The organism is Acinetobacter sp. (assembly GCF_036666595.1).
Lineage (GTDB): Bacteria > Pseudomonadota > Gammaproteobacteria > Pseudomonadales > Moraxellaceae > Acinetobacter.
In genome coordinates this window covers 632,722-682,140 of sequence record NZ_JAVWVO010000001.1, presented here as the reverse complement: position 1 = coordinate 682,140, position 49,419 = coordinate 632,722, and the positions used below count along the sequence as shown (strand labels likewise).

Here is a 49,419-nt window from a genome sequence, read left to right as displayed (position 1 = left end):
GCGTCAGGCATCAATGACGGTGCGGCTGCTGTACTGATTGCGTCAGAACAAGCCGTTGCACAGTATCAACTTAAACCTCGTGCCAAGATTATTGCGTCTACGGCTGTCGGGGTTGAACCTCGCATCATGGGCTTTGCCCCAGCGCCTGCGATTAAGAAGCTCCTCAAACAAGCCAATCTCACAATCGAGCAGATGGATGTGATTGAGCTGAATGAAGCCTTTGCTGCACAAGCACTGGCGGTAACGCGTGATTTAGGTCTGGCAGACGATACGACCCAAGTGAATCCAAACGGTGGTGCGATTGCGATTGGTCATCCGTTGGGTGCTTCAGGAGCACGTTTAGTCACCACGGCTTTAAATCAATTAGAACAAACCGGTGGAACCTATGCCTTATGTTCGATGTGTATTGGTGTCGGTCAAGGTATTGCAATGATTATTCAGCGCGTTTAAAGCAGATTTAAGGATAGCGATCATGAGCCAGTTATATGCCAGCTTATTTTATCAAAACGAGGTGACTGAAATTTTCAGTGATCGCGCGTTGGTGTCTTACATGATTGAGGCAGAAGTTGCCTTGGCACAAGCGCAGGCTCAGGTCGGTGTTATCCCAAAATCTGCGGCAATCGCAATTTCCCAAGTTGCACAGACTGCGCTTGATCAGATTGATTTTGATGCTTTAGCAGTTGCAACAGGCTTGGCTGGCAATATCGCGATTCCTTTTGTGAAGCAATTGACTGCAATTGTGAAACAAAGTGATGAAGATGCTGCGCGTTATGTGCATTGGGGCGCAACCAGTCAAGACATTTTAGACACTGCCTGTATTTTGCAATGTCGTGCTGCAATGACGCATGTTGAAGCTTTAATTCACCAATGTTACCGCACAGCTTTGGCTCAAGCTGAACAGTATCGCTCACAAGTGATGATTGGACGCACATGGTTGCAGCAAGGGTTGCCGATTACTTTGGGGCATAAATTCGCGCGTTGGGCTTCGGCATTTCATCGTGATTTAGCTCGTATTGATGCCATGAAAGCGCGTGTTTTTGCTGCGCAATTAGGCGGTGCGGTCGGTTCATTAGCATCTTTGCAGAATCAAGGCACAGCAGTTGTACAAGCATTTGCAGCGCAGTTACAACTTTCTGTTCCAAGCTGTACTTGGCATGGTGAGCGCGACCGTATTGTTGAAATCGCGAGCGTCTTAGCAATGGTGACAGGTAGTTTGGGCAAAATGGCGCGCGACTGGTCGTTGATGATGCAAACTGAAATTGCAGAAGTATTTGAGCCAGCGGCAAAAGGGCGCGGTGGGTCATCGACGATGCCACATAAACGTAATCCTGTTGCTGCGGCATCGGTTTTGGCAGCAGCCAATCGTGTGCCTGTGCTGATGTCGAGTTTGTACCAAAGCATGGTGCAGGAACATGAGCGTAGTCTAGGTGGATGGCATGCAGAATGGTTGGCGTTGCCTGAAATTTTTCAACTGTGTGCAGGTGCTTTAGAGCGGGCTTTAGACGTGTTACAAGGCATTCAGGTCAATGCTGAAAATATGCAACGCAATTTGGATTGCACACAGGGTTTGATCATGGCGGAAGCGGTGATGATGGCTTTGGCACCGCATATGGGACGCTTACAGGCTCATCATGTAGTGGAAGCCGCATGCAAAACAGCCGTTGAAAAAGGTGTTCACTTAAAAGAGGTCATGACTGAGCTCGATCCAGTCAAAGCCTATTTTAGTGCAGCTCAGATTTCAGAAATTTTTAAACCCGCATCATATCTCGGCAATATTCAAGACCAGATTGATGCGGTTTTGCGGGAAGCAAAAGGAGAGGCAAAGTGAATATCACGATGACCAATCGTCAAGGCAAGACTTTATCTGTTGCGATCAGTGGGCAAGACCATGCACCTGTGATTGTATTTTCAAACTCATTGGGTACAGATAAAGGCATGTGGCAGCCGCAAGTTGCTGCCTTCGAACAGCAGTTCAAAGTGGTGACTTATGACACGCGTGGTCATGGGAAAAGTGATGTGATTGAGCAGACCACTGTACAAAACCTTGCAGAAGATGTGATTGATATTCTGAACGGTTTAAACATTGAAAAAGCGCATTTTTGCGGAATTTCAATGGGTGGCATGACGGCTTTGTGGCTCGGTATTCACCATGCAGATCGTTTTCATAGCATTACCGTGGCGAACTCGGCAGCCAAAATTTGGACTGCGGAAGGCTGGAATGCACGTGCAGATGCTGTGGCAGCCAATGGCTTAGCAGATTTGGTCGCGACCACGCATACACGCTGGTTTAGTGAGCATTTTGATTATCAACACGATGCTTTGGCGCAGCGCACCATTCAATCTTTAGCCACTACGCCAGCACTGGGCTATGCAGAATCTTGCCGAGCGCTCGCGCAAGCAGATCTATCTACTCAAATTCAACAGATTCATATTCCAACTTTAGTGATTGCAGGCACATTTGACCCAGTTACGACAGTGGCAGATGGCATCTTTATGCAACAACTGATTCAAAAGAGTGAATTAGCGGTGATTGATGCATCGCATCTTTCCAATATTGAGCAACCTGAGCTGTTTACCCAAACCCTCAGTCAGTTCATTGGATTGATTCAATAGTTTAAGGATTTTTAAAAGGACTTTCAGCCCAAGGAGGCAGGTATGGCGTCTCAGGAATACGCTACTCAAAAAACGAGTATAGACGCACAAGCACTGATTAATGATGCACCGATTAGCAAATATCAGTGGTTGATCGCAATTGTATGTTTTCTCATTGTTTTTGTTGATGGTATTGATACTGCGGCAATGGGTTTTATTGCTCCAGCCTTGGCACAAGACTGGGGGATAGACCGCTCGCAACTGGGTCCAGTCATGAGTGCAGCGTTAGGCGGCATGATCATTGGTGCTCTAGTGTCTGGTCCAACCGCTGACCGCTTTGGGCGAAAGATTGTTTTAAGTGTTTCGATGCTGATTTTTGGTGGCTTTACTTTAGCATCAGCATATGCGGCTGACTTAAATACCTTGGTAATACTGCGCTTTTTAACCGGTATTGGTTTGGGTGCAGCGATGCCGAATGCAACCACGCTATTTTCTGAATATTGCCCACAGCGCTCTCGCTCGTTACTCGTGACCTGTATGTTTTGTGGTTACAACTTGGGTATGGCGACAGGCGGTTTCATTAGCAGTTGGTTGATCCCAACCTTTGGTTGGCACAGCTTATTCTTATTGGGCGGTTGGTCGCCACTGATCTTGATGATCTTGGTGATTTTCTTCTTACCTGAATCTTATCGTTTCTTGATTGTGAAAGGTCGTGACCCCGAAAAAGTTCGCAAAATTCTAACGCGTATTGCACCGACGCAAGTACATGGTGTTACTGAGTTTCATGTACCTGAAGAAAAAACGGAAGGTGGAGAGAAGAAAGGTGTGTTTGGCATGCTGTTCTCTCAGAAATATGTCAAAGGCACGGTTTTATTGTGGCTGACCTATTTTATGGGTTTGGTGATGATTTATCTACTCACCAGTTGGTTGCCAACCTTAATGCGTGAAACTGGCGCAACCATGGAACGCGCTGCATTTATCGGTGGTTTATTCCAGTTTGGCGGTGTCCTCAGTGCTTTATTTATTGGCTGGGCAATGGACCGTTTCAACCCGAACCGCATTATTGCAGGCTTCTACTTTGTCGCTGGGATCTTTGCCTTTGCCGTAGGTCAGAGCTTAGCAAATCCAACCTTACTTGCCATTTTAGTACTTTGCGCAGGTGTTGCAATTAATGGTGCACAGTCGGCAATGCCAGCACTGAGTGCGCGTTTTTATCCAACCCAATGCCGTGCAACAGGTGTGGCGTGGATGTCTGGGATTGGACGTTTTGGTGCGGTATTTGGTGCATGGATCGGCGCAGTTTTACTGGGTAATGACTGGTCATTTACTGCCATTTTAAGTCTGCTGTTAATTCCAGCAACAGCAGCAGCGGTCGCTATTTTTGTTAAATCATTGGTCGCACATACCGATGCGACCTAATTGAGGTTTCTCCCATGAATGATGAACAACGTTATGAACAAGGAATCACCGTACGCACCGAAGTGCTGGGTGAAAAGCATGTCGGTCGTTCACTTGAGAACTTGAATGATTTCAATGCCGACTTTCAAAATTTTATTAGCCGTTTTGCGTGGGGCGAAGTCTGGTCTAGACCAGGCATGCCACGTCATACCCGTAGCTTAGTCACCATTGCCGTGTTATTGGCATTGGGTCGTGAAGATGAACTGCGTATGCATTTACGTGCTTGTTTTAACAATGGTGTGACCAAGGACGACTTAAAAGAGTTGATTTTGCACTGTTCACTGTATGCCGGTTTACCCGCAGCCAATGCAGCCATGCACATGGCAGAAGAAGTTTTTGCAGATTTGGGTATTGCCCCGCAGAAACTGAGTGAACTGCAACTTAGCCAAGAACAAACGAATCAAGAGTAATGGAACAAGATTAAGAGGGACGTCACATGTCGCAACTTATTTTAGGTGCTTATGCACAACGCAATACCGAAGATCACCCGCCAGCATATGCACCCGGCTATAAAACCAGTGTATTACGCTCGCCAAAAAATGCGTTGATTTCGATTGCAGAAACTTTGACTGAAGTGACTTCACCGCAGTTTAGTGCCGAACAGTTTGGGCCTAAAGATAACGATTTGATTTTGAACTATGCCAAAGAAGGTTTACCGATTGGCGAGCGCATTATCGTGCATGGTTATGTGCGTGATCAGTTTGGGCGTCCAGTTAAAAATGCTTTGCTCGAAGTATGGCAAGCCAATGCTTCTGGCCGTTATCGTCATCCAAATGACCAGTTTATTGGTGCGATGGACCCAAACTTTGGCGGCTGTGGTCGCATGATGACGGATGCTAACGGCTATTTTGTATTCCGTACCATTAAGCCGGGTCCTTACCCATGGCGTAACCGGATTAATGAATGGCGTCCTGCGCACATCCATTTCTCTTTGATTGCCGATGGTTGGGCGCAGCGCCTCATTTCGCAGTTCTACTTTGAAGGCGATACGCTGATTGATTCGTGTCCAATTATTAAAACCATTCCTTCGGAAGAACAACGTCGTGCATTGATTGCCTTGGAAGACAAGAGCAACTTCATTGAAGCAGACAGCCGTTGTTACCGCTTTGACATCACTTTACGTGGTCGTCGTGCGACTTATTTCGAAAATGATTTGACTTAATTCAGGGAGAACAACATGAACCATTGGAACTTTCAAGAATTACATGAAACGCCATCTCAAACAGGTGGGCCATACGTACACATTGGTTTGTTACCACAACAAGCCAACATTGAAGTCTTTGAAAATAACTTTAATAATCAGTTGGTTAAAGAAAAAACCTTAGGCGAACGTATTCGCTTGGAAGGTCAAGTGTTCGACGGTTTAGGCTTGCCGTTACGTGATGTATTGATTGAAATCTGGCAGGCGGATGCCAACGGTGTGTATCCAAGTGCGGCTGATATTCAAGGCAAAGTGGTCGATCCAAACTTTCTCGGTTGGGGACGTACAGGCGCAGACTTTGAAACTGGTTTTTGGAGTTTCAATACCATTAAACCGGGTGCGGTTCCGGGACGTAAAGGTACAACTCAGGCACCCCATATTGCACTGATCATCTTTGCTCGCGGGATTAACATTGGCTTGAATACCCGTGTGTATTTTGAAGATGAAGCGGAAGCCAATGCGCAAGATCCTGTACTGAAAGGCATTGAATGGGCACCACGTCGTCAGACCTTAATTGCTAAGCGCGAAGAACGTGATGGTGAAGTGGTTTATCGTTTCGATATTCGTATACAAGGCGAAGATGAAACGGTCTTCTTAGACATCTAATTGTCAGAATTGGCAAGAGCAGCTATTTGATTACTGCTCTTGCTGCAATGATCCAAGTTTATACGTGGTGATGGTATGACCCATTTCATTCATCCCACGTATGTTTGCGGATGATGATAAAAGTCAGGCAATAGTTTGGAAATACAAGGAAATGTAATGATGACAATCAAAAAATTAGCAATGCAACTCTGCTTAAGCAGTGCTGTTATCGCAGCAATGCCAGCATTTGCAGCTGAAGCGGCTCAAGCAAGCGCACAACACTATATGGTCAAAAAACTTAATATTGGTGACTTACCTGTCAAAACCATTGTACCGATTACCGCAAAAACAGCAGAGCAAGCCATTGCTCAAGCAAAAGTGATTGCCAGTAATCCAAACGCTGATGTAGCTGAGTTTCGTATCGACTTATTGGAATTTTCTGTCGACACTAAAAAAGTCATCGCATTGGGTCAGCAGCTGAATCAAATTTTAAAAGATAAACCATTAATTGCCACTATTCGTACCCATAACGAAGGCGGAAAAATGACGGTATCTGACCAAGACTATGAAAAGATTTATCGCGAATACTTGAAAAAGCCATTTATGCAATTGCTGGATATCGAAATGTTCCGTGATGCAGGCAGTGTGGCGAAATTAACCAAATTGGCACATGAAAAGAACGTGTTGGTGATCATGTCAAATCATGATTTTGCCAAAACCCCCGAACAACAAGAAATTGAAAACCGTCTGCTAAAACAAGATCAGATGGGTGCCGACATTCTAAAAATTGCGGTGATGCCAAAGTCAAAACAAGATGTCTTTACCCTCATGAATGCCACGTTGGCTGTGAGTCAAAAAAGTCAAAAACCACTACTGACCATGTCGATGGGACAGTTGGGCACCATTTCACGTGTGGCGACTGCCAACATGGGCGGCAGCCTAAGTTTTGGCATGATTGGTGAAGCCTCTGCACCGGGTCAAATTGATGTGACTCAACTCAAACAGTTGCTGAAAACTGTACAACCAACCCCTTAATGCACTGCGTTATTCATCTTCAAGGATAGAAAAGGATTTAAAATATGAAACCATCAACTTTACGTTTGACCACATTGGTTTTGAGTTTAGCGGCATCAGGTTTTGCCAGTGCAGAAACTTATATTGTGGATCGTTATCAGGACGATAGTGCAAAAGGTTCACTGCGTTGGGCGATTGAACAATCGAATGCCAATGCGACACAAGAAAATGAAATTCAAATCCAAGCTGTGGGTAAAGCACCCTATGTCATTAAACTGAATCAAGCTTTACCGCCAATTAAGTCTTCAGTGAAGATCATTGGGACGCAATGGGACAAAACAGGCGAGTTTATTGCGATTGATGGTTCAAACTATATTAAAGGTGAAGGCGCGAAAGCCTGCCCGGGGGCAAACCCTGAACAGTATGGCACCAATGTCCGTACCACGACTTTACCGGGTTTAGTGCTGCAAGATGTGAATGGTGTGACGCTAAAAGGTCTCGATATTCACCGTTTCTGTATTGGTGTATTGGTGAACCGTTCAAGCAATAACTTGATTCAACATAACCGTATCAGTAATAACTACGGTGGTTCAGGCGTGATGTTGACAGGTGATGACGGTAAGGGTAATCCGACCTCAACCACCACCAATAACAACAAAGTTTTGAACAACTTGTTTGTAGATAATGGCGATGGTTTAGAACTCACCCGTGGCGCGGCATTTAACCTTGTGGCCAACAATCTATTTACTTCAACCAAAGCTAATCCAGAACCGTCGCAAGGTATCGAAATCCTGTGGGGCAATGACAATGCGGTAGTCGGGAACAAATTTGAAAACTACTCGGATGGTTTACAAATCAACTGGGGTAAGCGCAATTACATTGCTTATAACGAACTGACCAACAACTCGATTGGCTTTAACCTCACCGGTGATGGCAACATTTTTGACAGTAACAGAGTTCATGGTAACCGTCTTGGCATTGCCATTCGTTCAGAAAAAGATGCCAATGCCCGTACGACATTGACCAAAAACCTAATTTGGGGCAATGGCAAAGATATTAAACGCTGTGAAGCGGGTGGCTCGTGTGTACCTAATCAGCGTTTAGGTGCCATTGTGTTTGCTGTGCCTGCGCTTGAACATGCTGGCTTTGTGGGTTCTCGTGGTGGTGGCGTGGTCATTGAAGCGGCGAAACTGCAAAAAACCTGTACCCAGCCAAATGAGCAGGGCTGTAATGCGATGCCAAACCAAAACATTCAAGCTCCACGTTTAAGCTATAGTAAAGGTCAAGTCACTGCTACAGTTCAAGCACAGCCAAATCAACGCTATCAAATTGAATTCTTTGCCAATTATCAAGCGAAGAGTCAAGAAGCAGAGCAGTATTTAGGTACTCAAGTGGTGACCACGAATGCACAAGGTCAAGGTCAAGCAATGTGGAAAGTAACAAGTAGTGTGGCCAATGTCACCGCCAATGTTACAGACCGTTTGGGGGCAACTTCTGAACTGAGTCCAGCCGTTCGCATTAAATAATAAAAACCGCATGGAAAGCTCATGTGAGTTGAGCTTTCCTCACAAAAAAGGATGTTTGGGATGCAACAACTATTAAAGCTAGGCGCATTATCTTTGGCGCTTTTAACTTGCCAATTGGCTTCAGCCAATGAATTTTATTCAGCAGACCGTCAATGGTTATTCGGTGATTGGAACGGTGAACGGAAGCAACTGGAAGATCAAGGTTATAAATTTACAGCTTCAATTATGAGTCAAGCAGCGACCAATTTGGCTGGCGGTTATAACGATGACAGAAGTTTTGACAATGCTGCACAGTTGACCTTAGGTGCCAATTTTGATTTAAACAAAATTGCAGGTTGGGAAAATACCTCCGCAGCAATTATGGTGACTAAGCGTGATGGTAATGCCTTAACGCTTGAACGCATTAAAGACCCTCGTGCTAGTACCTTGGGCAACAGCCAAGAAATTTATGGTCGTGGCAAAATTTGGCGCTTAACCCAAGCATGGATCAAAACAGGATTTGACGACAACCGCGTCCAATTTAAGATTGGTCGTATGGGCATGTCCGATGACTTTAACAGCTCACAATGTGAGTTTCAGAACTTACTTTTGTGTGGTGGGCAGCTTGGAAAATCCATCGGTTCGATTTGGTATAACTGGCCTGTCAGCTTATGGGGCACCAATGTTAAATACCAATTTGCACCAGACTGGTCACTTGGCATTGGCATCTATGAAGTTAATCCTGACAATGTCAAAACAGATTCAGACAGTGATGGCTTTAACCTCGATATGGACAATGTCGAAGGGGCGACCATTCCAGTTGAACTGGCTTGGAAACCAAAACTTGCCACATTTAATGGCTTACCGGGTGAATATAAACTCGGTGCACTATATTCCACAGCAGAAGCTAAAGATGTGGGTACATCAGGAGAAATCCACGATGGTAAATATAGTTTTTGGTTGAATGCTCAACAACAACTGACTCAACACGGGGCTGATCCGAAGCGCGGTTTATATATCAGTTTCAATGGGGTCATCAATGACCGAGACACGACCGCTGTAGAAAGTACACAACAACTGGCACTTTGGTACAAAGGCCCTTTTGATAGCCGTCCAAATGATTCTATTGGTTTTGGTTTGGCCAACTATGTGGTGAATGACCGTGTGACGGACAAGCAAATCGCCACTAACGAAGGCCGTGGTTATTACAGTTATGAGGCACTTGCCAGCGATTATGTCCCAATTCAACATGACGAACTCAATGTTGAGTTGAACTATACCTATCAGTGGTCACCTGCGGTGATGCTCAGACCCAACCTACAATATATCTATCAACCTTCTGGTGTGAAAGAGGTGGATGATGCTTGGGTGGCGGGTCTTAGCGTTAAGGTGAATTTTTAATCGTCTTTAAAGTAAAAGAGTGTTTAAAATGTAAGCAATGCTGTTGCTGAATTTAAACACTCTTTTTTCATTGTTGAAGCAAGTTAATTGTGGATGCTCAAAGTTTGGATGTGGTGTGAATGATGCTCAAAACAAAGTAGGAGAGATCATTTAAAACACAGCATTTGGAGTAAAAAGTATGTCCGAAGCACAATCTCAACCCATATTTAAAATATGGTGCTTTATATTAGGCTTAGCTTTATTGCTGACTGGCTTATTTTATTTAATCGGTGGTGGAAAACTGATTAGTCTAGGTGGTTCATGGTACTTCCTCATAGCAGGTTTATTGACCACTATTTCCGCAATATTTATTTTTAGAAAAAAAGCATTGGGTGTCTGGATCTTTGTACTGGTTTTTCTTGGAACTGTGGTTTGGGCACTGTTTGATGCAGGTTGGGATTTTTGGGCGCTTCATTCACGTTTAATGTTTCCTGCGGGTTTATTTGCCGCACTGTGTTTTACCTTGCCTGCTATTCGTAAGTACCAATTTCAAATTGCGCCTTCGGCACCCGCTTATGCCTTAGGTGGTTTGACAGTGTTAGGTATGCTCGGTGGTTTATATGGCATGTTTATTCCACATCCTACAGTCAAAGCCAGTGGTGAAGAGCTACCCCTAGTGCCTGTAACAACTCAAACCCAACAAGTGAATTGGTCGCACTATGGTAATGATGCTGGTGGAAGTCGTTTTGCTGCGTTGGATCAAATTAACCGTAATAATGTGTCTAAGCTAAAAGAAGCATGGCGCTTTCAAACAGGCGATATGACCACAGGTACGGGTAATGGCGCAGAAGACCAGCTCACGCCTTTACAGGTCGGTGATAAAGTCTTTTTATGTACCCCGCATAACAACATCATTGCTTTAGATGCGGACACAGGTAAACAAATCTGGAAAGCTGAAGTGAACTCAAAAGCCGATGCTTGGGAGCGTTGCCGTGGTGTGGGTTACTTTGACTCAACTCAAGCCTTGGTACAACCGACTTTAGCAGGTGCAAGTGCGGTGACAGCGGTGGTAAATAATACAGCATGTCCACGTCGTGTTTATACCAATACACCTGATGGTCGTTTAATTGCAGTCAATGCCGATACAGGCGAACGCTGTAAAGACTTTGGTGTCGATGGAACGGTGAACTTACTGGAAGGTCTAGGTGCGGGCACGCAAGCGCCTCGTTTTGAGGTAACCTCGGCGCCAACCATTGCGGGCACCAGTATCATCGTTGGAAGTCGTATTGCTGACAACTTTGCAGCCGATATGCCCGGTGGTGTGATTCGTGCTTATGATGTGATTACTGGACAGCTACGTTGGGCTTTTGATCCACGTAACCCAAATCCAAACTATGTCCTGACACCGGGTGAAATCTATAAACGTAGCTCGGCAAACTCTTGGGCTGCAATGTCCTATGACCCGCAAATGAACACGGTGTTTTTACCGATGGGCAGTTCATCGGTCGATGTCTGGGGCGGAAATCGTCAACCTGTCGATCATAAGTACAATTCTTCCGTTTTGGCTTTAGATGCAACCACAGGTAAAGAGAAGTGGGTTTATCAAACCGTTCACAATGACCTTTGGGACTTCGATTTACCCATGCAGCCAAGCTTGGTTGATTTTCCAATGCAAAATGGGCAAACCAAACCTGCTGTTGTCATTGGCACCAAGTCAGGTCAGTTCTTTGTACTCGACCGTGTTACGGGGCAGCCTTTAACCAAAGTGGTTGAGCAACCTGTAAAAGCTGCAGATATTCCTGATGAGCAATACAGTGCAACTCAGCCACGTTCAATTGAAATGCCACAGATTGGCAATCAAACTTTGACTGAATCGGACATGTGGGGCGCAACGCCATTTGACCAGTTGATGTGTCGTATTAACTTTAAATCAATGCGTTATGACGGTCTCTTTACAGCACCGGGTTCTGATATATCTTTAAGTTTTCCGGGTTCGTTGGGTGGGATGAACTGGGGCAGTATCGCATTTGACCCAACGCATCATTATATGTTTGTCAACGACATGCGCCTAGGTCTGTGGATTCAGCTGATTAAACAAACGCCTGAAGACTTAAAACTTGAAGCCAGTGGCGGAGAGAAGGTCAACACTGGTATGGGCGCAGTGCCAATGAAAGGCACACCGTATAAAGTGAATAAAAACCGCTTTATGTCGGTATTAGGCATTCCATGTCAAAAACCACCTTTCGGAACCATGACGGCGATTGATATGAAAACTCGTCAAGTGGCTTGGCAGGTGCCTTTAGGTACGGTTGAAGATACGGGTCCAATGGGTATTAAAATGGGCTTAAAAGCGCCGATTGGTATGCCAACTATTGGTGGTCCAATGGCGACTCAAGGTGGTTTAGTGTTTTTTGCTGCAACACAAGACTTCTACTTACGTGCCTTCAATTCATCTAATGGTGAAGAGTTATGGAAAGCGCGTTTACCCGTAGGTAGCCAAGGTACACCGATGAGCTACATTTCTCCAAAAACAGGCAAGCAATATGTAGTCATTTCCGCAGGTGGGGCACGTCAGTCACCTGATCATGGTGATTATGTGGTTGCGTATAGCTTAGCCGATTAAAACGTTTTATTGTATGGAAAGCCTGTCGAGATGATAGGCTTCCCATTTTTATGGTAATAACAAGCAAGGAAATATTGTGCGATTAACTTATTTGATGCATGCGCCTTTTAAACAAGCCTTATTGACTGCGGTTATTTTACAATCTATGCATGCTTATGCAGAAACGACAGAATATCAACTTCCTATTATCACCGTCCAAGCGGTACATACCGATAGCGAGTTGTTATCAACTTCCGCATCTATTCAAAAAGTCCAAGCGGCTACAGTACAAAACAATGTCAATGTGAACCTATCTGAAGTTTTACAAGGGGTTGCAGGCTTACAAATTAATAACCGTGAAAACTATGCACAAGACTTGCAGATTTCGATGCGTGGCTTTGGCGCTCGTTCGACTTTTGGCGTGCGTGGCATTCGCATGTATGTCGATGGTATTCCTGCGACCATGCCTGATGGTCAAGGGCAAAGTTCCAATATTGACCTCAATAGTTTAGATCACATCGAAGTACTGACAGGGCCATTTTCATCTTTATATGGTAACTCATCAGGTGGAACCATCTTGGCTGAGACCAAAGAAGGACAAGGGAAAGACTCAATCCAAGTGGGTCTAAATGCAGGCAGCCACCATAAGCAACAAGCCAATATCCAATTACAAGGGGGTTCCGAACAAGCCAATCAACCCGCTTATGTGATTAGTTCCTCTTATTTTGATACCGATGGTTTTCGAGACCATAGTGCAGCACAAAAAGTACTGAATAATGCCAAACTGACATGGAACTTAGAGGATGGCAGTAAAATCAACTGGGTGATGAATCGTGTCGATATTGATGCCGACGACCCACAAGGTCTCAGTCGTGAGCAGTGGAAAGCCAATCCCAAACAAGTGAATGACAGCAACAATATCTATAATGTCCGTAAAGAAATTGAACAAACCCAAACAGGACTGACGTGGACTAAGCCGCTGAATGATCAGCAAGAGTTGTATAGCATGCTCTATTTGGGCAACCGACAAGTCGTACAATATCAGTCGATTCCAAAGGGGCCACAAGAGAATGATCGCCATGCAGGTGGCGTGATTGATTTTGACCGAGATTACTATGGTGCAGACTTCCGTTGGACAGGAAAAGCACTTTTGCCGAATACAAGTTTGGTTGCTGGTGTGGCTTTAGACCGAATGGTTGAAGACCGTAAAGGCTATAAAAATTATGATAATAAAAGCAACTTTGGCGTGAAAGGTGATTTACGCCGTAATGAAAATAATACCCTGTGGAATTTAGATCCATATGTGCAGGCCTCATGGCAATTCTTACCCATGTGGCATCTTGATACAGGCTTACGCTATAGCAATGTACATTATGAGTCAGATGATCATTACATCATTGATAAAAATGGTGATGACAGTGGTTCAACGGATTATCAAAAATTATTGCCTTCTGTGGCTTTAGGCTGGGAAATTTTACCGGAACTTTATACCTATGCCAGTTATGGCAAAGGCTTTGAAACACCAACCTTTACTGAAATGGCTTATAACACTGATCCTTCGAAATCGGGTATGAATTTTGCGTTAAAAGCAGCAAGTAGTGATAACTATGAGCTGGGTCTAAAGTCGCAGAATCCATTCGGGCTCTTCACTTTTGCTATTTTCCAGACAGATACAGAAAACGATATAGTGACAGCGGGAACACGTGATGGTCGTGCGACTTTTCGTAATGCAGATCAAACCACACGACAAGGTTTAGAGCTTTCATGGCAACAAACGATTTGGAAAGAACTCAACATACAATCGAGCTTTAGTTATATTGATGCTGAATTTGATAGTTATACAGCAGAAATAGCGAATCCAAATAACCCAACTACTCCATATGCAAAAGCAATTGATAAAGGAAATAAGATTCCCGGAATTGCTAAAAATCAAGCATTTACTCGTATTGCATGGCAACCTGAACAGGGCTTTCAAGCAGGCTTAGAAGCACGCTATATGGATAAAATTTATGTCGATGATATCAACTCAGATATTGCGCCAAGTTATACCGTTGTGGCTGCAAATGTCGGCTATTTATGGGTAAACCGTAACTGGAAAGTAAACAGCTATGCCCGAGTCGATAACCTGTTTGACCGTAACTATGTTGGCTCAGTGATTGTGAATGATGGCAATAGTCGCTTCTTTGAACCTGCCGATGGTCGAAACTTTAGCGTTGGCATGAGTGTGACTAAAGCCTTTTAATGGAAATGGTTTGGCTAGGCAAAAAATGCTGCATAGCCAAACCAGATGAATCGCGCCATACAACTGCAAAAGAGGCTTTTGTATGGCGCATAATCTATTTATGAATTGCTTTGATATTCCTGAATCACTTCCAGCGCAGCACGGAACGCCTCTTGAGTCGCAGGTGCGCCGCAATAAGGCAAACTGTGCAAAAGGACTTCTTGAATTTCTTCAACCGTTGCACCGTTATTCAACGCACCGCGAACGTGACCTTTCAACTCAGTTGGACTCTTTTGTGCCGTCAAAAATGCAATGGTAATTAACGAGCGATATTTACGCGGTAAGACACCTTCACGTTGCCATGTTGAGCCCCAAGCATGTTCATTAATCCAGTCCTGCAAAGGTTGGGTGAAAGGTACAGTATTGTCCTGAGCACGTTTAACAAAAGATTCGCCCATGACTTCTGTGCGAACTTTTAAACCATTTTCATAATCTTGTTGTGACATGGAAACCTCTGAATGTGGAGTGCAAATATAGTAGCCGAGCGGTTTGGTTTTTCATCCGATATTTAGGTTGAAAAGATGTGCGCAGGAGTCATCCTTCAATATATTTGGAAGTATAGAGATACTCTTGATCAAGCTGATGATGGTTTTTATACTTGATTGAAAGGCTATAAAAATGCCTATTGGAACTGAAAACCTTTTTGATTGAGCCCAATAAGAAAGCAGCCGAAGCTGCTTTGAATGATATCGTTTTGTACTAAGCGGCTTTAAAATCACTGACAATCAGTGTTAAACCAGTCGCTTTCTGGATTTGTTCTAGGCTTACATCGCGTGCCAATTCAACCAGTTTCACACCTTCAGTAGTGATATCCATCACGCCTAAGTCAGTAATGATACGGCTGACGACAGCTTTACCCGTGAGTGGTAGGGTACATTGAGGCATGATTTTTGGTGTGCCATCTTTGGCACAGTGTTCCATCAGAACCACAACTTTTTGTACACCAGAAACCAAGTCCATTGCACCGCCCATGCCTTTGACTTTTTTACCCGGAATCATCCAGTTTGCCAAGTCGCCTGTTTCAGAGACTTCCATTGCACCTAAAATAGCAATATTGACATGTCCCCCCCGAATCATGGCAAAAGATTCTGAGCTTGAGAAAAATGCAGCACCTTTACGTGCGGTGACGGTTTGTTTTCCTGCATTAATCAAGTCTGCATCGACTGCATCATGGGTTGGAAACTCATCAATACCGAGCAAGCCATTTTCTGACTGTAACCAAACATTGATCCCTTCTGGCAGATAATTGGCCACTAAAGTCGGCAAGCCAATACCTAAGTTGACATAAAAACCATCTTCGAGTTCAAGGGCAGCACGCTGCGCCATTTCATTACGTGTCCAAGCCATGATTAAGCTTCCTCTGCTTTAATGGTCAGTTGTTCGATCTGCTTTTTGGGGGTGGCATTTAGCACAACACGGTTGATATAGATACCCGGTAAATGGATGTCATCTGGATCGATTTCACCAATTTCAACCACCTGTTCAACTTCGGCAATCGTGAATTTGCCTGCCATGGCACAGTCAGGGTTAAAGTTACGGGCTGTTTTACGGAATACCAAGTTACCGGCTTTATCGGCTTTGTAGGCTTTCACTAAAGCAATGTCCGCAGTAAGAGACATTTCTAAAATATGCGGACGACCATGAAAGTCACGGACTTCTTTGCCTTCGGCAATGAGGGTGCCTACACCAGTTTGGGTGAAAAATGCAGGAATACCTGCGCCGCCTGAACGTAGTTTTTCTGCGAGTGTACCTTGCGGGGTGAGCTCAACTTCAAGTTCACCATTGAGATACTGACGCTCAAACTCTTTGTTTTCACCGACATAAGAGGCAATCATTTTTTTAATTTGTTTGGTTTCTAATAATTTACCTAAACCAAAGCCATCCACACCTGCATTATTCGAAATACAGGTTAAACCTGTGACACCTGTATCTTTTAAGGCATCAATTAATGCTTCTGGAATACCACAGAGGCCAAAACCACCCACGGCAACGGTTTGATTATTGGCAACCACATCAGCCAATGCTTCGGCTGCATTTGCGACGACTTTATTCATCTTTTATTTCCTGATCTTCCTTGCTTGTTATTTTTTTAGCATTGCGCTGCACTTTTTAGAAATTGAATCTTTCTAACGTATAATAAGAAAAACTCATTAATGCAGAATATTTACGAAGAAAAATAGATAAAAGAATAGCCAAAGCTATGCAAATAATCGTACTGCTTATTTTGAACTATCAAGGTTTAGCTTCAGTTTCGCTTAGAGAAAGGGAGAACTTAGCTTAGAAATGATGCCAAAGTGTGGTTTCAATAAATTGGGATGAAATGTTAGACAGTTCATAATCTTTTTTATAAATAATGCCCACTGCGAGTTGTGCTTGATTGTCCTCAATTTCAACCAACACATTTTTTTCAAGATCGATGAATTTTTGGAAATGCCGTGGAATAGCACTGACGCCCATGCCGTAGGCGACAAAGTGTGAAAGGGAACTGATCTGGTGGCATTCGACTTTTAAATCCAACACCACTTGATGCGCAGCACAATGTTCCTCAATCACATGCCGAATAATTGAAGGGTTTTGTAAAGTCACAAATGGACAAGAGCAGAGTTCAAGCCACGTCACGCTTTTCTGCTTGGCTAAGACGTGGTGTTTGGGCAATAGAGCTAAAAAGTCTTCATTGAATAAAGGCTGAAAAATCAGTTGGTCATTGGCCTTGGGTTCAAAACAAATGCCGATTTCAAAGATGCCTTCTTGAACTTTTTCAATGATTTTTTCATTGGTGATGTCATGGATTGAAAAACTGATGTTAGGGTGTAACTGTGAAAAATCATGCATCACTTCGGGGAGTACCGCATGAGTGGCAAAGGGCATTGAGGCAATATTTAAAGTGCCACGGTTGAGTTTAAAGCGCTGTTTGACATCTTTTTCCATATCCTCCCAGTTGGCCAGAAGCTTTTTGGCATAGGGAATGAGGGACTGACCTTCAGTGGTGATTTCCACTCGACGCGTGTTGCGTTTAAATAGTTTTCCACCCAGTTCTTCTTCTAATGTTTTAATGCTTAAGCTGAGAGCAGATTGGCTCAGACACAGTTCATTGGCTGCATTGGCATAATTAAGCGTACGTGCAAGGACCAAAAAGGCTTTTAATTGTTTGAGTGTCATGAGCTTCCCTGAGCAATGATGCAACACGATGTTGAATGAAAATGAACGTGTTGTTCTCAAATGGTTTACATGAAAAATACAACAGACGGTCAAAACAGATCAAGTGATGGAAGTGGGTGTCATTTTTATCAAGTCGTCAAAGCAGTATAAGTCGAACAGAATGATAGTCTGTAAAAATATGTTTTAACTGAATGAAAAATATAAAAATTGGTCATTTCGTGCGATTTTGAAATTTTACCTTTAACTTGATGCAATTAGTTTTATCTGTCTTGCTAGGGCTTGGATATTAATCAATTTTTCTTCTTACTCAATGATTATTTTCAAACAATGTGTGGGTTTATATGCATTATAGTCTGACCCAATAAGCTGAAATATTAATGCTCTGATGGATAAATATAGTACATAGATCAGAGTGCAAATAGACATCTCGTCATGAGGGAAATAGACGGTCTATGAATGCGTATTCGGTCTTTCCGCACAGGCTGATTGCACTGTGACTCAACTAGATTTGACATCATTAGCCATTAATATCACAGCACATCAAGACATATTTTCTTTAAGGATGGAGTAAAAAATATGTGGGATTTGGGTGTAATTTTATTGTCTCTTGGGCTACTGATGTATACAGCCTACAGAGGTTTTTCCGTAATTCTTATGGCACCGATTTGTGCCCTGTTGGCGGTTTTACTGATAAACCCTGCTAACGTTTTGCCTTTTTATTCAGGCGTATTTATGCCCAAAATGGTTGGGTTTATTAAAGATTATTTCTTGGTGTTTTTACTCGGTGCCATCTTCGGTAAAGTGGTTGAAATGTCAGGGATTGCCGAATCCATTGCCAAAACCATTGTGAATTTGATTGGTTCTAAAAATGCAATGTTAACCGTTGTGCTTTTAGGGGCGATTTTAACCTATAGCGGTGTCAGTCTCTTTGTGGTGGTCTTTGCAGTTTATCCATTTGCAAATCAACTCTTTAGACAAGCCAACATTCCAAAGCGTTTGATTCCGGGAACCATTGCCCTTGGTGCATTTACGTTTACCATGGATGCCTTGCCGGGAACCCCGCAAATTCAAAACGTTATACCGACGACCTTTTTTGGTACAGATATTTATGCAGCGCCGTTTCTTGGTTTGATTGGTGCGGTATTTGTTCTAGCAACGGGCCTGAGCTATTTGGAATGGCGTCGCCGTGTAGCCGCTCGAAATGGCGATGGTTATGCCACAGGTATTGAGCTGACAGAAGCCGAGCAACAACAACTGAAGCAAAACTTAGATACAACCTCGAATGGTTCTACCTCACGTCAATGGTTGGCTTTTGTACCCCTCATTTTAGTTGCTGTGACCAATAAGTATTTATCCACTGCGATTAAAGAATGGTATCCAAACGGTTTTGATTTTAATGCCATTGGACTTGCAGCTTACACCGTCGATGTTGCCAAAACCTCTGCCATTTGGGCCGTGGGTTTAGCCTTAATTGTGGGGATCATTGCGGCAATTTCATTTGACTTCCGCCGTGTCTATACGGGCTTCAAAGATGGCGTCAATGCCAGTATTGGCGGGTCTTTACTTGCAGTGATGAATACCGCATCTGAATATGGTTTTGGTGCGATCATTGCAGCCTTACCGGGCTTTGCAATCATTAGTCATGCATTGGGTAATACCTTTACCAATCCGCTGGTCAATGGTGCGGTTACCACGACAGTCTTAGCGGGTGTGACAGGTTCAGCTTCTGGTGGTATGAGTATCGCGCTAAGTGCGATGGCCGATCAGTACAATGCTGCGATTCTAGCCATGGGTATTCCACCTGAAGTGATGCATCGTATTGTTGCGATGGCATCTGGTGGTATGGATACCTTACCGCATAATGGTGCCGTGATTACCTTACTTGCTGTGACAGGTTTAACCCATAAACAATCTTATAAAGACATTTTTGCCATCACGATCATTAAAACCATCGCGGTATTTGTTGCCATTGCTGCCTTTACTTGGTTTGGTATTGTTTAAGACTTTGGAATGAAAAAAGAAGACAACGGAGTACATCATGAGTCAACTGTTAAAAGATAAAGTTGCATTTATTACTGGTTCAGCCAGTGGTATTGGACATGAAATTGCAAAGAAATTTGCCAGTGAAGGTGCAAAAGTTGTCATTTCTGATATGAATGCAGAGAAGTGTGCTGAAACGGTGGCGGCACTTCAAAAGCAAGGCTTTGAAGCATTGTCTGCACCTTGCGATGTGACTGATGAAGACGCATATAAAGCAGCGATTGAACTGACTCAGAAAACCTATGGTCGGTTGGATATTCTCATCAATAATGCGGGTTTTCAGCATGTTGCAGTGATTGAAGACTTTCCAACCGCAGTCTATCAAAAGCTGATTAATGTCATGTTGGTGGGGTCGTTTATTGGCATTAAATACGCGTTTCCAATCATGAAAGCGCAGCAGTTTGGTCGTGTGATTAATATGGCTTCGATTAATGGATTAATTGGATTTGCTGGCAAGGCCGGCTATAACAGTGCTAAGCATGGTGTGATTGGTTTGACCAAAGTTGCGGCTTTAGAATGCGCGAGAGATGGCATCACTGTGAACGCTCTGTGTCCAGGCTATGTCGACACGCCGTTGGTACGTGGTCAAATTCATGATTTGGCTAAAACCCGAAATGTCAGTGAACAAAGTGCATTAGAAGATGTGATTTTGGCGATGGTGCCGCAAAAACGCTTATTGAGTGTAGAAGAAATTGCGGATTATGCAATCTTCCTTGCCAGCGATAAGGCGGGCGGTGTAACTGGTCAAGCCGTGGTAATGGATGGTGGTTATACCGCGCAATAACTTACCTCAGCACACGTTTAAAAATTGAAAAGCCTTGGATGTTCGTATCTGAGGCTTTTTTATAGCGATAGATTTTGTATAAGATTTAAAATTCCACTTCATATGAAAAATTATAAAAAACATAGGATTAATAAGTAAATTTAAAGATTATTTGTCGTTATAATTTTATTACAGCCCAAGCTTTATATTTAGATAAAAAATTAAATTAATTTTTTTTGCATGTTTTTTATCCGCCATTCGTCTCTATACATACAAACAAGGGATTTATTTATGTTTGTTGAGTTAATGATTATCATTTAATTAATTTCAGGTCGGGGCATGCGTCATTCATCAAAACAATTTACACAGCAGGTCACATATTTAAGCCTCTGTATATCAGTGGCCATTTCATCTTCATTGATGATGCAAAATGTTGCGGCAGCACCACAAATGGCCGAAATAAATTACCAAATACCGCAGGGCAATTTAACCAGCGCCTTGAATATGGTCGCACAGAAAGCCAATGTGACTTTATTACTCGACCCGAAAAAAACCAATCTACTTCAGGTGCCAGCTTTAAAGGGGAAATACACCGCAGATGAAGCCTTTCAGCGTCTATTGAAAGACACACCCTTTAGTATTCAAAAAAATGCGACGGGCTATTTATTAAAAGAAGCAACTACAACAGCAAAGTCAGATTTGGAACACAGCAAGGTCATCGCACAAGCGCTGCCTGATTTACAAAGCACACAGGCTTTAGATGTAGAAAACCCAAATTCTGTTCATGTACAGCTTGAAGCCCTCAGTTTTAGTGGAGAAAAAGAACGAGATGAGCAAGGCTATGATGATGTCTATGATAAAAATATTTCGACCGTCTATGCAGGCAAAGAAGCCATTGAGCGTTTTAAAGGAACAACGCCTTCAGATTTACTGAAAGGGATGTCGAATGTTTATAGTGGTGATGCCCGTAATAGTGGAGCTTTAGATCCGAATATCCGTGGTATGCAGGGACAGGGGCGTGTACCTGTCACGATTGATGGAACAGAACAGTCGATGACGGTGTGGCGTGGCTATAACGGTGCCAATAGCCGCAGTTATATTGACCCAAATTTACTCAGTTCGATTCAAGTGGTGAAAGGCTCTGTTTTAGATCGTGATGTGAAAACAGGGATTGCAGGTGGAGTGTCAGTTAAAACTTTAGAAGCGGATGATGTTGTACGAGAAGGACAACGTTATGGTGCCGAAATTAAAGTTGAAGGGGCGACGAATACCACCAAAGCTCAAAAAATGCACTCTTATCATGGGCAAGATTATCGGGATGTTGCGGAGTCTAAAGGTTGGGAAAAGCTCGGTAGCTACAATGGTGAAGACCCTTTAGGTCAAGTGACTCCAAAAACCAGCAGTGATAATAAACTCACGCATCTAGAAGATCAGGCACTTCGTATTGCGGTGGCGACCAAACAAGATCAATTTGATTTGCTTGCAGCTTATGCCTATCGAGACCGTGGCAACTACTTTGCAGGAAAGCATAACAGCGACTTTTTTAAGCAGGGCGATCGTAGCAAAATTGATTACAACACTGGGCTTGTACCTTATATGGCAACGGTTTGGCAACCAGGCAATGAAGTCACCAATACCTCAAACCGTATGGAGTCTTGGTTGTTAAAGGGGAATTGGCGACCAAACGATGAACATGCGCTGCAGTTGACCTATCGTGATACCAACACCATTTATGGCGAAATTATGCCTTCGCGGATTATGTGGCAAACCCAAGACAATGTTCCACAGTGGCCTGTAAGTGAAGTGAGTACAAAGGCTTATAGTTTAAAATATCGATTTAACCCAGAAAATAGTCGTTGGATCGACTTCAGTGCCAATCTATTTCAGACCGATACAGAATCGCAAACGTATTCGGCAGGCGGTTTCGTGAACTGGATTTCAAAGCGTGACTATGTTTGGGAAGCCAATGTCGATCGTGATGGGGATGGTATCCGAGACCGAAGCCCAGGTGATGGTTTTACCATTCTTGACACAGCATTTACCGATGCCAAAACTACCAATAAAGGCGTGAGTCTCAGCAACAAGTTTAACTTTATGGATGCTTTAAGCTTAACTGTTGGGGCAGATTTAACGCGTGAAAAACTGACCACCAAAGATGAATATATCAACGACAGTCAGGGCACCTCTGCCTTTCGCATGCTGCCACGGGCAGGGCATCGTTCTGAAAACCAATATTGGTTTAACTTTGATTGGAAAGCGACCCCATGGCTAAACTTAACGGCTGGTGCACGTTCAGTTTCGTATAGTTCTTTTGACGACTTTTTAAATGGCAATAAAGACAGCATTACAGGTTTGTCGACAACAACGAGAACGATTGGGCAGAAACTTTCTTATACTGAAAATGTGGACGTCTACACCCAAGAAATGTTCGATGAAATGCTTAAAAATGGTGCCTTTAATTATGATTGGGGGGGGGTAAATCCTAGCCTGCGTAGCCGTGCGCAACGTGCGATTGGTAAAGCCTATCAATTTAAAGGTGTCCACTACTGGTATGCTGACGCAAATGGAAAATTTCATGCCGAGAATAATCCATTCTTAAATGGAACGGTCAACTTAAGCGAAAAGAATTTGGCACTCGATGCCAATGGTCAGCCTGTGGTGAGTTACTCAGAAGTGACTGAAACCAACCCTACTGTGGTGAAAAAGAAAAAAGACCATAAAAACTGGGCACCTGCTGTTTCAGCAGCTATTACCTTGAATCCGAACAATCGTTTTTATATTAACTATACCGAAGCCTATCGTATGCCGAGTATGTTTGAAACGACTTTAGGTTTCTCCGCATCGCAGTCGGGTTATGACCTAAAACCAGAACATGCACATAATTTTGAACTGGCCTATGTGTATAACATGCAGGATCTATTCAACTTACAGAATGGTCATGCAGATATTAAGCTGGCGTACTTCTACAACAAAACAGAAGATGTGATTGAACGTAATAACCAACTGAAATTTAGCAATATCGACAAACAAACCGTGGAAGGCTATGAGTTTTCAGGGCGTTTTGACAATGGCAAATATTTTACCGATTTGTCCTTGGTTTATAACTCAAAAAATGAAGTCTGTGATGAAAGTTCGGGGCTACTTACGAGCGTAGAGGCAATGACCATGTCGGGTGCGGCAAAAAGCTGTATCGATTACGGCTTCCCAACAGGTTATTTGGTCAATATGGCTCTACCAGAATACCAAGCCAATTTAACCCTCGGCACACGGTTATTGGATAACAAATTAGAGTTGGGTACACGTCTGAATTATTTTGAAGGTTATGACCATCCATATATTGGAACTGAGTTGGTGGCTTGGTTTAATGCACCTTTGCAATGGGATGACACCCTGACCGTCGATGCCTATGCACACTATCAACACAGTGAACATTTAGGTTTTGACCTGATCGGAACCAACTTAACCAATCAATACTACTTGGATCCTTTAACCCGTTCTGCGGTTGCTGCTCCAGGTCGTGCATTTAAATTGGCACTAAGCTATAAGTTTTAACGTGACATAAAAGTTTTACTGCATTGATTAATATATGAATATTGATGAGTTAAGATACTTTGAAATATTTATAAGAAATACCGAAGGCTGAGCAGCACTTTATTTAAGCTGAGCCTTCTGTATGTATCCATGTGTTTATCCATGGACAACTGAACTGTATTCGTACAGTTTTATTGACGATTTACATAGCCCGATCTTTTTATGCTTTACATCTAGAGAATTGAATCAAGCATAAATAAAATCTAAATATGTAAATAATAATCATTAAGATTATCATTTTGTTTTTGGTGATCTTATACTCTTAATAATAGGAAATGAACAAATGAAATTTAAGCAAGTTACACTGGCATTGATTGCATCATTGGGCGTCGTGGGTTCTGCACAAGCAGCCTTGGTTTATGGTCAATCGGACACGACCAATTTGTTATTGGGCTCAGCCTATAATCTTTCTGGTACAGCAGCAGGGGGTGTCCAAGGTCAGTTATTAAATTTGAAAGCATCATTTGAAGATCATCTGGTTAGCTTTATTAATAATCCAAATTATGGCGGTACTTATGATCCTGCAACAGGCATCTATGGGTTGGCTGCTGGAATTGATTTAGCCAGTATTCCATTTCCTCATACAGGGCTCGGAGTTTGGAAGTTCAAAAATGTAAGCCCCGCTGCAAGCAATGATGTTTGGTTTGGCGAATGGGCCAAAGAAGTGAAAGACAGTGCCGGAAACTATACAGGTGCTGCTGATGCAGCAACCCGTACAGTCTTCTATATTGGCAACAATACTGGCGCGTCGGTACCCAATGCAGGTACTGCAACCTATAGCGTGAGTGGGATTAATAATGGAAACAACCTCACGGCCACGGGTGCCAATACATTTACTGCAAACTTCAATAATGCAACTTTGACGGGTCAATTAACGGGTACAGGTACGGTGACCAGTTTACAAGTGAATGCTGACATCGACGCGAGTTCAGCAAGTTTCTATGGAACAGCAACTGCAAATGGCTCAATTGCGGGTGACGCATCAGGGCACTTCTTTGGTAACCAAGCGACAAATACAGGCTCTTTAGCGGGTATCGCACAGTTTGATAACCGTAACTTAGATACGGCCTTTGGTGGTGCCCAAACTTCATATACCCCTTAATTGAAAGGCGTGAAGGACTTACTACGGTAGGTCTTTCACATTTCTATGTTTTATCTTTTGAGTGTGAGTAATGAAAAAAAAATGGTTAATTGGCATATTCCTTTTAAGTCAACAACATATATATGCAGCAGATGACGACACTCAGTTGCGTTTGAACCAAGAATTACAACAACAGCAATTACAAATAGAACAACAGTTCAAACAGCAACAAAACATAGATTCTCATCCATTACCGACGATGGTGATTGATGGGGAGGCTGTCCAAGTTCAGCCGAATGTGGAGGAAGTTGGACGTGCTTTATACATTGCAGTCATGCAGAAACAGTGGCAGGCCGCTCAGATCTACTTAAATCGCTATTTAAGTTTTAAAGATTATGACCTATCTTTGGCTTATTTTGCGCAAGCCTCACTGGCAAGAGTACAAGGTCAGACGAAACAAGCCGAGCACCTATTTCAGCAAGCCTTAGAATTGCAGCCTGACAATATGATGATTCGTTTAGAATTGGCAAGATTATGGACAGAGCAACAAAAAAATAAAGAAGCCAAACAGTTATTTGAACAGGTGAAACAGCATTTAGTCGGTGCGAATGATCAAATCAGCCAAAATATTAATCACACCATCGACGTGTATTTAAAAACTTTGAATCAAAGGGATACATGGCAAGGCAATGTTGCTTTGGGAATGCGCCATGCAACTAATATTAATAACTCCTCCGAGCGCTATACATTGGTTCCCACCATTGTCGGAGTGGATGCAAATGGTGAATATATTATTCGCGACTTAAGGCAAGGTACTCCAGACCCAATTGATGCGAGTGCATTGGACTATGAAACAGTCATCAGTAAACGCTGGTCACTTATAGGGCAGCATGGCCTCGCATTCAAAGCATTGGGTTATGGTAAAAGTTACCAAAACCAAAGAGACTATAATGAAACAACACTCAATTTTAATGCGGGCTATAGTTTTCAAAATCCACGTAATCAAATTTTAGTTGCACCTGTGTTTGAACATCGACGCTATGCCAATGATACTTTGTCAAATGCTTATGGTATGCGGGCTGAATGGATGCGATTTATCGGACAGGATAAAGCCTTAAAACTGGAAGCAGAAATAGAGGATATCGATCACATTTTATATGAAAAACAAAGTGGTATTGAAAAGTCGATATTTGTGACCTTTTGGAAAGTTCTACCACAGCAGTGGACGTTGTTTTCAGGGTTAGACTATGTCGATCACAATACCGAGGAACAGTATTTTGCAGCTTATGAACAACAAGGTGTTCGCTTTGGGTTGAGTAAACCAATTACAGAGGGAGTTAACTTGACTGTGTTTAGCTCTTTACGCTGGAGACAGTACGATCAATATGTCAACGGTTTTGGTTTTGATACCCGACGTCATGATTTTGAACAGAATTACACTGCTGTATTACAAATGCCTAAATTTACCATGTATGGTCTGACTCCCAATTTAACCTACAACTATAACCAAAATAAAAGCAATGTAGACTGGCTATATAGCAATGATAAGCAAAGTTTAAGTTTAAAGTTTGAATATAGGTTTTAAACTAGGAGGCCCTAATTTTGACGTAGGTGACATAGTTCCCGATTTGAAAAAACTCAAGTTGAGGATACTGTAACTGGATCAGTTGCAGTGTTCCGACTAAGTCTTGTTGAGGGTTAATAATCCCTGTAATTTTGATTTGTGCGAGCTCTTTTTCATTAAAAATCATGTAGCCAGTATGGTAGGTATTTAAGCGATTGAGGAGATCAGGTAAAGCCAGTTCATTGGCTTGAATTTGTTGCATGTGCCATGAGGTCTTCAACATTTTTGCATCAAAGACTTCTATTTTTCCTAGACCACTTTCGTCAACTTCTATACGTTGACCTTCAGAAATGTTCTGAACTTGGGGATGCGCGGCGAGATTTGTACTGGCACGAACACGTGAATGCAGCATACTGAGCGTACTTGTATCGGTATATTGGTTGATTATAAAACGCGTACCAAGTGCTTGATAGTCGGCTTGTTTTGTATGGACGATAAAAGGGCGAGCAGGGTTCTTCGCGACATCGACATAGATATCGCCCTGAATCAATTCGATTCGTCTTTGCCCTGTGGTGTAATCCACTTTTATTGCTGATTTAGGTGCGAGGGTAAGCATTGAACCATCTTCAAGCACAATATTTTTTACTTCACTGGTTGCGGTTTTATAGTCTGCAAAATAGTAGGCAAAGGGAATATAAGTAAAACTCAAATAGCCAAGACAACTGATGGCCATGAATGAGAAAACAGTTTGGTTAAACAAAGACAGCACTTTTTGCTGTTCATGTTCAATGGCTTGAAAGGTTTGTTCGACAGTCTCGCCGTGTAAATTTTGTTGGTGTGATAGGCTCTGCATCTCAAGATCAAAGTCTCGAAATTCTTCAAAATAGGGCAGATACTGCGGATGATTTTTTTGCCAAGCCTGAAACTCTTGCTGGACTTGTGCACGCTCGATAGGGTTGTCGCAGTTGAGTCGAATAACCCAGAGTGCAATTTCTTTACGAATATGTCGAGCGTCATTCATTCTTCGCATTCTGCATTCATTTTATGACGTAGCTCATAACAGAGACTCAACCCATCGGCCAAATAGCCTTGTACACTGCGCAGTGATTTTCCTGTTAATTCAGCAATCTCAGTTTGGCTATAGCCTTCAATATAATAAAGAATAAAGGACTGACGTACTTTAGCGGTGGTTTTGCCTAATGCAACCGATAGGAAATCCAGAATTTGTACTGTTTCTTCAATGGTGTTGTCTTGGATCAGCTCTTGCCCAAATTGAGCTTCATCATAAAGATTTTTTAGGTAATTGGTTTCAATCACATTACGTCGATGCTGATCAATCAAAACGTGTTTAGCAATATTGATCAAATAAGCTTTCGGTTCTTGAATTGAAGCTAATTTATGTTTGGCTTGTATCAAACGCACAAAAGTATCTTGCACAATATCGGCAGCATTAAAAGGATGACGAATCCGATATCTCAGCCACTGAATTAACCAATCATGGTGCTGAAGATAGAGTTCACCAATTAATTGCTGTTGTGCTTTGGAAGAGGTGGGAGGTGCCATAATACTTCCCTAAGGTTTAAATGATAGTGATTATCATTTATGATGTATTCAAATGCAATAGCTTGTAAAGTAAAAATAGCGAATTTTCAGTGTGCGAAAAACTTTGAATTTTTTTGCGTATTTTGAGCGTTTCATTCGTCTCTATGTATAAGTCCAGTTTTTATGGTTTAGGAAAAATCATCAATCTTAAAAATGACCTTGGGTGTTATTTAACGTTGTATGAAATTCTAAAGGCATCGAACATGGAAATCAGTGCAGAACAGCAAAGATAGGATTTTAACGTGACTACCAGTATGAACCAGCAGCTAGAAACAAGTTTATCTCAGCGTCTAAAAACGGAAACATCGACTGAACATGATCGTATGGAACAGTTAATGGAGCAGGCGAAGGTTTTTGAAAACCAAAGTAATTATGCACGTTTTACGTTATCTCAGTACTACTTCCAAAAGGATGTTGAACATTTATATGCACATCCAGATGTGGTTCAAATTATCCCTGATTTAGATGTTCGTGGTCGTTCAGATGCGGCATTACTGGACTTAAAGGATTTGGGACTAGAGCCACAGTCCACCCGCATTGCAACAGATGGAGTTAGCTTTCCTCAAGCTTTGGGTTGGATTTATGTGTCTGAAGGTTCGACTCTAGGTGCAGCATTTTTATTTAAAGCGGCACAGCACCAATTTGGTTTTACTGCGGACTTTGCAGCGCGTAATTTGGCTGCATATCCAGAAGGTCGAGCAGTGGTTTGGAAACGCTTTAAGCAAGCTATGGATGATGCAAACTTTAGTCAAGAGCAGCAGGATCAAGTGATTGAAGGGGCGATGCAAGGCTTTTCCCGTTTTGGTCAATTGTTAGCAGACTTGGAACAGTTGAAATAAGAGGGAAATATGCAAAATACCGAGTTAAGCTTAATATCTAAATCCAAAGATGAGTCAGAAGCACATCTTGCAAAATCGATTTGGGTACGTTGGTTGTGTATTGGGCTGGCTTGGATTTGTTTATGTATTGGGACGTTAGGGATTATTATTCCTGGTTTACCCACCTTTGACTTTTATTTTTTAGCGACTTTATTTGCAGCCAAAGGTTCTGCACGATTGCATCGATGGATTGTTCAAAATAGGTTCATTGGACCCATTTTACAGCAGTGGAGAGAACATAAAACTCTACCAACAAAAGCGAAAATTTTTTCGCTATTCAGTATGAGCCTTGCTGCGGGGCTCATGCTTTGGAAAGTACCTCATCCTTATTTTGTTGCTATTACTATTTTGCTCATGATCGCTGTGCAAATTTGGATTTGGTGGAAAAAATAATCTGAGCGGCAAAAATCAATAGGTACAGAAAACTCTCGGCGCGGTATTCATTTGCTGATTCGGTATAAAAAACTAAATTTTAATAAAAATAATCAGTTTTAAATCAATAAAAAAAGATGGTTTTTATTTTTATCTTATTGAATAGATTGTTCTTTTATTAAAGAGCGTTGCAAATTACAGCTTCTGCCACACTTGATTTTCATCATCAAAAGACACCGTAAAATTAAAACGAGAATCTGCCGTTACCAAGTAACCTGTAGGTGTTTTCATGAGAACTTTGAGCACAGTGCCTTCTTCAAAGTTAATAGGTGGAAAGTCTTCTTTTGTCAGTGTGAGTGGTTTGATCAGTTCAAGTACTAGGGTTTCCATGTCATAGATCCAATAGTTTTTAATGAAAAGATAGTAGCATGAAGTCATTTTAAAATGTGCAAACTTCATTCTTTTATACATAAAATCAACAAGTAATCGTATGGTTGTCAGAGAAATACCATCAGTGTAGTCGCTTTAAATCCTAAGCAATTTTTCAGTTTGGAACCCAAAAGTTATAAGCAATAAAATATTATTGTAAGTCTGAGGCAAAGCCCGTTCCTATTTTTATAAGTTATTGAAATAATTAATTTTGATTGTGATATGACTGATCAAGTCGGAAAATAATGTCCTGAGCTCTTGTGAAGGGGCATACAAATCAAATAACGTATAACCCAATAAGTATAAGTAAAGTGTACAAACTTGCTGTAATGAGATTGTACTAAATTAAGAAATAAGGATTAGTATGCACGGATTGCATACCTGAAACATAAAAGGGATATATATCGTTCATGTTTAAGTCATTTTTCCCAAACCCTAGATGGTTCTTCATTTCGGTATTACTTTGGTCGGTGATCAATGTCGTACTGTGGTACACAGGGGGAAATACATGGGGAAGCGCCATAGGTTGGTCGCAAGGATATGCAACGGCTGAACTGCCTATTGGAGTGAGCCGTTTTTGCTCTCCGTCTTTTCTGTGGTTCTATCTCTGGTTTTTTATAGCAACAACACTTTTTGCCTTATTTTGGCGTTTTTTCTCAGACAATAAATGGCAACGATGGTCGATTTGGGGCTCCGCATTTATTCTCTTTAACATCTGGTTTGGTGTACAGGTCAGTGTTGCTATCAACGCATGGTATGGACCATTTTGGGATCTCATTCAAAGCATGCTTGGTAAAGGTGGTAACATTAAAGACCTCTATATGGGTACTTTAACCTTCTTGTATATTGCGATGGTTGCGGTCACTTTCGCAGTGATCAATGCCTTTTTCACCAGCCACTATGTATTTCGGTGGCGTACAGCGATGAATGAATACTACACCCAACACTGGGAAAAATTGCGTCATATAGAAGGGGCATCACAACGTGTGCAAGAAGACACTATGCGCTTTGCTACCATTTTAGAAGATTTGGGCGTTGAGTTGATCAAGGCTGTGATGGTGCTGGTGGCTTTCTTACCAATTCTATTTGAGCTTTCAAAGCATGTTCCTGAATTGCCTATTGTGGGTGAAGTAAAGCATTCCTTGGTTTGGGCAGCTATCATTTGGGCTGTATTTGGTACGGTCTTGTTAATGGTAGTGGGAAGTAAACTGCCGGGTTTAGAGTTTAACAATCAAAAAGTAGAAGCAGCTTACCGTAAAGAATTGGTTTATGGGGAAGACCATGCAGACCGTGCCCAACCTGCAACATTGGTCGAACTGTTTAGCAGAGTAAGAAAGAATTATTTTAGACTTTATTTTCACTATGCTTATTTTAACTTAGTCGCGACATGGTATCGACAACTGGATATTTTATACAGTTTGGTGGTGTTATTTCCCGCAATTGCAGCAGGGAAAATGACTCTAGGTTTAATCAACCAAATTGGTAATGTGTTTGATAAAGTACGAGAGTCATTTCAATATCTAATTTTGTCATGGAAAACCATTATTGAACTGCTCTCGATTTATAAGCGTTTGAAGGCTTTTGAATCGACTTTGGATGACTAAATGTTTTGTGATATATCTAACCTGCTGTTCACGGCAGGTTTTTTATGTGCTCAAGCATCGTTTTGTCTGTAACTTCTGTTGTGTGGTTCAAACTAAATTTATTAAATGTTGTTGAGGTTATCATAAAACAAAGCAGAATGATGTGTGCGTCAAACTAAAATAAATAATAAAAACAGTTATTTAAGTTTGTTATTTTATGAGCTTTCCGCTAATGTTTTTATGCGGGTGTTTAAGAGTAAAGTCGTAGTGAATTATAAAATTTTATGTGTATTTGGGGTTTTGGGGAGTGTGTTGCAGGGCTGTACCAGTCTGGGAAATATAGCACAAACAGCTTTTACAAATATTGCATCACCACAAGAACTAATCGTAGAACGAAAAATTAATGATACCGATAAAAACAGCAAAGAATACGTGTATCACACGGTAGGCGTAAAAAATGAAAAAGATATTGAGGCGCTATATCCACGGAGCATGTTTAGTCAGTATTGCCAAGCACATGGTGGCCGTTTTAGTCAGACACAAAAAAGCAGTTTCAGCTTAGTGAAAGATCCGTGGGCGAAAAAGTTACTGCGTACCTATAACAGTTTAAAACAGGGCACGGGTACTTTTCGTTGCCAGCTTAATAATGGCGAACAGTGGTTGGTGAGTATTGAGGCATTGTCTGAACGCAAACTGCCTAATTCAAATGATACTCGTGTGGTTAATCTACAAAGCAAAGTACTGACTGAGCCAGCACCACGGAGTATGGCACCTATTACGCCAAGCAAAAAAGCGGTGACGAAGGCACCTACGACCAAGGCAGAGGTGAAGAAAGAGGAAGAAAGCAAAAAAGAAGTAGAGCCTAAAAAAGAAAACAAAGTGGAAGTACCACCTAAAGCCGCCAAAGCTGTAGAAACACCACAGCAGCAACAGGCCAAATTGTATGTGGCTGCACGCCGTGATATTAACAGTGGACGCAACCAAGTCGCTGCCTGTAACAGCGCACAACGTGCATATAACTATGGTCGTTTGCCGGGGTCGGATGCCTCAAATGTCTATACCGAATCGGGCATATTAGTTGCACGTTGTTTAACGGGTATTCCAAGTTATAGCAGTCGTTTTTCCAACCCTAAAGGGCAGGCAAAATATGTTTTGCAGAACTTAGCCAAAAATCATAACCATACAGGTGCTAAAAATATGCTCAAGCAAATGAAGTAAGATTTTCGGCTGTTTGCGACAGAATTTCATGTGAGCACCTCAACCAAAGGAAATAACATCATGAGTAATGTGCAAACGCCAGCCACATATTTTACTGCGCCTTTGCTGGATCAGACCATGCAAGAAATAGACGTTGATATTTCAGCTCAGCCTTATTTTTACAACAATGGCGGAACGCCTGAGTATTTAGCCGATGTGTCAGATGCTATTGAACTTATTTCTGCATCATCGACCAATGCCCATATGAGTATGGGACATGTTTATGATGTACCCAAAGAAATTGCGATGATCCAAACCCATTGGGGAGAGCAGACTCAGTTAGCATTCGCGGGAAACTCTTTTGAGTTTATGCCACTCAAAGCCACGCCAGAAACTGCTGCCGCATTTGGTATGACTTTGGTGAAAGCTGGACAGGCGATAGAGGTACAGGCTACACAGAAAAAGTTGTCTCAAATTAAATATCAATATGGCATGTTGGCGGGTCATTTTTTCCCTTATGACCCAACTCAAATCAATCTAGCCGCGAAAACATTATATCCTTTTGTCGTCACAGACTTAGAGCATCACGACTTTCCGCATGTTTTTGCTTCGACCGATCCAAATCAATTGCCGTTGGTGATCTCAGCAGGACGATATTTTCCAAAAGACCGAAAAATTTATTTGGCTGACTTGTGGGTAGCACATGGTGACGCACTTTATATTCCTGAAATGCCGAAGCAAGTCGCTCCTGAATTTATCGATTTACACAATAACCGTAATGCTGCTTTAGCGTGTTGGAAGGGCGAAAGTAGTCAGTCTACGATTCAGATGCATACTTTGCTTGATCCCAACGGTTATTTTTATTGGTTTTGGAATAGCTGTCCGACCATACACCCACAGCTCACTGCATTTGAAACCGCTGAGTTGGATAGAGAAATCGCTTGAGTTGAGCGATTTAATTTTTCTCCAACTAGACGGTAATTTTACAGTTCCATAACAGGCTGATTGACGGGCTTTGTGATACAAAGAATGCAATTGTTGATTGGAGTTGAGTTTATGTCACAGCCTGTTTTAAGCGTTTTACGTGGTCGGTCTTCTGCTATTTTTCGTCATGCTTTTTTGGCCGCAGCATTGTGTGGTTCAGTCCAAGTTGCAACGGCTAGTACCACAGTCGACCAACTGAGTAATTGTTTGGTGAAGTCAACGACAGCAACAGATAAAACCACCGTGTTGCAGTGGACGTTTGCGGCATTGGCTGCACATCCAGATCTGAAGGTATATAGCAATGTCACCGATGCACAGCGTACACAGCTAGATAAAAACCTAGCACAGGTTTTACAACGCATTTTAGTGGAGCAATGTTCAGCTCAGACTAAAGCCGTGATTCAGGCTGAAGGCCTACAAGCGGTTGGAGACAGCTTTCAAGAACTTGGACAGATTACGGGTGAGGAAATTTTAAAGAACCCTGAAGTGAAGGGCCAGTTGCAAGGTGTGCTGCGCTATGTGGATTTGAATAAATTGGTCACGACTTTTTTAACCCCAGAAATTTGGAATAAGTTGGGCATGACGAGGTAGTTGTATTTAAATCATAAAAGCCTCTCTTTTGAGAGGTTTTTATATCCAGATGATCAAAATATCATTTCTAAATAAGAATTACAGGTTGTGTAACCTATTATATTTGCTAGTATTTGATGTAAATTTTTAATTGATTTTTACAAGTAGATGAAAAAAATAGTGATTGGCTTTTTAGTCTTGGGATTAGCTGGTTGTAGCGCAGGAATGGTGAATCAATCAAAAAAAATGTTGGGTCTCAAGTTATATCAAGACTCTAATGCTGAGCATACAGCAAAGCTTCGGATTGAAAATAAAAATAACTTTGGAGTACGTTTATACCCAAATGGATGCATGACATCAATGCAGCCAAACTTCCAAATGTTACCCGAAGTAGAAAGTATGGGATCATTTAAAGAACGAATGCAAAGCAGTCAGATTAAGTACAAACAAAAATTATTAGACATGCCTTTTCCGCCAGCTAAAATTAATTTTGCCGAGTTTAGAGTACCTGCTGAACGCTTTTTAGCAATTAGTGCATATAAGAGTTACCACAATGGTGTGGAGTTGCGTGGTTGTAGTGTTGATGCCGTTTATAAGTTTGCGACAAATAAAAATTATGAGTTATTGGATAACGCTGGCGGAATGCAATGTTCTTTGGCAATCAATGAAATCATGCCCACTGGTGAAAGGATTGAACTAAAACCACTTAGATCTTTAAATTATGTAAATGAATGGGCGGGATGTGATGCCCAACTCGAAGGTTTGTAGTACTTTAAAAAGAACAGCGATTAAAAAAGCTCCTTAAATCGAAGGAGCTTTTTTATTTTTGAATCTAAAGGCTGATAGACCATGTTATAAAAGATTCACTTGAGGAACAGCACACAATTAAATCGTCACAGTCGCCCCTAAAGCTTGAATAAACTGTGCCATCCAAGCAGGGTGGGCAGGCCAAGCCGGTGCTGTGATCAAGTGTCCATCGGTTACAGCTTCTGTAACTTCAATGTCTGCATAAGTTCCGCCAGCAAGTCTCACCTCGGCTGCGCACGCAGGGTAAGCTGAACAAGTACGGCCTTTGAGTACATCGGCTGCTGCAAGAATTTGAGCACCATGACAAACTGCTGCAATTGGTTTTTTCGCAGAATCAAACTCACGTACGATCTCAAGGATACGTTCATTCATGCGTAAATATTCAGGCGCGCGACCACCGGGAATGACTAAACCAACATAGTCCGCAGTGTGTACGGCTTCAAAGTTGTAATTGATCGCAAAGTTATGACCGCGTTTTTCACTATAGGTTTGTTCGCCTTCAAAGTCATGAATGGCTGTTGCGATACTTTCACCTTCGTTTTTTTCGGGGCAGACGGCGTGTACGGTATAACCGAGACCCGTTAAGAACTGAAAAGGCACCATGGTTTCATAGTCTTCGGCATAGTCACCCACGAGCATTAAAATTTGTTTTGACATCTTTAAACCCTCTTTATTGTTTGTGCATATTTATGTTCAATTTTGATCTAAATTAGCACAGTTCAGATGCCATTTTTAAGTCATTCAGTGCTCTTTAGTCGTATAGCTGAGGTCATTTTTATAAAAAAGCCCTAAGTAATTGAGGCACTTAAACTGTATAGAAAAGCATGACAAATCAATCAGTTTACATATTGATTGATATGAAATTTACTATGCTGAGGTGTTAATAGTCTAATGTGCAGGCTTTGCCCTGATATTCATAACGGTTGACATCATATTTTTGACCATTCCAGCGGTAAACAGCAAAACAAAATCCGGGGCCACCATTTTCAATATCTGGCCAGCCGTCTTTTCCTTTTGTTTTTAGAAAAGTAGGGATGCCCATGTTTTCAAAAATGAGTTTCCATGTTCCAGTTTTTTGCTGAGCAACGATATGGTAGCCGACACCGGTGTTGCCATAGCACATGGTGCTGTAGTCTGAAATGACTGCGTCTTTTAGACCGTCACCATTGAGGTCTTTATAGGTGGTGATTTCACCTGTGTCGCAGTTACCTTCCCAGCCATGTTTTGTTTTTGAAAAGCCAGCGGCTTTAAATATTTGGCTGGCTTCTTTAGCTGGAACATTGGGTTTGGTTTCTGCAAATGTGGTGGTGCTGAGGAAGGCAAGGGTAGAAAGTGTGAGGATGACTGTTTTCATTTTTGTCCTTTGATTTTTTGCAAGTGGTTAATTTTTAAAAATAGAATGTGGTTAGTGTAGTGGATCTTGGAAATTAAAAACTACTTAATGTAGAAATCCTCTTCTTAGCCCTAACCTTTAAAAAAGAAAGGGAAAAGCGCGTATCAAACTAATCACGAGACAAAGTCTCCCTTTTTTAAAGGTGAGAAGTGAAGCTTAGCAAGGGGAGGGATTCAGAAATCAAGCATGAAAAAGGACTTTGAAAGCTAAATTTGCCCTGAGTCTTCGAATTTGATGATAGAGGATATTTTTTGATGGTTATGTTGTTTGGGTGTGATGCATTTATTTGGAATAATTATATTTGATAAAAAAATTATAAGTGACTAAATTAACATGGTAATTAGATAACTGGCTTTAACCTTCATTGTATTGTTAAATTATCGCGACATAGCTTTACGCATAGAAAAAATGAGAAGCCATATAATTTTTATATTAACAATATAATTTAGATTCCCTTATAAGCCTAAAAGTAGGAGACATATTTATGGAAATTGAAACAAGTAGTGCTATTAGATTGTTTTTTCCGAATCCGTCTCTTTCATTAGTCTATTTTGAAGCTATCGCGAATGCTTTAGATGCGGATGCTACTGCTATTGAAGTTAAGATTGATATTCACTCTTTTGATAATCCTAAGTCCCTACAGTTAACAATAAAAGATAATGGGCAGGGCTTTACTGATGAAAATTTTAATCGTTTCAAAACTTTACTAAAACCTAGAGACCAATACCATAAAGGTATTGGGCGGTTAGTATTCTTAAATTATTTTTCATCTGTCAGAGTGTCTAGTAATTGGCAGGGAGCTAAGCGTGAATTTACGTTTAAAGAGGGATTTGATGGAGTAGCACCAATTGAAAAAGGTGGAAATTCACAAAATAAGTTAACTACTTTGATTTTTGATGGTTTTAGGAAGGACAAAGTCAAAAGTTATGATGATCTGAAACCACATCATTTAAAGCAACAGATTATTGATCATTTCTTACCAACGCTTAATTCCTTTAAACGTAAGGGGCGAGATTTTAATATAGTTATAAAATTAAACACACATGAAACCAATGCTCAAAAAGAATTTTTTTCACAAGATGTTACTATTTCTAGTGAAGATTTACCTTTAATGACATTGGTTGATTTAGAAAATCATGGTCTAGATTCAATTTCAAAAATTGAAATGTTGTACCATGTTAAAAAAATCAAAGGAAAAGTACCTCCATTCATAGCATTTAGTATAGATGGAAGGACGATACCTATTAATTTAATATCTGAAAGCTCTATACCGTCGGATTTTCATTGCGTATTTTTATTTGAATCTGATTTGTTTCATTCTAAGGAAGATAGTTCTCGGCAGAAGCTATTATTACCTGAAGGAATTAATGAAAAACAGCTATATCAGATATTACGTAAAGAATTGGGTCAAGTTCTTGCTGAGACTATTCCTCAGATTAATGAAATTAATAAGAAAACACAGAAAGAATTTGAGGCTAAGTTTCCGCATTTATTGGGTTTTTTTGAAACTGATACAATTGGTCTTATTGATAAGGATGCGGCTCTTAATGTTGCACAACAGAAATTTTTTCAAATGCAGAAAGAAATCTTGTAGTGTGATCATTTAAGTAATAAAGCTTATGAAAAATCGTTAGAATTGTCATCTAGAACTTTAACTGAGTATATTTTGTATCGTGAGAAGATCATCAACAAAATGAAAGAGTTTTCAGATGAGAATAAAGAGTCGGAAATTCATGATCTTATTGTTCCAAAATTTAGTAAGTATTCTGGCGATCAAGTAGGCTCAAATCTTTATCAAAATAATGCTTGGCTCTTAGACGATAAATTTATGGTTTTTAGAACTATTCTTAGCGAGAAACGAATGGACAAAGTCATAAATGCTATTCGTTTAGATGAAGAGAAGGTAGATGACAATGGGCGTCCTGATATCACTATGATTTTTTCTGCTGATCCACAAGATGTGGAAGCGGTGGATGTTGTTGTGGTTGAAATTAAGAAAAAAACGGATGATGAAAAAGAAAATCAATATGCAGTTAATCAGCTACTTGATCGTGCTGCAAAATTGGTTGAGTTTTGTCCTAAAATTCAACGTGTTTGGTACTATGCAGTTATTCAAGTCAGTAAAACCATGGAGTTACGGTTAAGACAAATGAATTGGTCACCATTATATTCAAAAGGGAAGGTATTTTATCAGGAATATAAAACACCACATCCTAATGGTCATGATGTTCCAACACCGACATTCGTCATGTCCTTTGATGCAATTGTTTCTGATGCTCAAAGCAGAAATCATATATTTTTAGAAGTATTAAGAGACAGCATGAAAAAGTTTTCTTAATAAGAAAACCCGTCTTAAGACGGGTTTTTTTTCAAAACTAATCAGATCAACCAATCAATTTCTTCATCAACTCATTCACTTGAGCAGGGTTAGCTTTGCCCTTAGACGCTTTCATCACTTGACCCACAAGACCATTGAAAGCTTTCTCTTTACCAGATTTAAACTCTTCAACCATCTTCTCATTGGCAGCAAGCACGTCTTTAATAATCGCTTCAATCGCACCCGTATCAGTTTCCTGCTTCAAGCCTTTTTCCACAATAATTTCGTCCGCAGTTTTGCCTTCATCCCACATAAAGCCGAATACTTGCTTCGCAATCTTGCCGCTAATGGTGTTATCCACGATACGCGCAACCATGCCGCCCAGTTTTTCAGCAGAAACAGGAGAGTCTGCGAGTTCTAAGCCTGCTTTATTTAAAGCACCTGAGAATTCGCCCATCACCCAGTTTGCAGACACTTTACCTTGTGCAGCGCCGCCAGCAGCAGCCACAACCACTTCATAAAAGTCTGACATTTCGCGGGTCAGCGTCAACACATGCGCATCGTACTCAGTGACACCAAAGTCCGCTACGAAACGCTCACGACGTGCCGCAGGAAGTTCGGGCAACGCAGCACGAGCTGTTTCAATTTGCGCGTCTGAAATAATCACAGGTAACAAGTCAGGGTCTGGGAAGTAGCGATAGTCGTTCGCTTCTTCTTTCGAACGCATTGAACGTGTTTCCATCTTCACAGGGTCGAATAGACGCGTTTCTTGGTCAATCGTACCATCCCATTCCAAAATTTCCATTTGGCGTTCAATTTCAACATTGATCGCTTGTTCAATGAAACGGAATGAGTTGAGGTTTTTTAACTCGCAACGTGTACCGAACGGTTGACCCGGACGACGTAACGACACGTTACAGTCTGCACGGAATGAACCTTCCGCCATGTTACCGTCAGAAATACCCAACCAACGCACTAAAGTGTGAATCGATTTGATATAAGCCACAGCTTCTTCAACCGAACGCATATCGGGTTCAGACACGATTTCAAGTAAAGGTGTACCTGCACGGTTTAAGTCGATGCCTGACATCCCTTCAAACTGGTCATGGATCGATTTACCTGCATCTTCCTCAAGGTGGGCACGCGTTACGCCAATGCGCTTTACCGTACCATCTTCAAGTTGAATGTCGATATGACCCAAGCCCACAATCGGGTTATCCATCTGGCTGATTTGGTAGCCTTTTGGAGAGTCTGGGTAGAAGTAGTTTTTACGTGCAAACACAGAAGCTTGGTCGATGTACGCATCAATACCCAAACCAAAGCGAATGGCTAAATCGACCACTTCTTTATTTAATACAGGCAGTACACCCGGCATTGCTAAGTCAACTAGGCTGGCTTGCGTATTTGGGTCTTGACCAAATTCAGTTGAAGAACCTGAGAAGATTTTAGATTGGGTCGCCAACTGAGTGTGAATCTCAATCCCGATCACGACTTCCCAGCCATCAATTAATAACGACTTGGGTTTCTTTTGAGCTTGAGCCATTATGCATTCTCCTCAGCAATTGCCGCACGTTTCGTATGCCAATCCGTCGCTTGTTGGTACTGATGTACCACAGACAACAGTTGAGATTCTGACCAATAGTTACCAATCAGCTGTAAGCCCACAGGTAAATTGTCTTTGTCAAAACCAACAGGTGCATTAATCGCAGGAAGCCCCGCAAGGTTAACCGCGATGGTGTAAATGTCGCCCAAGTACATTTCAACTGGAGACAAGTTCGCGCCAATTTTATAAGCCGTGGTTGGCGCAGAAGGTGCAGCAATCACATCAACCGATTCAAACGCTTTTAAGAAATCTTGTTGAATCAGACGACGGACTTTTTGAGCTTTGACATAGTAAGCATCGTAGTAACCCGCAGACAACGCATATGTACCAATTAAGATACGACGTTGCACTTCTGCACCAAAACCTTCAGAACGTGAACGTTTGTATAAGTCCATCAGGTCAACAGGGTTCTCTGCACGGTAGCCATAACGCACGCCATCGTAACGAGACAAGTTTGATGACGCTTCAGCAGGAGCAATCAAGTAATACGTCGGAACATAAGCTTCAGTCATGTTGAGATCAATCTCAACCAAGGTCGCGCCCATGTCTTCTAACTTTTTCAATGATTCTTCAACACGTGCTTTCACGTCTGCATCTAAACCAGCGACATTGAAGTATTGCTTTGGAATACCAATACGTAGACCTTGAACCGCTGTGCCGTTTAGATTCGCCACATAGTCATCAACGTCTTTTTCAACGGATGTTGAGTCTTTTGCGTCATGACCTGCCATCACATTCATGAGGTAGGCACAGTCTTCAGCCGAACGTGCCATTGGTCCGCCCTGATCCATAGACGATGCATACGCAATCATCCCGAAGCGCGATACACGACCATAAGTTGGCTTAAGACCCGTTAAGCCACAGAAGGATGCGGGTTGGCGAATTGAACCACCCGTGTCTGTGCCTGTTGAAAACGGAGCAAGGTCTGCTGCAACCACTGCCGCAGAACCACCTGAAGAACCACCCGGTACGTGTTCTAAATTCCAAGGGTTTTTAGTCGCACCGTAAAAAGGGTTCTCAGAGGTTGAGCCCATTGCAAACTCGTCCATGTTCACTTTACCTAAAGTGACTAGACCAGCGGCTTTGCCTTTCGCTACAACGGTGGCGTCGTAAGGAGAGATAAAATTATCCAACATTTTTGAGCCCGCAGTGGTTTTAATGCCTTGGGTACAAAAAATGTCTTTGTGTGCAATTGGCACACCTGTCAATGCAGTTGCCGTGCCTGCTTTAATTGCAGCATCGGCAGCATCAGCTTGTGCAAGCGCTTGTTCTGCAGTCACGGTTACATAAGCTTTAACTTGTGTATCCAGTTTTGCAATACGCTTTAAATAATGTTCAGTCAGTTCGCGAGATGAAAATTTAGCCCCAGCTAAACCCTCAGAGAGTTCACGAATCGATAAGCGATGTAAATCTGTCATGAGAAATGTCTTTACGTTAATTTTTACAAAATAATGGTTTAACTGAATAGAAATTATTCAATCACGCGAGGAACAAGGTACAAACCGTCTTGCACTTGCGGTGCAATGGCTTGATATTCATCACGATGATTGGTTTCTGAAACCACATCTTCACGTAAGGGTTGTGGGTGATCAAATGGGCTTTTAAGCGGCTCAACACCATCGGTGTCGATGCCTTTTAAGGTTTCCATCATGCCTAAAATTTTATTTAGACTTTGAGCATATTCAGCAGATTGCGTATCATCTAGCGACAATCGAGCAAGATTGGCGATTGCTGAAACTGTTTGTGCATTTAAATCTGCAGAATGCTGTGCATCCGATGTAGACATAACATCACCTGAGTCAGTATTAAAAAATTTCAAAATATCGTGCGTTATAATAAGCGATTGACTTGTTCAAATCATCACATTTAGTTAAAGTTGCCACCTTGCGTCCACATAAAGTTTAATCGAGAACGTCTCCGTGATTCTAAAAAGACTAATTGGCTTGTTTTCGCCCGATCTAGCCATTGATTTAGGTACAGCAAATACACTTATTTATGCACCAGGACGAGGCATTATATTAAATGAACCGACAGTTGTGGCAATTCGTCACAGTGGTTCACAAAAAATCGTTGCCGCGGTAGGTCTTGATGCAAAGCAAATGCTGGGCCGTACACCTGCAAATATCTCTGCCATTCGTCCAATGAAGGATGGTGTGATTGCCGATTTTGAAGTGACCGAAACTATGCTGAACCAATTTATTGGTAAAGTACATGAAAAACGTCTGTTCCCACCTGCACCTCGTGTTGTGGTGTGTGTGCCTTGCAAATCAACTTTGGTTGAGCGTCGTGCTATTCGTGAAGCTGTATTTAATGCAGGCGCACGTGATGTTCGTTTGATTGAAGAACCAATGGCTGCTGCAATTGGTGCAGGTATGCCCGTTGAACAAGCATGCGGTTCAATGGTAGTAGATGTTGGTGGTGGTACAACTGAAATTGCGATTATTTCGCTTCAAGGTTGTGTATATGCTGACTCACTACGTATTGGTGGTGATGTATTTGATGAACAAATCATTAACTACGTACGTAAAGCACATGGTTGCGTGATTGGTGAAACTACCGCTGAAATTATCAAGAAAGAAGTGGGTATGGCTTTACCAGAAGCCGATGCCAAAGCACTTGAAATTGAAGTTCGCGGCCGTAACCTTGCTGAAGGTGTGCCACGTGCGATCACTGTGACTTCGGATGAAATCACGCAAGCGATTTCTGATCCATTACAAAGTATTGTTTCAGCTGTGAAATCTGCACTTGAGCAAACGCCTCCTGAGCTGTCTTCAGACATCGCTGAGCGCGGTATAGTGTTGACAGGTGGTGGTGCATTACTACGTAACCTCGATAAACTTCTTGCACAAGAAACAGGCTTACCTGTGGTGGTTGCAGAAGATCCTCTAACTTGCGTCACTCGTGGTGGTGGTAAAGTTTTAGAATTCTTTGATAATCCAAATCACGACATGTTATTTGTAGGCTAATAAAGGAATCGGCGGGTGCAAACAAATCTGTTTTCCAGACAACCGCCATCTTTTCGCTCATTTATCATTGCAGTGATCACATGTTTGGTCGTGCTGTTTTTTAACTGGCGCATGCCGCATGTGATTCAACCTGCAAGAGATGTCTTGTACGCCGCTTATAATCCAATTTATGCCGTAGCAAGTTATCCCGTGTTATCGCGAGAGTGGCTGAATCAACAAACCAAGTCTGAAGCTCAATTGCGCCGTGAAAATACCGCGATGCAGGCTGAGTTATTGCAGGCGCAGGTGCGTTTACAAAAATTATCTGAATTATCTGCGGAAAATACGCGTTTACGCGGTCTGTTAGATACCCCGTTGATCATTGACGGTCGTATGGAGATTGCAGAAGTCATTGGGACAGATGCTGATCCACTGCGTCATATTATTGTGGTAAACCGTGGTGCCAACAGTCAGCTAAAAGTCGGGCAAACCGTGCTCGATGACAAAGGGATTATGGGACAGATAATCAATGTCTATCCGCATAGTAGTCGCGTCATGTTGCTTTCAGATAAAGAACATTCTCTTTCGGTTCGCTTAGAGCGATCTGGAATGCGTGCCATTGTTTCAGGGACTGGAGATTTGGGTCATTTGAAAATGGAATACGTGCCGACCAGTGCCGAAATCAAAGTGGGTGAAAAAGTGTATAGCTCTGGTTTAGGTGAGCATTTTCCAGCAGGTTATCTGGTGGGCACCATTTCAAAAATCAGTCGTCATAATTCAGGCGAGTTTGCTCAAATTGATGTTGTTCCTGCTGCGCAGTTAGCGGGTGGGCATCATGTCGTTGTGTTATTTTCCGATTCTTTAGCGATGGAGCAACCACATGCCGATCGCTAAACTTCGTGCTGCCAAACAGCGCGATCCCTTATTTCCGATCATTTTTTCTGTGATCATTGCTTCAGTGTTGATGGTCTATCCCTTATCTTATGCGCTCTCTGGCTGGCGTCCATTGTTTATGATGATGGTGATGCTGTTTTGGGTGCTGTGCCAGCCGACATGGAGCGGAATTTGGTTTGCCTTTGCAGTCGGGATTTTTACCGATTTACTGCTCGATGCACCTTTGGGCTTAAACGCGCTCAGTTTTGTTCTGATTACTTTTGTATCCCGTTTTTTAACGCGTGAACGTCGGATTATGACCTTTGCCAATATTTGGGTCATCACCACCTTGGCTGTGGTCGCGCATCTGTTTATTACGTGGATCGCACAAATTATGATTGGGGCACAGTTTTCCCTTGCACGTCATTGGCAACCGCTGTTGAGTAGTGTGCTGACTTTCCCGATGGTCTATTTCATCTTGAAGAAATGGCGCATTTAATTTTAGCGTCCAGTTCGCCCCGTCGCCGTGAGCTGCTTGAGCAGCTCGGTCTAGTATTTGATATCTCTAGTCCAGATATTGATGAATCTGTACAAGCAGGCGAGTCGGTAGCCGATTATGTGGAGCGACTGGCATGTGCCAAAGCAGAGGCTGTACAGCTTCAATATCCTGATGCAATTGTGATTGCTGCCGATACCAGTTTAGGGGTCGATCAAGAGATTTTAGGTAAACCTGAATCTAAGCAGCATGCATTTGAAATGTGGGAAAAAATTTCTGGGCGCAAGCATGATGTATATACTGCGGTTTGTGTTCGTACAAATACGCAAATTTCAAGTATAGTAGTTCGTACTGAAGTCGAATTTCAGCATTTGAGCCCGAATGATATGGAAGCATATTGGGCCACATCTGAACCCATTGGCAAGGCGGGAGCCTATGCCATACAAGGCATTGCAGCACGTTATATTCCACGTATAGAGGGAAGCTATAGCAATGTCGTGGGGCTACCGTTGCATGAAACGGTACAGTTATTACAGGCAGTTAAGGCACTAAATTAACTGTCTCAAAAGATTTTTTATAATGTTTTGAGTTTGTTATGTCTGACGAGTTATTAATTAACGTCACGCCTATGGAATGTCGCGTCGCGTTAATTGAAAACGGCACGGTCAATGAATTATTTATTGAACGTACGGTGAAACGTGGTTTAGTAGGCAATATTTATAAAGGTAAAGTGGTGCGTGTTCTTCCGGGAATGCAGGCTGCTTTTGTCGATATTGGACTGTCACGAACTGCTTTTTTACATATTAATGATATGGTTTGGTCACGTAATCAACCCACGCCGAATGTTTTTGAGCTCTTACAGCCGGGACAAATTCTTACCGTTCAAGTCATGAAAGACATGCTGGGAACCAAAGGGGCTCGGCTTTCAACCGATCTTTCCATTCCTTCGCGCTATTTAGTGATGATGCCTTATGGCAATCATACGGGAGTTTCTCAGCGAATTGAGTCTGAAGCCGAGCGTGATCGTTTACGTTCGATGATTGAGCGTATTCAAGCGGAACACAAACTGCCAGGTTCAGTGATTGTTCGTACAGCCGCTGATGGCATAGCAGAAGCTGCAATTGCACAAGATATGGCTTACTTAGCAAAGCTTTGGGAATTTATTCAGCGTAAACAGATCAGTATTGTTGCGCCATCACTTATCTTTGAAGAACTACCTTTACCTCAGCGTATTATTCGCGATCTTGCGAGTGAAAAGACCGCTAAAATTTCAGTCGACTCGCGTGAAATTCATGGCAAGCTCCAAGAGTTCGTAGAAGAATTTGTCCCGAATATCAAAGAACGTCTCATTCATTATCCGGGTGAGCGCCCAATTTTTGACTTGTATAATGTCGAAGAAGACATTCAAAGAGCACTGCAGACGCGTGTTGCGCTGAAGTCTGGTGGTTATTTGATGATTGACCAGACCGAAGCTATGACTACCATTGATGTCAATACAGGATCATATGTGGGTGGCCGCTCATTAGAAGACACCGTGTTTAAAACCAATATGGAAGCGACACAGGTTATTGCGCGTCAGCTGAGACTACGCAATTTAGGCGGTATTATTATTATCGACTTTATTGACATGCAAGAGCAGGAGCATCGAACTGAGGTCATGACTCAGTTTGAACGGATGCTTGAGCAAGACCATGCAAAAACCAAAATTACACAGGTTTCTGAGTTAGGTTTGGTCGAGATGACGCGTAAACGTACGCGTGAATCATTAGAGCACTTATTATGTGAATCTTGTCCAACCTGTCAGGGACGGGGGTATGTGAAAACAGCTGAGTCTGTATGTTACGAAATCTTTCGAGAAATCATGAGATATACACGAGCGTATCAATCTCAGACTGGCTTTACTGTCGTCGCCCATCCATCGGTGATTGACCGCTTGTTAACCGCAGAAGCGCCAGCAGTCGCGGATTTAGAGCATTTCATTGGTCGTGTGATTAAATTTCAGGTTGAAAATTTATATACGCAAGAGCAATACGATATCATTCTGAGCTGAAATTGTAACAATATATGGTTAAATAGTTGTTACAACTGAAATTTTACTTTCGATCTTAGATTTTTAATACTAGAAACACGGAAATAGCCAAAGCTTATTCTCCCAAATAGGTTTAGCAAATGAGGTGTGATATGGGTGTTAGAGAAGCAATTATTCAACCTAGTTTGAAACATTTATTAGATACGAAAGTAACGCATAATGCGTATATTGTGGATGATCAGGGTAAAGAAGTACAAATTACAACTGCCATGATTCGTACTGCGTGCCATCAATTATTAAAACAATGTCGTAGCATTAAAAACTAAGGGGCTTATCGAAGCCCCTTAGTTTTATTGATTATTCTTGTATTTCTGATTCGTTCTGCGGTATCAACTGACCGCTTGCAACTTTGGGCCTTCGACCCCCACAATCGCTTCAAAGCGTTGAATCTCTTCTTCTAAGTGTGTGAGTAGATTCTGCATCTTCGGCAGTGCATTTCTACAAGCCGTCAAACCCACTTCAAGTTTATCTAAATAACTGGTCATAGTAATGTTGAGTGCCTGACCATCCAAAATGATTGAGGCAGGGTATAGCGCATCGAGTCGTGCTCCATTCCAATACAATGGTTCACGTGGGCCAGGGACATTTGAAATTACCAGATTAAACGCTTGGCGTTTAGGCAGTAAGCCTGAGGCAATGTTGAGACCAGCCGCACTATAAACAAACGCACTATAGTTCAAAATTTGGTTTGAATTCATGCGTTTGAACTTTTCTTTGGCATTTTGCACACTGCGACGAACAATTGCGAGGCGCTCTAATGGATCTTCTTTATGCGTGCCTAAATTTGCCAAAATCATGGTGATACGATTCGACATAGATGAATCGTCATCGCGAACAGAGGCAGGCACCATGGCAATTAAAGGCTTTTTAGGAAGTGCGTCTTGCGATAACAAATACTCACGCAAGGCACCTGAACAAATCGCCAGTACGATGTCATTAATCGTGACACCCAAACTTTTAGAAATATGACGTAAACGGTCAAACTCAAAAGACTGTGCTGCAAAACGGCGCGAAGAGCTAACCCGCTGGTTAAGAATAGAGCTGGGTGCTTGGAAGCTTGAAACATAATCAGGATTACGTCCCATATCTTTCATGACTGTTTGTGACAACTCATACATGACACGTGGCGTCGACTCGAGTTGTCCCATTACGCCATTCATAATTTTCTTAAAGCGACTGACGTTGGCTTCTTTTAAGCGCTTCGCACGAGGGCCTTCAACACACCATGGTGGCACAATACTCTTTGCATTTGGATCTTGTGATAATGATTTTTCCACCAAACGCATACCTGCAATACCATCCACCATCGCATGGTGAATTTTGAAGTACATCGCAAAACGATTCCCTTCAATCCCTTCAATGATATGACACGTCCATAACGGTTTAGCGCGGTCAATTAAACTACTGTGTTCTTGTGAAATATAAGTCAATAATTCACGAATACGCCCTGGTTGTGGGAGAGCGATATGACGAAAATGGTGATCAAGATCAAACTCTTCATCTTCATCCCAAAATAAACCGTTGAGTTTGTTGTTAAATGGAGGTATAGGAATCGATTTTGAATTACGAATATCTGCAACTAAATTTTGAATGAAGCTGGCAGGTGCATTTTCAGGGATTTGAAATAAGAATAGTCCACCGACATGCATGGGTTGCTGGCGTTTTTCAAGTGATAAAAAAATAAAGTCAATCGGATGTAATGGACGCATAGTCTGCATTGCCTCACTGCAATATCTGACCGCTCCTGTATGAGCAATCTTGTTAGAATTATAGAACTTAAACCTAGTATATCGATTTTTTTTAACAATGGGAGCGCTTTGTGTGTATCCATTGGTTGCGAAAAACCACTGCTTTGCAGTGGTTTTAGTCTTTACTTTTTCAAATTACCTGCATGCAGGCCACATTCTTTGTGTGTTGCTTCCTCCCACCACCAACGTCCTTCACGTTCATGTTGGTTTGGTAACACTGGACGCGTACAGGGTTCACAGCCAATAGAAATAAAACCGCGCTCATGCAATGGATTATAAGGTACCTCCATCATGCGGATGTAACTCCACACATCGGCACTGGACCAGTTGGCAAGGGGATTGTATTTAATCAATTGTTTCCCTTCGCCTGAAAACCCAACATCTGCTTGAACAACTGGAATTTCAGTTCGTGTGCCTGGGCTTTGGTCTTTACGCTGCCCCGTAATCCAACCATCTAATGTCGCTAATTTTTTACGTAAAGGCTGAACTTTACGGATACCACAACACTCTTTATGATCATCTTGATAAAAGCTGAATAAACCTTTTTCATTGACCAGTTTTTGAACGGTGTCTGCTTCTGGGAAGCAGATTTCGATATTAATGTTGTAGTGTTTACGCACAGTCTCGATAAATTGATAGGTTTCTGCATGTAAACGTCCCGTGTCTAAGCTAAAGACGCGAAAAGGTTTACCTAAGTTAGCAGCCATATCAATAAGT

General features: G+C 42.0%; 45 protein-coding genes and 1 pseudogene (1 of these 46 only partly in view). 32 read left to right on the top strand and 14 right to left on the bottom strand.

Features of this window, described 5'->3' with window-relative positions:
• The 12 genes and pseudogenes from RR876_RS03205 to RR876_RS03150 all read left to right on the top strand — a co-directional run.
• Nucleotides 1–450, top strand: a pseudogene (locus RR876_RS03205) (acetyl-CoA C-acyltransferase); the annotation flags it as partial.
• 22 nt (nt 451–472) lie between these two features.
• Nucleotides 473–1,828 (top strand): 3-carboxy-cis,cis-muconate cycloisomerase, encoded by a 1,356-nt coding sequence (gene pcaB, locus RR876_RS03200; RefSeq protein ID WP_332478466.1) that lies wholly within the window; start codon nt 473–475, stop codon nt 1,826–1,828.
• A gap of 8 nt (nt 1,829–1,836) precedes the next feature.
• Entirely contained in the window at nt 1,837–2,613 is a 777-nt protein-coding gene (pcaD, locus tag RR876_RS03195) for a 3-oxoadipate enol-lactonase (protein WP_332478467.1), read from the top strand.
• Nucleotides 2,614–2,655: 42 nt separating this feature from the next.
• Nucleotides 2,656–4,011, top strand: a complete 1,356-nt coding sequence (locus RR876_RS03190) for an MFS transporter (RefSeq protein WP_005011160.1) — start codon at nt 2,656–2,658, stop codon at nt 4,009–4,011.
• Nucleotides 4,012–4,025: 14 nt separating this feature from the next.
• Nucleotides 4,026–4,460 (top strand): 4-carboxymuconolactone decarboxylase, encoded by a 435-nt coding sequence (gene pcaC, locus RR876_RS03185; RefSeq protein WP_332478465.1) that lies wholly within the window; start codon nt 4,026–4,028, stop codon nt 4,458–4,460.
• Nucleotides 4,461–4,486: 26 nt separating this feature from the next.
• On the top strand, nt 4,487–5,212 hold the full coding sequence (gene pcaH / locus RR876_RS03180) for a protocatechuate 3,4-dioxygenase subunit beta (protein WP_171533287.1): 726 nt from the start codon (nt 4,487–4,489) through the stop codon (nt 5,210–5,212).
• Nucleotides 5,213–5,227: 15 nt separating this feature from the next.
• A complete protein-coding gene (gene pcaG / locus RR876_RS03175; protein WP_332478464.1) occupies nt 5,228–5,857 on the top strand; it encodes a protocatechuate 3,4-dioxygenase subunit alpha in 630 nt (209 codons plus the stop codon).
• A 156-nt stretch (nt 5,858–6,013) separates the two neighbouring features.
• Entirely contained in the window at nt 6,014–6,871 is an 858-nt protein-coding gene (aroD, locus tag RR876_RS03170) for a type I 3-dehydroquinate dehydratase (protein WP_332478463.1), read from the top strand.
• Nucleotides 6,872–6,915: 44 nt separating this feature from the next.
• The gene (locus RR876_RS03165; protein WP_332481877.1) at nt 6,916–8,376 is read left to right on the top strand and encodes a NosD domain-containing protein; all 1,461 of its coding nucleotides are present in this window, start codon (nt 6,916–6,918) and stop codon (nt 8,374–8,376) included.
• Between the two features lie 60 nt (nt 8,377–8,436).
• Nucleotides 8,437–9,756: a carbohydrate porin gene (locus tag RR876_RS03160; protein ID WP_332477556.1), complete on the top strand. Its 1,320-nt coding sequence runs from the start codon at nt 8,437–8,439 to the stop codon at nt 9,754–9,756.
• A 178-nt stretch (nt 9,757–9,934) separates the two neighbouring features.
• Nucleotides 9,935–12,358 carry a glucose/quinate/shikimate family membrane-bound PQQ-dependent dehydrogenase gene (locus tag RR876_RS03155; RefSeq protein WP_332477557.1) on the top strand — a complete coding sequence of 808 codons (2,424 nt, stop codon included), beginning with the start codon at nt 9,935–9,937 and terminating at the stop codon, nt 12,356–12,358.
• Nucleotides 12,359–12,452: 94 nt separating this feature from the next.
• A complete protein-coding gene (locus RR876_RS03150; protein WP_332477653.1) occupies nt 12,453–14,579 on the top strand; it encodes a TonB-dependent receptor in 2,127 nt (708 codons plus the stop codon).
• Nucleotides 14,580–14,677: 98 nt separating this feature from the next.
• On the opposite strand, the gene RR876_RS03145 is transcribed toward RR876_RS03150, so the two are convergent.
• The 4 genes from RR876_RS03145 to RR876_RS03130 all read right to left on the bottom strand — a co-directional run bounded on the left by RR876_RS03145 (nt 14,678) and on the right by RR876_RS03130 (nt 17,777).
• Nucleotides 14,678–15,064, bottom strand: coding sequence for a carboxymuconolactone decarboxylase family protein (locus RR876_RS03145; RefSeq protein WP_004981378.1), 387 nt, complete (start codon nt 15,062–15,064; stop codon nt 14,678–14,680).
• Between the two features lie 253 nt (nt 15,065–15,317).
• Nucleotides 15,318–15,965, bottom strand: coding sequence for a CoA transferase subunit B (locus RR876_RS03140; protein ID WP_332477558.1), 648 nt, complete (start codon nt 15,963–15,965; stop codon nt 15,318–15,320).
• 2 nt (nt 15,966–15,967) lie between these two features.
• Entirely contained in the window at nt 15,968–16,672 is a 705-nt protein-coding gene (locus RR876_RS03135; RefSeq protein ID WP_058869078.1) for a CoA transferase subunit A, read from the bottom strand.
• A 223-nt stretch (nt 16,673–16,895) separates the two neighbouring features.
• A complete protein-coding gene (locus RR876_RS03130; RefSeq protein WP_332477559.1) occupies nt 16,896–17,777 on the bottom strand; it encodes a LysR substrate-binding domain-containing protein in 882 nt (293 codons plus the stop codon).
• Between the two features lie 576 nt (nt 17,778–18,353).
• Between RR876_RS03130 and RR876_RS03125 the strand changes: the two genes are divergently transcribed.
• The 5 genes from RR876_RS03125 (at nt 18,354) to RR876_RS03105 (ending at nt 26,837) form a co-directional block, all read left to right on the top strand.
• The gene (locus tag RR876_RS03125; RefSeq protein ID WP_332477560.1) at nt 18,354–19,778 is read left to right on the top strand and encodes a GntP family permease; all 1,425 of its coding nucleotides are present in this window, start codon (nt 18,354–18,356) and stop codon (nt 19,776–19,778) included.
• 37 nt (nt 19,779–19,815) lie between these two features.
• Nucleotides 19,816–20,601, top strand: a complete 786-nt coding sequence (locus RR876_RS03120) for a 3-hydroxybutyrate dehydrogenase (RefSeq protein WP_332477561.1) — start codon at nt 19,816–19,818, stop codon at nt 20,599–20,601.
• A 318-nt stretch (nt 20,602–20,919) separates the two neighbouring features.
• Nucleotides 20,920–24,132: a TonB-dependent receptor gene (locus RR876_RS03115; protein ID WP_332477562.1), complete on the top strand. Its 3,213-nt coding sequence runs from the start codon at nt 20,920–20,922 to the stop codon at nt 24,130–24,132.
• Between the two features lie 322 nt (nt 24,133–24,454).
• Nucleotides 24,455–25,273, top strand: coding sequence for a Slam-dependent surface lipoprotein (locus tag RR876_RS03110; protein ID WP_332477563.1), 819 nt, complete (start codon nt 24,455–24,457; stop codon nt 25,271–25,273).
• A gap of 70 nt (nt 25,274–25,343) precedes the next feature.
• Entirely contained in the window at nt 25,344–26,837 is a 1,494-nt protein-coding gene (locus tag RR876_RS03105; RefSeq protein ID WP_332477564.1) for a porin family protein, read from the top strand.
• A gap of 1 nt (nt 26,838) precedes the next feature.
• Here the strand turns inward: RR876_RS03105 and RR876_RS03100 are convergent, their stop codons facing one another.
• Together RR876_RS03100 and RR876_RS03095 are read right to left on the bottom strand one after the other, a co-directional pair.
• A complete protein-coding gene (locus RR876_RS03100; RefSeq protein ID WP_332477565.1) occupies nt 26,839–27,846 on the bottom strand; it encodes a FecR domain-containing protein in 1,008 nt (335 codons plus the stop codon).
• Nucleotides 27,834–28,379, bottom strand: a complete 546-nt coding sequence (locus RR876_RS03095; RefSeq protein WP_332477566.1) for an RNA polymerase sigma factor — start codon at nt 28,377–28,379, stop codon at nt 27,834–27,836. Before RR876_RS03095 ends, RR876_RS03100 begins: the two co-directional genes overlap by 13 nt.
• Nucleotides 28,380–28,672: 293 nt before the next feature.
• On the opposite strand from RR876_RS03095, the gene RR876_RS03090 reads away from it, so the two are divergent.
• Together RR876_RS03090 and RR876_RS03085 are read left to right on the top strand one after the other, a co-directional pair.
• Nucleotides 28,673–29,257 (top strand): biliverdin-producing heme oxygenase, encoded by a 585-nt coding sequence (locus RR876_RS03090; protein ID WP_234966432.1) that lies wholly within the window; start codon nt 28,673–28,675, stop codon nt 29,255–29,257.
• 9 nt (nt 29,258–29,266) lie between these two features.
• The gene (locus RR876_RS03085; protein ID WP_332477567.1) at nt 29,267–29,689 is read left to right on the top strand and encodes a YbaN family protein; all 423 of its coding nucleotides are present in this window, start codon (nt 29,267–29,269) and stop codon (nt 29,687–29,689) included.
• Nucleotides 29,690–29,863: 174 nt separating this feature from the next.
• Here RR876_RS03085 and RR876_RS03080 read toward each other — a convergent pair whose 3' ends face one another.
• Nucleotides 29,864–30,058 carry a hypothetical protein gene (locus tag RR876_RS03080; protein ID WP_004694700.1) on the bottom strand — a complete coding sequence of 65 codons (195 nt, stop codon included), beginning with the start codon at nt 30,056–30,058 and terminating at the stop codon, nt 29,864–29,866.
• Nucleotides 30,059–30,507: 449 nt separating this feature from the next.
• Between RR876_RS03080 and sbmA the strand changes: the two genes are divergently transcribed.
• The 5 genes from sbmA to RR876_RS03055 all read left to right on the top strand — a co-directional run bounded on the left by sbmA (nt 30,508) and on the right by RR876_RS03055 (nt 35,199).
• Nucleotides 30,508–31,701, top strand: a complete 1,194-nt coding sequence (gene sbmA / locus RR876_RS03075) for a peptide antibiotic transporter SbmA (RefSeq protein WP_332477568.1) — start codon at nt 30,508–30,510, stop codon at nt 31,699–31,701.
• Between the two features lie 144 nt (nt 31,702–31,845).
• Complete coding sequence (locus RR876_RS03070; RefSeq protein ID WP_332477569.1) at nt 31,846–32,898, top strand: hypothetical protein; 1,053 nt, start codon at nt 31,846–31,848, stop codon at nt 32,896–32,898.
• A 60-nt stretch (nt 32,899–32,958) separates the two neighbouring features.
• Nucleotides 32,959–33,822, top strand: a complete 864-nt coding sequence (locus tag RR876_RS03065; RefSeq protein WP_332477570.1) for a hypothetical protein — start codon at nt 32,959–32,961, stop codon at nt 33,820–33,822.
• A 111-nt stretch (nt 33,823–33,933) separates the two neighbouring features.
• Entirely contained in the window at nt 33,934–34,452 is a 519-nt protein-coding gene (locus RR876_RS03060; RefSeq protein ID WP_332477571.1) for a hypothetical protein, read from the top strand.
• Nucleotides 34,453–34,611: 159 nt separating this feature from the next.
• Nucleotides 34,612–35,199: a hypothetical protein gene (locus RR876_RS03055; RefSeq protein ID WP_332477572.1), complete on the top strand. Its 588-nt coding sequence runs from the start codon at nt 34,612–34,614 to the stop codon at nt 35,197–35,199.
• 117 nt (nt 35,200–35,316) lie between these two features.
• Here RR876_RS03055 and RR876_RS03050 read toward each other — a convergent pair whose 3' ends face one another.
• Complete coding sequence (locus RR876_RS03050; RefSeq protein WP_332477573.1) at nt 35,317–35,895, bottom strand: DJ-1/PfpI family protein; 579 nt, start codon at nt 35,893–35,895, stop codon at nt 35,317–35,319.
• Between the two features lie 223 nt (nt 35,896–36,118).
• The gene (locus RR876_RS03045; protein ID WP_332477574.1) at nt 36,119–36,592 is read right to left on the bottom strand and encodes a hypothetical protein; all 474 of its coding nucleotides are present in this window, start codon (nt 36,590–36,592) and stop codon (nt 36,119–36,121) included.
• 523 nt (nt 36,593–37,115) lie between these two features.
• On the opposite strand from RR876_RS03045, the gene RR876_RS03040 reads away from it, so the two are divergent.
• Nucleotides 37,116–38,225, top strand: a complete 1,110-nt coding sequence (locus tag RR876_RS03040) for an ATP-binding protein (protein ID WP_332477575.1) — start codon at nt 37,116–37,118, stop codon at nt 38,223–38,225.
• A gap of 99 nt (nt 38,226–38,324) precedes the next feature.
• Nucleotides 38,325–38,969 (top strand): hypothetical protein, encoded by a 645-nt coding sequence (locus RR876_RS03035; RefSeq protein WP_332477576.1) that lies wholly within the window; start codon nt 38,325–38,327, stop codon nt 38,967–38,969.
• Nucleotides 38,970–39,015: 46 nt separating this feature from the next.
• On the opposite strand, the gene gatB is transcribed toward RR876_RS03035, so the two are convergent.
• Genes gatB through gatC form a run of 3 tightly spaced genes read right to left on the bottom strand, consistent with a single transcriptional unit; the run spans nt 39,016 to nt 42,337 of the window.
• Nucleotides 39,016–40,491: an Asp-tRNA(Asn)/Glu-tRNA(Gln) amidotransferase subunit GatB gene (gatB, locus tag RR876_RS03030; RefSeq protein ID WP_332477577.1), complete on the bottom strand. Its 1,476-nt coding sequence runs from the start codon at nt 40,489–40,491 to the stop codon at nt 39,016–39,018.
• Nucleotides 40,491–41,969 carry an Asp-tRNA(Asn)/Glu-tRNA(Gln) amidotransferase subunit GatA gene (gatA, locus tag RR876_RS03025; RefSeq protein ID WP_332477578.1) on the bottom strand — a complete coding sequence of 493 codons (1,479 nt, stop codon included), beginning with the start codon at nt 41,967–41,969 and terminating at the stop codon, nt 40,491–40,493. The genes gatB and gatA overlap by 1 nt, the downstream gene beginning before the upstream one ends.
• A 53-nt stretch (nt 41,970–42,022) precedes the next feature.
• Nucleotides 42,023–42,337, bottom strand: a complete 315-nt coding sequence (gene gatC / locus RR876_RS03020) for an Asp-tRNA(Asn)/Glu-tRNA(Gln) amidotransferase subunit GatC (RefSeq protein WP_004694671.1) — start codon at nt 42,335–42,337, stop codon at nt 42,023–42,025.
• Nucleotides 42,338–42,470: 133 nt separating this feature from the next.
• Here gatC and RR876_RS03015 point away from each other — a divergent pair, with 133 nt between their 5' ends.
• From RR876_RS03015 to RR876_RS02990, 6 genes are all read left to right on the top strand, one after another.
• Nucleotides 42,471–43,517 carry a rod shape-determining protein gene (locus tag RR876_RS03015; protein ID WP_004694670.1) on the top strand — a complete coding sequence of 349 codons (1,047 nt, stop codon included), beginning with the start codon at nt 42,471–42,473 and terminating at the stop codon, nt 43,515–43,517.
• A gap of 15 nt (nt 43,518–43,532) precedes the next feature.
• On the top strand, nt 43,533–44,390 hold the full coding sequence (mreC, locus tag RR876_RS03010; RefSeq protein WP_004694667.1) for a rod shape-determining protein MreC: 858 nt from the start codon (nt 43,533–43,535) through the stop codon (nt 44,388–44,390).
• Nucleotides 44,377–44,868: a rod shape-determining protein MreD gene (mreD, locus tag RR876_RS03005; RefSeq protein ID WP_332477579.1), complete on the top strand. Its 492-nt coding sequence runs from the start codon at nt 44,377–44,379 to the stop codon at nt 44,866–44,868. The genes mreC and mreD overlap by 14 nt, the downstream gene beginning before the upstream one ends.
• Complete coding sequence (locus tag RR876_RS03000; protein WP_332477580.1) at nt 44,856–45,422, top strand: Maf family nucleotide pyrophosphatase; 567 nt, start codon at nt 44,856–44,858, stop codon at nt 45,420–45,422. Before mreD ends, RR876_RS03000 begins: the two co-directional genes overlap by 13 nt.
• Before the next feature lie 38 nt (nt 45,423–45,460).
• The gene (gene rng, locus RR876_RS02995; RefSeq protein WP_279676773.1) at nt 45,461–46,915 is read left to right on the top strand and encodes a ribonuclease G; all 1,455 of its coding nucleotides are present in this window, start codon (nt 45,461–45,463) and stop codon (nt 46,913–46,915) included.
• 131 nt (nt 46,916–47,046) lie between these two features.
• Complete coding sequence (locus RR876_RS02990; protein ID WP_004981331.1) at nt 47,047–47,220, top strand: PA1571 family protein; 174 nt, start codon at nt 47,047–47,049, stop codon at nt 47,218–47,220.
• Between the two features lie 63 nt (nt 47,221–47,283).
• Here the strand turns inward: RR876_RS02990 and RR876_RS02985 are convergent, their stop codons facing one another.
• Nucleotides 47,284–48,663, bottom strand: coding sequence for a wax ester/triacylglycerol synthase family O-acyltransferase (locus RR876_RS02985; protein WP_332477654.1), 1,380 nt, complete (start codon nt 48,661–48,663; stop codon nt 47,284–47,286).
• A 161-nt stretch (nt 48,664–48,824) separates the two neighbouring features.
• Nucleotides 48,825–49,419, bottom strand: the 3' portion of a protein-coding gene (locus tag RR876_RS02980; protein WP_078389855.1) for a phosphoadenylyl-sulfate reductase. It continues 140 nt past the right edge of the window; only the last 595 of its 735 coding nucleotides appear in the window; the start codon falls outside the window, past its right edge; the stop codon is at nt 48,825–48,827.

Coding starts and splice junctions, on each gene's coding strand:
- pcaB (WP_332478466.1), top strand. CDS start 473: ATGAGCCAGTTATATGCCAGCTTATTTTATCAAAACGAGGTGACTGAA.
- pcaD (WP_332478467.1), top strand. CDS start 1,837: ATGACCAATCGTCAAGGCAAGACTTTATCTGTTGCGATCAGTGGGCAA.
- RR876_RS03190 (WP_005011160.1), top strand. CDS start 2,656: ATGGCGTCTCAGGAATACGCTACTCAAAAAACGAGTATAGACGCACAA.
- pcaC (WP_332478465.1), top strand. CDS start 4,026: ATGAATGATGAACAACGTTATGAACAAGGAATCACCGTACGCACCGAA.
- pcaH (WP_171533287.1), top strand. CDS start 4,487: ATGTCGCAACTTATTTTAGGTGCTTATGCACAACGCAATACCGAAGAT.
- pcaG (WP_332478464.1), top strand. CDS start 5,228: ATGAACCATTGGAACTTTCAAGAATTACATGAAACGCCATCTCAAACA.
- aroD (WP_332478463.1), top strand. CDS start 6,014: ATGATGACAATCAAAAAATTAGCAATGCAACTCTGCTTAAGCAGTGCT.
- RR876_RS03165 (WP_332481877.1), top strand. CDS start 6,916: ATGAAACCATCAACTTTACGTTTGACCACATTGGTTTTGAGTTTAGCG.
- RR876_RS03160 (WP_332477556.1), top strand. CDS start 8,437: ATGCAACAACTATTAAAGCTAGGCGCATTATCTTTGGCGCTTTTAACT.
- RR876_RS03155 (WP_332477557.1), top strand. CDS start 9,935: ATGTCCGAAGCACAATCTCAACCCATATTTAAAATATGGTGCTTTATA.
- RR876_RS03150 (WP_332477653.1), top strand. CDS start 12,453: ATGCATGCGCCTTTTAAACAAGCCTTATTGACTGCGGTTATTTTACAA.
- RR876_RS03145 (WP_004981378.1), bottom strand. CDS start 15,064: ATGTCACAACAAGATTATGAAAATGGTTTAAAAGTTCGCACAGAAGTC.
- RR876_RS03140 (WP_332477558.1), bottom strand. CDS start 15,965: ATGGCTTGGACACGTAATGAAATGGCGCAGCGTGCTGCCCTTGAACTC.
- RR876_RS03135 (WP_058869078.1), bottom strand. CDS start 16,672: ATGAATAAAGTCGTCGCAAATGCAGCCGAAGCATTGGCTGATGTGGTT.
- RR876_RS03130 (WP_332477559.1), bottom strand. CDS start 17,777: ATGACACTCAAACAATTAAAAGCCTTTTTGGTCCTTGCACGTACGCTT.
- RR876_RS03125 (WP_332477560.1), top strand. CDS start 18,354: ATGTGGGATTTGGGTGTAATTTTATTGTCTCTTGGGCTACTGATGTAT.
- RR876_RS03120 (WP_332477561.1), top strand. CDS start 19,816: ATGAGTCAACTGTTAAAAGATAAAGTTGCATTTATTACTGGTTCAGCC.
- RR876_RS03115 (WP_332477562.1), top strand. CDS start 20,920: ATGCGTCATTCATCAAAACAATTTACACAGCAGGTCACATATTTAAGC.
- RR876_RS03110 (WP_332477563.1), top strand. CDS start 24,455: ATGAAATTTAAGCAAGTTACACTGGCATTGATTGCATCATTGGGCGTC.
- RR876_RS03105 (WP_332477564.1), top strand. CDS start 25,344: ATGAAAAAAAAATGGTTAATTGGCATATTCCTTTTAAGTCAACAACAT.
- RR876_RS03100 (WP_332477565.1), bottom strand. CDS start 27,846: ATGCGAAGAATGAATGACGCTCGACATATTCGTAAAGAAATTGCACTC.
- RR876_RS03095 (WP_332477566.1), bottom strand. CDS start 28,379: ATGGCACCTCCCACCTCTTCCAAAGCACAACAGCAATTAATTGGTGAA.
- RR876_RS03090 (WP_234966432.1), top strand. CDS start 28,673: ATGAACCAGCAGCTAGAAACAAGTTTATCTCAGCGTCTAAAAACGGAA.
- RR876_RS03085 (WP_332477567.1), top strand. CDS start 29,267: ATGCAAAATACCGAGTTAAGCTTAATATCTAAATCCAAAGATGAGTCA.
- RR876_RS03080 (WP_004694700.1), bottom strand. CDS start 30,058: ATGGAAACCCTAGTACTTGAACTGATCAAACCACTCACACTGACAAAA.
- sbmA (WP_332477568.1), top strand. CDS start 30,508: ATGTTTAAGTCATTTTTCCCAAACCCTAGATGGTTCTTCATTTCGGTA.
- RR876_RS03065 (WP_332477570.1), top strand. CDS start 32,959: ATGAGTAATGTGCAAACGCCAGCCACATATTTTACTGCGCCTTTGCTG.
- RR876_RS03060 (WP_332477571.1), top strand. CDS start 33,934: ATGTCACAGCCTGTTTTAAGCGTTTTACGTGGTCGGTCTTCTGCTATT.
- RR876_RS03050 (WP_332477573.1), bottom strand. CDS start 35,895: ATGTCAAAACAAATTTTAATGCTCGTGGGTGACTATGCCGAAGACTAT.
- RR876_RS03045 (WP_332477574.1), bottom strand. CDS start 36,592: ATGAAAACAGTCATCCTCACACTTTCTACCCTTGCCTTCCTCAGCACC.
- RR876_RS03040 (WP_332477575.1), top strand. CDS start 37,116: ATGGAAATTGAAACAAGTAGTGCTATTAGATTGTTTTTTCCGAATCCG.
- RR876_RS03035 (WP_332477576.1), top strand. CDS start 38,325: ATGAAAGAGTTTTCAGATGAGAATAAAGAGTCGGAAATTCATGATCTT.
- gatB (WP_332477577.1), bottom strand. CDS start 40,491: ATGGCTCAAGCTCAAAAGAAACCCAAGTCGTTATTAATTGATGGCTGG.
- gatA (WP_332477578.1), bottom strand. CDS start 41,969: ATGACAGATTTACATCGCTTATCGATTCGTGAACTCTCTGAGGGTTTA.
- gatC (WP_004694671.1), bottom strand. CDS start 42,337: ATGTCTACATCGGATGCACAGCATTCTGCAGATTTAAATGCACAAACA.
- mreD (WP_332477579.1), top strand. CDS start 44,377: ATGCCGATCGCTAAACTTCGTGCTGCCAAACAGCGCGATCCCTTATTT.
- RR876_RS03000 (WP_332477580.1), top strand. CDS start 44,856: ATGGCGCATTTAATTTTAGCGTCCAGTTCGCCCCGTCGCCGTGAGCTG.
- rng (WP_279676773.1), top strand. CDS start 45,461: ATGTCTGACGAGTTATTAATTAACGTCACGCCTATGGAATGTCGCGTC.
- RR876_RS02990 (WP_004981331.1), top strand. CDS start 47,047: ATGGGTGTTAGAGAAGCAATTATTCAACCTAGTTTGAAACATTTATTA.
- RR876_RS02985 (WP_332477654.1), bottom strand. CDS start 48,663: ATGCGTCCATTACATCCGATTGACTTTATTTTTTTATCACTTGAAAAA.